This is a genomic window from Guptibacillus algicola, from assembly GCF_020171805.1.
In the GTDB taxonomy this organism is placed as follows: Bacteria; Bacillota; Bacilli; order Bacillales; family Guptibacillaceae; genus Guptibacillus; species Guptibacillus algicola.
The window spans coordinates 1-54,058 of the sequence record NZ_JAIVAF010000009.1; the positions used below are offsets into that span (position 1 = coordinate 1).

Annotated in this window: 59 protein-coding genes, 22 tRNA genes and 1 rRNA gene; 10 read left to right on the top strand and 72 right to left on the bottom strand. The window is 41.1% G+C overall.

Annotation, left to right across the window (positions count from 1 at the left end; translation table 11 throughout):
• Positions 1 to 128: 128 nt before the first annotated feature.
• The 13 genes from LCM09_RS19515 to LCM09_RS19575 form a co-directional block, all read right to left on the bottom strand.
• A tRNA-Ile gene (locus LCM09_RS19515) sits at positions 129 to 205 on the bottom strand.
• A gap of 6 nt (positions 206 to 211) precedes the next feature.
• Positions 212 to 285: transfer RNA gene (locus LCM09_RS19520), tRNA-Gly, on the bottom strand.
• Between the two features lie 10 nt (positions 286 to 295).
• Positions 296 to 372 (bottom strand) — tRNA-Pro (locus LCM09_RS19525).
• 18 nt (positions 373 to 390) lie between these two features.
• Positions 391 to 467 (bottom strand) — tRNA-Arg (locus LCM09_RS19530).
• Positions 468 to 477: 10 nt separating this feature from the next.
• Positions 478 to 563: transfer RNA gene (locus LCM09_RS19535), tRNA-Leu, on the bottom strand.
• Positions 564 to 594: 31 nt separating this feature from the next.
• Positions 595 to 679: transfer RNA gene (locus tag LCM09_RS19540), tRNA-Leu, on the bottom strand.
• A 9-nt stretch (positions 680 to 688) separates the two neighbouring features.
• Positions 689 to 764: transfer RNA gene (locus LCM09_RS19545), tRNA-Lys, on the bottom strand.
• Positions 765 to 769: 5 nt separating this feature from the next.
• Positions 770 to 844, bottom strand: a tRNA-Gln gene (locus LCM09_RS19550).
• A gap of 22 nt (positions 845 to 866) precedes the next feature.
• Positions 867 to 942 (bottom strand) — tRNA-Asp (locus LCM09_RS19555).
• A 31-nt stretch (positions 943 to 973) separates the two neighbouring features.
• Positions 974 to 1,048 (bottom strand) — tRNA-Glu (locus tag LCM09_RS19560).
• A 7-nt stretch (positions 1,049 to 1,055) separates the two neighbouring features.
• Positions 1,056 to 1,146, bottom strand: a tRNA-Ser gene (locus tag LCM09_RS19565).
• A gap of 3 nt (positions 1,147 to 1,149) precedes the next feature.
• Positions 1,150 to 1,224 (bottom strand) — tRNA-Asn (locus LCM09_RS19570).
• A gap of 191 nt (positions 1,225 to 1,415) precedes the next feature.
• Complete coding sequence (locus tag LCM09_RS19575; protein ID WP_224885301.1) at positions 1,416 to 1,868, bottom strand: SprT family protein; 453 nt, start codon at positions 1,866 to 1,868, stop codon at positions 1,416 to 1,418.
• A gap of 100 nt (positions 1,869 to 1,968) precedes the next feature.
• On the opposite strand from LCM09_RS19575, the gene cmpA reads away from it, so the two are divergent.
• On the top strand, positions 1,969 to 2,082 hold the full coding sequence (cmpA, locus tag LCM09_RS19580; protein ID WP_224885303.1) for a cortex morphogenetic protein CmpA: 114 nt from the start codon (positions 1,969 to 1,971) through the stop codon (positions 2,080 to 2,082).
• A gap of 9 nt (positions 2,083 to 2,091) precedes the next feature.
• On the opposite strand, the gene LCM09_RS19585 is transcribed toward cmpA, so the two are convergent.
• From LCM09_RS19585 to acpS, 15 genes are all read right to left on the bottom strand, one after another.
• Positions 2,092 to 4,269, bottom strand: coding sequence for a Tex family protein (locus LCM09_RS19585; RefSeq protein ID WP_224885305.1), 2,178 nt, complete (start codon positions 4,267 to 4,269; stop codon positions 2,092 to 2,094).
• 105 nt (positions 4,270 to 4,374) lie between these two features.
• Positions 4,375 to 4,977: a SpoIIE family protein phosphatase gene (locus tag LCM09_RS19590; RefSeq protein ID WP_224885307.1), complete on the bottom strand. Its 603-nt coding sequence runs from the start codon at positions 4,975 to 4,977 to the stop codon at positions 4,375 to 4,377.
• Positions 4,978 to 4,979: 2 nt separating this feature from the next.
• Positions 4,980 to 5,774: an RNA polymerase sigma factor SigB gene (sigB, locus tag LCM09_RS19595; RefSeq protein ID WP_224885309.1), complete on the bottom strand. Its 795-nt coding sequence runs from the start codon at positions 5,772 to 5,774 to the stop codon at positions 4,980 to 4,982.
• Positions 5,743 to 6,198 carry an anti-sigma B factor RsbW gene (rsbW, locus tag LCM09_RS19600; protein WP_263623098.1) on the bottom strand — a complete coding sequence of 152 codons (456 nt, stop codon included), beginning with the start codon at positions 6,196 to 6,198 and terminating at the stop codon, positions 5,743 to 5,745. The genes sigB and rsbW overlap by 32 nt, the downstream gene beginning before the upstream one ends.
• A 23-nt stretch (positions 6,199 to 6,221) precedes the next feature.
• Entirely contained in the window at positions 6,222 to 6,551 is a 330-nt protein-coding gene (locus tag LCM09_RS19605) for an STAS domain-containing protein (protein WP_224885314.1), read from the bottom strand.
• Between the two features lie 86 nt (positions 6,552 to 6,637).
• Positions 6,638 to 7,648 carry a PP2C family protein-serine/threonine phosphatase gene (locus LCM09_RS19610; RefSeq protein ID WP_224885316.1) on the bottom strand — a complete coding sequence of 337 codons (1,011 nt, stop codon included), beginning with the start codon at positions 7,646 to 7,648 and terminating at the stop codon, positions 6,638 to 6,640.
• A gap of 15 nt (positions 7,649 to 7,663) precedes the next feature.
• Positions 7,664 to 8,065 (bottom strand): anti-sigma regulatory factor, encoded by a 402-nt coding sequence (locus LCM09_RS19615; protein WP_224885318.1) that lies wholly within the window; start codon positions 8,063 to 8,065, stop codon positions 7,664 to 7,666.
• Positions 8,066 to 8,068: 3 nt separating this feature from the next.
• A complete protein-coding gene (locus tag LCM09_RS19620) occupies positions 8,069 to 8,425 on the bottom strand; it encodes an STAS domain-containing protein (protein ID WP_224885320.1) in 357 nt (118 codons plus the stop codon).
• Between the two features lie 11 nt (positions 8,426 to 8,436).
• Positions 8,437 to 9,261 carry an STAS domain-containing protein gene (locus LCM09_RS19625; protein WP_224885322.1) on the bottom strand — a complete coding sequence of 275 codons (825 nt, stop codon included), beginning with the start codon at positions 9,259 to 9,261 and terminating at the stop codon, positions 8,437 to 8,439.
• Between the two features lie 238 nt (positions 9,262 to 9,499).
• Positions 9,500 to 9,850, bottom strand: a complete 351-nt coding sequence (ndoA, locus tag LCM09_RS19630; protein WP_048312992.1) for a type II toxin-antitoxin system endoribonuclease NdoA — start codon at positions 9,848 to 9,850, stop codon at positions 9,500 to 9,502.
• Positions 9,851 to 9,854: 4 nt separating this feature from the next.
• Positions 9,855 to 10,139 carry a CopG family ribbon-helix-helix protein gene (locus LCM09_RS19635; RefSeq protein ID WP_263623097.1) on the bottom strand — a complete coding sequence of 95 codons (285 nt, stop codon included), beginning with the start codon at positions 10,137 to 10,139 and terminating at the stop codon, positions 9,855 to 9,857.
• 129 nt (positions 10,140 to 10,268) lie between these two features.
• Positions 10,269 to 11,435, bottom strand: a complete 1,167-nt coding sequence (gene alr / locus LCM09_RS19640; RefSeq protein ID WP_224885326.1) for an alanine racemase — start codon at positions 11,433 to 11,435, stop codon at positions 10,269 to 10,271.
• Positions 11,436 to 11,577: 142 nt separating this feature from the next.
• Positions 11,578 to 12,582, bottom strand: a complete 1,005-nt coding sequence (locus tag LCM09_RS19645; protein ID WP_224885328.1) for a LolA family protein — start codon at positions 12,580 to 12,582, stop codon at positions 11,578 to 11,580.
• 60 nt (positions 12,583 to 12,642) lie between these two features.
• Positions 12,643 to 14,163, bottom strand: coding sequence for an NAD(P)H-hydrate dehydratase (locus tag LCM09_RS19650; RefSeq protein WP_224885330.1), 1,521 nt, complete (start codon positions 14,161 to 14,163; stop codon positions 12,643 to 12,645).
• 57 nt (positions 14,164 to 14,220) lie between these two features.
• Positions 14,221 to 14,577, bottom strand: a complete 357-nt coding sequence (acpS, locus tag LCM09_RS19655; RefSeq protein WP_224885332.1) for a holo-ACP synthase — start codon at positions 14,575 to 14,577, stop codon at positions 14,221 to 14,223.
• Between the two features lie 154 nt (positions 14,578 to 14,731).
• On the opposite strand from acpS, the gene LCM09_RS19660 reads away from it, so the two are divergent.
• Positions 14,732 to 15,493 (top strand): rhomboid family intramembrane serine protease, encoded by a 762-nt coding sequence (locus LCM09_RS19660; RefSeq protein WP_224885334.1) that lies wholly within the window; start codon positions 14,732 to 14,734, stop codon positions 15,491 to 15,493.
• Positions 15,494 to 15,536: 43 nt separating this feature from the next.
• Here the strand turns inward: LCM09_RS19660 and LCM09_RS19665 are convergent, their stop codons facing one another.
• The 7 genes from LCM09_RS19665 to LCM09_RS19695 all read right to left on the bottom strand — a co-directional run bounded on the left by LCM09_RS19665 (position 15,537) and on the right by LCM09_RS19695 (position 20,629).
• The gene (locus LCM09_RS19665; protein WP_224885336.1) at positions 15,537 to 16,337 is read right to left on the bottom strand and encodes an STAS domain-containing protein; all 801 of its coding nucleotides are present in this window, start codon (positions 16,335 to 16,337) and stop codon (positions 15,537 to 15,539) included.
• Positions 16,300 to 16,953 (bottom strand): cobalamin B12-binding domain-containing protein, encoded by a 654-nt coding sequence (locus LCM09_RS19670; protein WP_224885338.1) that lies wholly within the window; start codon positions 16,951 to 16,953, stop codon positions 16,300 to 16,302. Before LCM09_RS19670 ends, LCM09_RS19665 begins: the two co-directional genes overlap by 38 nt.
• Before the next feature lie 13 nt (positions 16,954 to 16,966).
• The gene (locus LCM09_RS19675; RefSeq protein ID WP_224885340.1) at positions 16,967 to 17,338 is read right to left on the bottom strand and encodes a hypothetical protein; all 372 of its coding nucleotides are present in this window, start codon (positions 17,336 to 17,338) and stop codon (positions 16,967 to 16,969) included.
• Positions 17,335 to 17,640 (bottom strand): antibiotic biosynthesis monooxygenase family protein, encoded by a 306-nt coding sequence (locus LCM09_RS19680; RefSeq protein WP_224885342.1) that lies wholly within the window; start codon positions 17,638 to 17,640, stop codon positions 17,335 to 17,337. Before LCM09_RS19680 ends, LCM09_RS19675 begins: the two co-directional genes overlap by 4 nt.
• A 17-nt stretch (positions 17,641 to 17,657) precedes the next feature.
• Complete coding sequence (locus LCM09_RS19685) at positions 17,658 to 19,115, bottom strand: PH domain-containing protein (RefSeq protein ID WP_224885344.1); 1,458 nt, start codon at positions 19,113 to 19,115, stop codon at positions 17,658 to 17,660.
• A complete protein-coding gene (locus LCM09_RS19690) occupies positions 19,105 to 19,587 on the bottom strand; it encodes a PH domain-containing protein (protein ID WP_224885346.1) in 483 nt (160 codons plus the stop codon). Before LCM09_RS19690 ends, LCM09_RS19685 begins: the two co-directional genes overlap by 11 nt.
• 145 nt (positions 19,588 to 19,732) lie before the next feature.
• Complete coding sequence (locus LCM09_RS19695; RefSeq protein ID WP_224885348.1) at positions 19,733 to 20,629, bottom strand: hypothetical protein; 897 nt, start codon at positions 20,627 to 20,629, stop codon at positions 19,733 to 19,735.
• Between the two features lie 332 nt (positions 20,630 to 20,961).
• Here LCM09_RS19695 and LCM09_RS19700 point away from each other — a divergent pair, with 332 nt between their 5' ends.
• Positions 20,962 to 21,606 carry an O-methyltransferase gene (locus tag LCM09_RS19700; RefSeq protein WP_224885350.1) on the top strand — a complete coding sequence of 215 codons (645 nt, stop codon included), beginning with the start codon at positions 20,962 to 20,964 and terminating at the stop codon, positions 21,604 to 21,606.
• A 70-nt stretch (positions 21,607 to 21,676) separates the two neighbouring features.
• Here LCM09_RS19700 and LCM09_RS19705 read toward each other — a convergent pair whose 3' ends face one another.
• On the bottom strand, positions 21,677 to 22,672 hold the full coding sequence (locus LCM09_RS19705; RefSeq protein ID WP_224885352.1) for an NADPH:quinone oxidoreductase family protein: 996 nt from the start codon (positions 22,670 to 22,672) through the stop codon (positions 21,677 to 21,679).
• A gap of 128 nt (positions 22,673 to 22,800) precedes the next feature.
• On the opposite strand from LCM09_RS19705, the gene LCM09_RS19710 reads away from it, so the two are divergent.
• Complete coding sequence (locus LCM09_RS19710) at positions 22,801 to 23,403, top strand: TetR/AcrR family transcriptional regulator (RefSeq protein ID WP_224885354.1); 603 nt, start codon at positions 22,801 to 22,803, stop codon at positions 23,401 to 23,403.
• Here the strand turns inward: LCM09_RS19710 and LCM09_RS19715 are convergent.
• The 4 genes from LCM09_RS19715 to uvsE form a co-directional block, all read right to left on the bottom strand.
• On the bottom strand, positions 23,397 to 23,756 hold the full coding sequence (locus LCM09_RS19715; protein WP_224885356.1) for a VOC family protein: 360 nt from the start codon (positions 23,754 to 23,756) through the stop codon (positions 23,397 to 23,399). The two genes, LCM09_RS19710 and LCM09_RS19715, sit on opposite strands and share 7 nt — an antisense overlap.
• Complete coding sequence (locus tag LCM09_RS19720) at positions 23,753 to 24,769, bottom strand: S-adenosylmethionine:tRNA ribosyltransferase-isomerase (RefSeq protein WP_224885358.1); 1,017 nt, start codon at positions 24,767 to 24,769, stop codon at positions 23,753 to 23,755. The genes LCM09_RS19715 and LCM09_RS19720 overlap by 4 nt, the downstream gene beginning before the upstream one ends.
• 1 nt (position 24,770) lies before the next feature.
• A complete protein-coding gene (locus LCM09_RS19725) occupies positions 24,771 to 25,484 on the bottom strand; it encodes an SDR family NAD(P)-dependent oxidoreductase (RefSeq protein WP_224885360.1) in 714 nt (237 codons plus the stop codon).
• A 327-nt stretch (positions 25,485 to 25,811) separates the two neighbouring features.
• Positions 25,812 to 26,777, bottom strand: coding sequence for a UV DNA damage repair endonuclease UvsE (gene uvsE / locus LCM09_RS19730; RefSeq protein WP_224885362.1), 966 nt, complete (start codon positions 26,775 to 26,777; stop codon positions 25,812 to 25,814).
• A 145-nt stretch (positions 26,778 to 26,922) separates the two neighbouring features.
• Here uvsE and LCM09_RS19735 point away from each other — a divergent pair, with 145 nt between their 5' ends.
• Both LCM09_RS19735 and LCM09_RS19740 read left to right on the top strand, forming a co-directional pair.
• Positions 26,923 to 27,777 (top strand): DegV family protein, encoded by an 855-nt coding sequence (locus LCM09_RS19735; RefSeq protein ID WP_224885364.1) that lies wholly within the window; start codon positions 26,923 to 26,925, stop codon positions 27,775 to 27,777.
• 111 nt (positions 27,778 to 27,888) lie between these two features.
• Positions 27,889 to 29,853 carry an oxidoreductase gene (locus LCM09_RS19740; RefSeq protein ID WP_224885366.1) on the top strand — a complete coding sequence of 655 codons (1,965 nt, stop codon included), beginning with the start codon at positions 27,889 to 27,891 and terminating at the stop codon, positions 29,851 to 29,853.
• A gap of 22 nt (positions 29,854 to 29,875) precedes the next feature.
• On the opposite strand, the gene LCM09_RS19745 is transcribed toward LCM09_RS19740, so the two are convergent.
• From LCM09_RS19745 to LCM09_RS19770, 6 genes are all read right to left on the bottom strand, one after another.
• Complete coding sequence (locus LCM09_RS19745; protein ID WP_224885413.1) at positions 29,876 to 30,205, bottom strand: tRNA-binding protein; 330 nt, start codon at positions 30,203 to 30,205, stop codon at positions 29,876 to 29,878.
• A gap of 65 nt (positions 30,206 to 30,270) precedes the next feature.
• Positions 30,271 to 30,906 (bottom strand): nucleotidyltransferase domain-containing protein, encoded by a 636-nt coding sequence (locus LCM09_RS19750; RefSeq protein ID WP_224885368.1) that lies wholly within the window; start codon positions 30,904 to 30,906, stop codon positions 30,271 to 30,273.
• A gap of 28 nt (positions 30,907 to 30,934) precedes the next feature.
• The gene (locus LCM09_RS19755; RefSeq protein ID WP_224885370.1) at positions 30,935 to 31,657 is read right to left on the bottom strand and encodes an alpha/beta hydrolase; all 723 of its coding nucleotides are present in this window, start codon (positions 31,655 to 31,657) and stop codon (positions 30,935 to 30,937) included.
• Positions 31,658 to 31,742: 85 nt separating this feature from the next.
• Positions 31,743 to 32,240: a large conductance mechanosensitive channel protein MscL gene (mscL, locus tag LCM09_RS19760; RefSeq protein ID WP_224885372.1), complete on the bottom strand. Its 498-nt coding sequence runs from the start codon at positions 32,238 to 32,240 to the stop codon at positions 31,743 to 31,745.
• Positions 32,241 to 32,367: 127 nt separating this feature from the next.
• The gene (locus tag LCM09_RS19765) at positions 32,368 to 32,832 is read right to left on the bottom strand and encodes a thioredoxin family protein (RefSeq protein WP_224885374.1); all 465 of its coding nucleotides are present in this window, start codon (positions 32,830 to 32,832) and stop codon (positions 32,368 to 32,370) included.
• The gene (locus tag LCM09_RS19770; RefSeq protein ID WP_224885376.1) at positions 32,829 to 33,266 is read right to left on the bottom strand and encodes a disulfide oxidoreductase; all 438 of its coding nucleotides are present in this window, start codon (positions 33,264 to 33,266) and stop codon (positions 32,829 to 32,831) included. The genes LCM09_RS19765 and LCM09_RS19770 overlap by 4 nt, the downstream gene beginning before the upstream one ends.
• Positions 33,267 to 33,900: 634 nt before the next feature.
• On the opposite strand from LCM09_RS19770, the gene LCM09_RS19775 reads away from it, so the two are divergent.
• Positions 33,901 to 34,803 carry an aldo/keto reductase gene (locus LCM09_RS19775; protein WP_224885378.1) on the top strand — a complete coding sequence of 301 codons (903 nt, stop codon included), beginning with the start codon at positions 33,901 to 33,903 and terminating at the stop codon, positions 34,801 to 34,803.
• A 69-nt stretch (positions 34,804 to 34,872) separates the two neighbouring features.
• On the opposite strand, the gene LCM09_RS19780 is transcribed toward LCM09_RS19775, so the two are convergent.
• Positions 34,873 to 35,259: a DoxX family protein gene (locus LCM09_RS19780; protein WP_224885380.1), complete on the bottom strand. Its 387-nt coding sequence runs from the start codon at positions 35,257 to 35,259 to the stop codon at positions 34,873 to 34,875.
• Between the two features lie 88 nt (positions 35,260 to 35,347).
• Entirely contained in the window at positions 35,348 to 36,130 is a 783-nt protein-coding gene (locus LCM09_RS19785; RefSeq protein WP_224885382.1) for a divergent polysaccharide deacetylase family protein, read from the bottom strand.
• 140 nt (positions 36,131 to 36,270) lie between these two features.
• On the opposite strand from LCM09_RS19785, the gene LCM09_RS19790 reads away from it, so the two are divergent.
• The gene (locus LCM09_RS19790; RefSeq protein ID WP_224885383.1) at positions 36,271 to 36,783 is read left to right on the top strand and encodes an acyl-CoA thioesterase; all 513 of its coding nucleotides are present in this window, start codon (positions 36,271 to 36,273) and stop codon (positions 36,781 to 36,783) included.
• Positions 36,784 to 36,819: 36 nt separating this feature from the next.
• On the opposite strand, the gene LCM09_RS19795 is transcribed toward LCM09_RS19790, so the two are convergent.
• From LCM09_RS19795 to LCM09_RS19810, 4 genes are all read right to left on the bottom strand, one after another.
• Positions 36,820 to 37,167 (bottom strand): DUF1516 family protein, encoded by a 348-nt coding sequence (locus LCM09_RS19795; protein ID WP_224885385.1) that lies wholly within the window; start codon positions 37,165 to 37,167, stop codon positions 36,820 to 36,822.
• Between the two features lie 162 nt (positions 37,168 to 37,329).
• A complete protein-coding gene (locus LCM09_RS19800) occupies positions 37,330 to 39,441 on the bottom strand; it encodes a heavy metal translocating P-type ATPase (RefSeq protein ID WP_224885387.1) in 2,112 nt (703 codons plus the stop codon).
• A 104-nt stretch (positions 39,442 to 39,545) separates the two neighbouring features.
• Positions 39,546 to 40,265 carry a ZIP family metal transporter gene (locus LCM09_RS19805; protein WP_224885389.1) on the bottom strand — a complete coding sequence of 240 codons (720 nt, stop codon included), beginning with the start codon at positions 40,263 to 40,265 and terminating at the stop codon, positions 39,546 to 39,548.
• A 109-nt stretch (positions 40,266 to 40,374) separates the two neighbouring features.
• A complete protein-coding gene (locus LCM09_RS19810; RefSeq protein ID WP_224885390.1) occupies positions 40,375 to 41,316 on the bottom strand; it encodes an arginine deiminase family protein in 942 nt (313 codons plus the stop codon).
• Between the two features lie 138 nt (positions 41,317 to 41,454).
• On the opposite strand from LCM09_RS19810, the gene LCM09_RS19815 reads away from it, so the two are divergent.
• Positions 41,455 to 42,765, top strand: a complete 1,311-nt coding sequence (locus LCM09_RS19815) for an amino acid permease (protein ID WP_224885392.1) — start codon at positions 41,455 to 41,457, stop codon at positions 42,763 to 42,765.
• On the opposite strand, the gene LCM09_RS19820 is transcribed toward LCM09_RS19815, so the two are convergent.
• The 8 genes from LCM09_RS19820 to sigW form a co-directional block, all read right to left on the bottom strand.
• On the bottom strand, positions 42,762 to 43,511 hold the full coding sequence (locus tag LCM09_RS19820) for a YqcI/YcgG family protein (RefSeq protein WP_224885394.1): 750 nt from the start codon (positions 43,509 to 43,511) through the stop codon (positions 42,762 to 42,764). The two genes, LCM09_RS19815 and LCM09_RS19820, sit on opposite strands and share 4 nt — an antisense overlap.
• A gap of 59 nt (positions 43,512 to 43,570) precedes the next feature.
• Positions 43,571 to 44,200, bottom strand: coding sequence for a LysE family transporter (locus LCM09_RS19825; RefSeq protein WP_224885396.1), 630 nt, complete (start codon positions 44,198 to 44,200; stop codon positions 43,571 to 43,573).
• Between the two features lie 111 nt (positions 44,201 to 44,311).
• On the bottom strand, positions 44,312 to 46,117 hold the full coding sequence (gene glmS / locus LCM09_RS19830; protein WP_224885399.1) for a glutamine--fructose-6-phosphate transaminase (isomerizing): 1,806 nt from the start codon (positions 46,115 to 46,117) through the stop codon (positions 44,312 to 44,314).
• A gap of 461 nt (positions 46,118 to 46,578) precedes the next feature.
• Positions 46,579 to 47,922 carry a phosphoglucosamine mutase gene (gene glmM / locus LCM09_RS19835; RefSeq protein ID WP_224885401.1) on the bottom strand — a complete coding sequence of 448 codons (1,344 nt, stop codon included), beginning with the start codon at positions 47,920 to 47,922 and terminating at the stop codon, positions 46,579 to 46,581.
• A gap of 246 nt (positions 47,923 to 48,168) precedes the next feature.
• A complete protein-coding gene (locus LCM09_RS19840) occupies positions 48,169 to 49,125 on the bottom strand; it encodes a CdaR family protein (RefSeq protein ID WP_224885403.1) in 957 nt (318 codons plus the stop codon).
• Positions 49,125 to 49,964: a diadenylate cyclase CdaA gene (cdaA, locus tag LCM09_RS19845; protein WP_318246538.1), complete on the bottom strand. Its 840-nt coding sequence runs from the start codon at positions 49,962 to 49,964 to the stop codon at positions 49,125 to 49,127. The genes LCM09_RS19840 and cdaA overlap by 1 nt, the downstream gene beginning before the upstream one ends.
• Positions 49,965 to 50,122: 158 nt before the next feature.
• Positions 50,123 to 50,746, bottom strand: a complete 624-nt coding sequence (locus LCM09_RS19850; protein WP_224885405.1) for an anti-sigma factor family protein — start codon at positions 50,744 to 50,746, stop codon at positions 50,123 to 50,125.
• 19 nt (positions 50,747 to 50,765) lie between these two features.
• Positions 50,766 to 51,326 carry an RNA polymerase sigma factor SigW gene (sigW, locus tag LCM09_RS19855; protein ID WP_224885407.1) on the bottom strand — a complete coding sequence of 187 codons (561 nt, stop codon included), beginning with the start codon at positions 51,324 to 51,326 and terminating at the stop codon, positions 50,766 to 50,768.
• Positions 51,327 to 51,537: 211 nt separating this feature from the next.
• On the opposite strand from sigW, the gene LCM09_RS19860 reads away from it, so the two are divergent.
• Complete coding sequence (locus tag LCM09_RS19860; RefSeq protein WP_224885409.1) at positions 51,538 to 51,726, top strand: aspartyl-phosphate phosphatase Spo0E family protein; 189 nt, start codon at positions 51,538 to 51,540, stop codon at positions 51,724 to 51,726.
• A gap of 25 nt (positions 51,727 to 51,751) precedes the next feature.
• On the opposite strand, the gene rocF is transcribed toward LCM09_RS19860, so the two are convergent.
• The 12 genes from rocF to rrf all read right to left on the bottom strand — a co-directional run bounded on the left by rocF (position 51,752) and on the right by rrf (position 54,058).
• Positions 51,752 to 52,654 (bottom strand): arginase, encoded by a 903-nt coding sequence (rocF, locus tag LCM09_RS19865; protein ID WP_224885411.1) that lies wholly within the window; start codon positions 52,652 to 52,654, stop codon positions 51,752 to 51,754.
• A gap of 214 nt (positions 52,655 to 52,868) precedes the next feature.
• Positions 52,869 to 52,944, bottom strand: a tRNA-Ala gene (locus LCM09_RS19870).
• Between the two features lie 4 nt (positions 52,945 to 52,948).
• Positions 52,949 to 53,022: transfer RNA gene (locus LCM09_RS19875), tRNA-Gly, on the bottom strand.
• Positions 53,023 to 53,032: 10 nt separating this feature from the next.
• Positions 53,033 to 53,107 (bottom strand) — tRNA-Gly (locus LCM09_RS19880).
• 5 nt (positions 53,108 to 53,112) lie between these two features.
• Positions 53,113 to 53,188: transfer RNA gene (locus LCM09_RS19885), tRNA-Lys, on the bottom strand.
• A gap of 4 nt (positions 53,189 to 53,192) precedes the next feature.
• Positions 53,193 to 53,277, bottom strand: a tRNA-Tyr gene (locus LCM09_RS19890).
• Positions 53,278 to 53,286: 9 nt separating this feature from the next.
• Positions 53,287 to 53,362: transfer RNA gene (locus LCM09_RS19895), tRNA-Thr, on the bottom strand.
• 225 nt (positions 53,363 to 53,587) lie between these two features.
• Positions 53,588 to 53,663: transfer RNA gene (locus tag LCM09_RS19900), tRNA-Val, on the bottom strand.
• A gap of 31 nt (positions 53,664 to 53,694) precedes the next feature.
• A tRNA-Glu gene (locus LCM09_RS19905) sits at positions 53,695 to 53,769 on the bottom strand.
• A gap of 8 nt (positions 53,770 to 53,777) precedes the next feature.
• Positions 53,778 to 53,853, bottom strand: a tRNA-Thr gene (locus tag LCM09_RS19910).
• Between the two features lie 3 nt (positions 53,854 to 53,856).
• Positions 53,857 to 53,931, bottom strand: a tRNA-Asn gene (locus LCM09_RS19915).
• A gap of 10 nt (positions 53,932 to 53,941) precedes the next feature.
• Positions 53,942 to 54,058, bottom strand: a 5S ribosomal RNA gene (gene rrf / locus LCM09_RS19920).

Below are 54,058 nucleotides of genomic sequence, written 5' to 3' on the forward strand. Positions count from 1 at the left end.
AACAATTTCTTGCATGGCGTTTCGTTCAGTTTTCAAAGATCGATTTGTTTCTTTCAATGTCGTTTTCAGCGACTTTATTAATGTATCACATCAACTCAATCGAAGTCAACAACTTTTTTAAGAAAAGATGGTGGGCCTGAGTGGACTCGAACCACCGACCTCACGCTTATCAGGCGTGCGCTCTAACCAGCTGAGCTACAGGCCCATCTTATGGAGCGGGTGATGGGAATCGAACCCACGACATCAGCTTGGAAGGCTGAGGTTTTACCACTAAACTACACCCGCATTATATAGATGGTCGGGAAGACAGGATTTGAACCTGCGACCCCTTGGTCCCAAACCAAGTGCTCTGCCAAGCTGAGCTACTTCCCGACTATGTTATTAAGAAAATGGCGCGCCCGAGAGGAGTCGAACCCCTAACCTTCTGATCCGTAGTCAGACGCTCTATCCAATTGAGCTACGGGCGCATTATATAGTTGGTGCGGTTGAGAGGACTCGAACCTCCACGGGGTCTCCCCCACTAGCCCCTCAAGCTAGCGCGTCTGCCATTCCGCCACAACCGCGAATCGTTTTTTCGTAAATCATTGTTTGAATTGGTGCGGGTGAAGGGACTCGAACCCCCACGTCGTAAGACACTAGATCCTAAGTCTAGCGCGTCTGCCAATTCCGCCACACCCGCAAAAGAAAATGGTGAGCCATGAAGGATTCGAACCTTCGACCCTCTGATTAAAAGTCAGATGCTCTACCAACTGAGCTAATGGCTCGATAGTGGCTGGGCTAGCTGGATTCGAACCAGCGCATGACGGAATCAAAATCCGTTGCCTTACCGCTTGGCTATAGCCCAATATCGATGTTAGTTATTAAAATGGCGGTCCTGACGGGAATCGAACCCGCGATCTCCTGCGTGACAGGCAGGCATGTTAACCGCTACACCACAGGACCACTTAATGCAGTTTTGTTTTTATATAAAAGTTGGTGACCCGTACGGGATTCGAACCCGTGATACCGCCGTGAAAGGGCGGTGTCTTAACCACTTGACCAACGGGCCATAAAAATGGCGGAGAAGGAGGGATTTGAACCCTCGCGCCGCTCACGCGACCTACACCCTTAGCAGGGGCGCCCCTTCAGCCACTTGGGTACTTCTCCGTTTGGCTCCACAGGTAGGATTCGAACCTACGACCGATCGGTTAACAGCCGATAGCTCTACCACTGAGCTACTGTGGAATAATATGATGTTTGTTGTCGTCTGCGTTATCGGCGACATTTAATATAATAACTCATCCAGCAAGCAAAGTCAACACATTCTCATAAGTTTTTTAAACTGTTTTTGAAGCGTTGAATGAGCGTTTTGGACAAGTCTCTCAAAGAGACTATATTAATTTAACACATAGCACTTGTACCGTCAATAATAACATTCAAGAAGTTTTGAAGAGTTTTCCCTTGCACTTTCCACAAACGAACCTTGATGTATCTATTCTTCGTTTCCTTTTATAAGAAGCTTCGCACTTTGAGCATTGATAAAAGTGTTTCACCTTCTCCGTACGCCTTTGATTAGGAACAGCCTGGCAGTAGCGCGAGCCACCCACACGATTGAGAAGTACTTTAAAATCTCGATCTCGATGCTTATATCCCTTTCCTTGAATGTGAAGATGGTAGTGGCAAAGCTCATGCTTAATGATTCCCGTTAGTTCATCAAGACCGTACTCATCGTAATGCTTCGGATTGAATTGAAGGTTATGGGACCTCAATAGATAACGACCACCAGTTGTTCGTAAGAGTGGATTGAACGTTGCTTCGTGAGCAAAGGGTATTCCGAATGATTCGATCGATATTTTTTCTACCATTGATTGTAGCATTTCATTATCCATAAATATCCCTCCTGTGCTTCGAACACACCCAAGCAGTTTATCATAAACTAATTTACAGCATCTAATCAAACGTGTCATTAGTTAAAAGGAGGAGATTTTGATGCCTGTCTGGTTTAAGAGACAGCTTCAACAAGCCTATTTAGAGAAAGACCGCTATCAGATTAAGTTATTAAACCAATGTTGGTTCTTTTATAAAAGAAAACACCGCCCCTAAGGGCAGTGCTTATGATGGTTGTAACATTGTAAGGGCAATTCTCTCCCTTTGTAAATCAACACTGTCTACCCATACAGTAACAACTTGACCTACATGGACCACGTCCATTGGGTTTTTGACGAATCGATTCGTTAATTTTGAGATATGCACGAGGCCATCTTGTTTCACACCTATATCAACAAAAGCACCAAAATCGACTACGTTCCGGACTGTACCTTCTAGCTCCATTCCTTTTTCAAGGTCTTCCATCTTCAGAACATCTGTTTTCAATAATGGTTTAGCAAGGTCATCTCGCGGATCTCTTCCGGGCTTTTGAAGTGACTTGATAATATCCTTTAACGTAGGTTCTCCTATTTCAAGCGTTTGAGCCGTTACTTTAACCGAAAGTGATGAAAGTGCTTGAACAAGTTTATCTGAACCAATATCTTTTGGATCACATCCAATTTGGACAAGCAATGCTTTCGTTACGTTATAACTTTCTGGATGGATTTCCGTTTGATCTAGGGGTTGTTTTCCTTCCATAATCCTTAGGAACCCGATACACTGCTCGTATGTTTTCGCACCAAGCCTAGGTACTTTCTTTAACTGTACGCGACTCGTGAACTTTCCTTCTTCATCTCTCTTTTTCACGATATTACTAGCTACTGACTTAGACAGTCCTGCAACATATTGAAGGAGGGACACAGAAGCAGTGTTCACATTAACCCCTACCTGGTTTACTGCAGTTTCTACTACGAACGTTAGCTGATCATTTAACTTCTTTTGTGAAACATCATGCTGATATTGGCCAACTCCAACTGACTTTGGATCGATTTTCACGAGCTCAGCAAGAGGGTCTTGAACTCTCCTCGCAATTGAAACAGCGGATCGTTCTTCTACCTGAAGTGATGGGAACTCTTCTCTTGCAAGGTCTGACGCTGAATAGACGCTTGCCCCAGCCTCATTAACGATTAAATAGACTACTTCAGATTCTACTTCATTGATCACTTCGGCAACAAACTGCTCAGATTCTCTTGATGCAGTACCATTTCCGATTGCAATCATTTCGATATCAAATTCCGAAATTAGCTTTTTGACGATCTCTTTTGATTTTTCGACCTCAGAACGCGGTGGAGTGGGATATATAACTGATACATGAAGCATCTTTCCTGTATCGTCAACAACCGCAAGCTTACAACCCGTTCGATAAGCTGGATCTAACCCAAGCACTCTTTTTCCTTTTAGAGGTGGCTGAAGCAGGAGGTGCTTTAAGTTCTCAGAGAAGATATGTATCGCCTGATCCTCTGCCACTTCTGTTAATTCCTTACGAATCTCCCTCTCTACGGAAGGTTGAATCAATCGCTTATAAGCATCTTCAATCGTTTCTTCCATAATGGAAACACAATCTCCCTGCTGCTCGCGAATCAGCTTTTTGCGTAAGTATTCATATATCGTATCAAAAGGTGTGACGACGGAAGCCTTCACTACTCCCTCTTTCTCTCCTCGGTTGATAGCAAGAACGCGGTGAGGAACAATCTTCGCAATTCCCTCTTGGTAGTCGTAATACATTTCGAAGATTTTCTTAGGATCATCTTCTTCTGATTTCACTTTCGTTTGAAGCGTACCGTGCTGAAACGTCTTCGCTCTGATCCACTTCCTCGCTTCCGCATCATCCGAGATCCATTCTGCGATAATATCTTTTGCACCCTGTAGCGCATCTTCTATAGTAGAAACTTCTTTTTCTTCTGAAATAAAAGTAGATGCTATTTCTTCTGGATTTTCTTTCCCCTCATTCAATAACCATTCTGCTAATGGCTCCAACCCTTTTTCTTTTGCAATCGTAGCTCTTGTACGCTTCTTTTGTTTATAAGGTCGGTAAAGGTCTTCGACTTCTTGGAGCTTTGTCGCTTTCACTAGCTTCCCTTTTAACTCATCCGTTAACTTACCTTGTTCCTCAATAAGACGAATTACTTCTTCTTTTCGATTCTCGAGGTTTTGTAAGTAAGTCCATGACTCCTGAATCCCTCTTAACTCAACCTCATCAAGGCCACCGGTCAGTTCTTTTCTATACCTGGCAATGAACGGCACAGTGTTCCCATCATCTAAAAGCGTGATGACCTGACGAACACGTTCTTCTGATATATTCAGCTTTCGTCCTACTCTATTAAATAGTTCCGGTTGCTTTTCAGCCGTAATTCCCAAAGCCATTCCTCCTAATTACATACATAATAGTATAAGTTTACAGGAATATCACCCTCGTTAAAAGTCTCTCCAAAATAAAAAAGCCCTCCATAATTACGGAAGAACTTTTCACTAGACGGGTTTCCCCACGAGTAACGTGATATCATCATTTGTTGGTGGCAGTGTATTTGTTAGGTGACGAAAGGATTCTTCGACCGTATCATACTTAGCAATCATCGCATGATTTCTTGAGCTAATTTGAACACCATCAGAAAACGTTATGAATGAAGAGCCTTTAGGATATTCGATGTTTTGAACTTTAACTTTCTGAAGCTTACCCGAAAGATAACCTGAATAGGATATCGGACGAATAATTCGACCATCGGGATGGTATACAATTAGATTGATATTGCCGATTCCGCTGAACTCCATTTGTCTCGTTTGGAGGTTCAATTTGAAAATAGACAAGACACATCCTCTTTTACCTTTCATCTCTTCATTGGCAAGCTTCATTAATTCATCTACATCTTCTTCCTGGTTATCCTTCACAGCATTAATCGCTGCAAGTGAGGAATCTCTTGCCAGATCTCCGCTTCCAAGACCATCTGCTACAGCACAGATGAAATGGTCCTTGGTTTCTTCAACGAAATAGCTGTCTCCACACATCTGATTACCGTCTTTTGCCTTTTGATATGCTGCTACGGTCAACTGGTCAAATTCATAATGATGATACATACCTAAAAGGCCTCCGTAGGTTCTATACGAATTGCCTGCCTTAGCTTTTCTAAAGCCCTACGTTGTAATCTAGAGACATGCATTTGTGAAATCCCTAACTTCTCACCCGTTTCCTTTTGACTCATGTTCTCGAAATACGTGCAGTTAAGTATTTCTTGTTCTCGCTCACTTAGAACAGCAAACGCCTTTTTCAATACCATCTGTTGATCGACAAGATCAAAGCCTTGTTCCTGGTCACCGACTAAGTCGAGTAAGGTAACTGTACTACCTTCCTGATCAGCCTCGATCGAACTGTCAACAGACAGAGCTTGGTAGCTTTTGCCCATTTCCATCGTCTCAAGTACTTCCTCTTCAGAAACATTGAGGTATTCTGCCAATTCATCCACTTTTGGCGAACGCTGTAATTCGTTTGTAAGATCTTCAACAGCTTTCTTAATACGTGGCCCTAGTTCCTTTATTCTACGGGGAACATGGACACTCCACGTTTTATCACGGATGAATCGCTTGATCTCACCTACGATGGTTGGAACTGCAAACGACTCGAAGCTTCTTCCAAACGAGGAATCATAGCGTCGAAGCGCAGCAAGCAACCCAATCATACCTACTTGGGAAAGATCATCATGAATGCTTTTACCTTTTGAGAACTTCCTTGCGAGGGATTGAACTAAATCTTCGTATCTTTCGACTAACTTAAGTTGGACCACTTCATCAGTCGGATCATTTTGATATTGTTCAATCCATTCGTATACTTCATTCTTGCTATCTTTATTTTGGGGTTGATGAGATTGTGCCGGCATCTGCTTCCACCCCATCTCTGTGGAGGAACTTCGTCATCATCACAACAACACCATCCTCTCCACTGATTTCCACTTTGTCCATCAGCGATTCAATAAGAAAGAGCCCTAATCCTCCTTCACTGAGTTGATCAATGGATTTATCACTATCAACAGGTCCGAGCTTCTCAGAGACCTTAGAGTAATCAAAGCTTTGCCCACGGTCTAGAACCATCATTTCAAGTCGATCTTCATAAATGCCATAACCGATTGTGATTTGTCCTTTTTCGTCTTCTTTGTAAGCATGGTTTACAGCGTTCGTACATGCTTCAGATAGCGCGATTTTGATATCTTCGATTTCATCATATGAGTAGCCCATACGGTTCGCAATTCCTGAAACTGTTAATCTTGCTACACCTACGAATTCAGCCTGGGCTGGTATTTTCATTTCTACGAAATCAGAAATATTGATCACTTTGATCCCCCCTTTGCGTCTTCGATGTCAATCACTTCGTCTAGACCAGTGATTTCAAAAAGACGTTGAACTCTCGATGTCATACCACGAAGTTTTAGTGTACTACCATGTTCTTTAGAGGATTTAAGGGCTCCGACGAAAACGCCCAATCCTGTACTGTCCATATAATTAACATCACCGAGGTGAACGAGTGTTTCATGACTTTCCTTACCTGTTAGTGGAAGCAAAGCTTCTCGCAGTTGGGGTGCAGTGTATGCATCAACTTCTCCTGCAATGTATAGATTATGTGTATTTCCTTGATCCTCTTGTTTGATCTGCAAATTCATAACATTTCCCCCTTATAGGTCGTTACATAATAAATTTTCTTTTCACGAAATGAATACTAAATTCTTATTCCACGTTTTAGAGAAAACTAAACCTTTCTTCTCAAAATTAATAGTGTAAAGTCATCTCGGAGTTCAAATTCTTGCAGTCGCTCAAGCTCTTTGTAGACAGAATCCACGATTTCTTGCGCAGAGAGGTGTATATATTTACGGATCATAGCGACAATCTCATCACGTTCGATGAAACCTTGGCTCGATCGACATTCTGTTACACCATCAGAGAGCATGATAACCATATCGTTCCCATTTAGTACGCGCTGATATTCTCGATAAGATGTTTTCTTCGAAACTCCAAGGACTAGACCCTTTGTAAAGAGTTCCTCGAACTGATCTTTTTCCGAATCGTAAAAAAAGCCCGGTTCATGACCGGCGCCTGCATAATAAAATGAATGAACCCTGGAATCATATAGACCATAAAACATTGTGATGAACATATTGGGATCAACATTTTGTTCGACGACGCGGTTTAAGTTTTCAAGAACAGCACCAGGCTGCATTCGTTGCTCAGGAGCACTGTCCATCGCGTATTTAATCATACTCATACAGAGCGCAGCAGGAATCCCCTTACCAATAATGTCTGCGATCGCAACGCTTACGCAGTCATTTTCATCCTGAACGAAGTGGTAATAATCCCCGTTCATTTTTTGGGCAGGTTTGCTTATTGCACCGATATCCAGATTATCCACTTCTGGTTTCTTTCCTGCCAGAAGTGTTTGCTGCATATTAGCAGCAACCTCAATTTCTGATTCGAGTTGCTGCTGTCTGTTTCGAAGACTTTGGTGCTCACGGTACGCGAAACCGTAACCAATCATCATTTCGAGTAAAAAGTCATATGAGTTCTTAAGGGGCTCAGGCAAATCAGGGAAGAGCTCTTCTAGGACGCTAACATGGAGACTAACCGCCTCTTCAGGAGAAATTTGTTGTTCAATCATCTTTCTGCTGAACTGCTGTCCTTTATAGAGCGTCTGTTCTGACTGTTCCTCTAAATAGTTCTCTAATATCGATTTGTACTTTTCATACTGAAGGTCTCGGTCGTCCATTCTTGCTTATCCTCCTTACCGGAGCCATTTTATCGCTGTTATATTCGTGCCCTCATTTTCTTTTGAGTCTATTGTGAATTCATCCATGAGGCGTTTCACACCTGGAAGACCAGCTCCGAGACCACCCGAAGTCGTAAATCCATCTTCCATCACTCGTCTTATATCTTTAATTCCAGGACCAGAATCAGCCGCTATAATTTTTAAGCCTAGTTTGCTACCGGCCTCAGTTCGTTCAATAGTTACTTCACCTTTTCCGGCATAGAGATATATGTTACGGGCGAGTTCTGAGATCGCAGTAGTAATTCTTGCTTGATCCACTGTGCCAAACCCCAGTTCTTTAGCAATGTTCCTACCCGATTGTCTCGCTTTAACAATATCCCACTCATTACGGACTTCCACACAGGATTGGATATTCATTGCTTATCCCCCCAATTCCTGTTGTAATTTCTCTAACCCCTGTTCTAGATCTAATGCTGTAGGGACATTTTTCATCATGATACCTAAGTCGATCAAAGTAATCGCAACGGCGGGTTGGATACCCGTCAACACTACTCTTGCCCCCATTAAATTCGACATGCGCACAACATCGCCTAGTACTTTCGCGATGAAGGAGTCAATCATATCAACAGAAGTTAGATCAATGACAACCCCCTTTGCTCCTGTTTCATGAATCTTTTCGAGCAAATCTTCCTGAAATTGCAGGGCGGTTTTATCATCTAAGTCTACTTGAATCGTTATTAATAAATATTCATTGAGTTTTAAAATAGGAATTCGCACGGTATTTCCCCCTATTCATCAAGGTCGATCATTTGTCGTTTTGTCATTTCTAAAGCCGTTTTCATACCTTTGAATAAGGTACTCTTTGTTGGAAACTGTCCTAAATCTATACCTAAGTTAACAATTGTTTGTGCAATCTCTGGCCTGATACCAACAAGGATACATTGCGCACCAACGAGTCGAACCGCTTCAGCAGCCTGTATTATATGGTGAGCTACCATCGTATCAACAACTGGAACACCAGTAATGTCGATCAACACGACCTGAGAGCGATGTTTGATCACACCGGTCAAAAGGTTCTCCATGATCAACTTGGCTCTTTCCGTATCAATCGTGCCGATCAGAGGCATCACACTAATATTCTCAAAAACGGGGATTAATGGAGCTGATAATTCTTGAAGAGCTACCTTTTGGATCGAAACAGTGTTTTCCCAGTTTTTTGAGCTTTCATTGATCAATTGATTGATAATCGGATCGATCCAACGATCAATTTCGTCATACATATTGAAGACTTTCTCACTAGAATGATTCGCATCGAGTAGCACTGCTAAGATAATTCTACGGAAAGTTTGAAGACCTTGAGTGATATAGCTCAGTCTCCAGCCTACCTTTAATAATCTCTCAGCAAACTCTGTCATCCGTTCGGTCGGTCTATGAACGTTCTGTTCAATGTGTGTGTAAATAATCTCAAAGAGTTCATTATTTGTATCTTCATACGTTGCGTCGGTTATCGATTGCAACCTATGATCTTCACGCGCTCGTTCCATTTCATCCATCCATCTGGAATAAATGCGCTCGCGGCTTTCATTTAAAATCTGAATGATTAGCTTGTCCATGGTGCTCCTCCCTACAATCAACATGCTTAACATCTATCTTCTCATTACGAGTGAAGACTCGCAATAAATATACTTTCCGAGTATTATCCTATTTCATCACTATTATCTTAACACACTTTTCGACAGAGCTAGAAAATTCCCTTCTTTCGACAACATGAAATGTTTTACATCTCATCAAAAGTGATATATAACAAAAAAACTGCTCTAAGAGCAGCTCCGTTTTGCGAATATCTAATTGTTAAAAATCAATAAGCCCAAGGCTGATCTGCAGGGCTTCTTGCACCCGCTGCATCATACCCTCATCAAGGTGAGTGATTTTATCAGTTAAACGCTGTTTATCAATCGTGCGTATTTGTTCTAATAAAATAACCGAATCACGTTCAAATCCATATCGTTTGGCATCAATCTCTACATGTGTAGGGAGCTTTGCCTTTTGAATTTGTGCAGTAATTGCGGCAACGATGACAGTTGGACTAAAACGATTCCCGATGTCGTTCTGAATGATAAGGACTGGTCTAACTCCGCCTTGTTCAGAACCTACAACAGGAGAAAGGTCAGCAAAATACACGTCACCTCGTTTGACAATCAAGCCGTTACACCCCGCTTACTAAGCGGTCCACGGTGTGCTCTGCTTCCTCCTCAACAAGAAAGGCTTCTGCTGCAAGGTTCAAATTAATCTTTGCCATCTCCATGTACCCTTGGCGCATGGCGTCACGAATCTGCCGCTTCTTTCGTTCGCGAATATACATTGTCGTGGCCTGTGAAATGAACTCGTTACGATCGACCTGTTCCTGTTGAATAATACCATCCACCTCATTCAAAATATGTTGTGGGAGAGTTACAACAATCGATTTTTTGTTTGCCTCTGTCACAAACATACACCTCCGAAGCACTGCTACTCATAATATAATTCCACTATTAATACTACCATTGTAAGCGTCTCATTGCAAAACAACTTTCCACAAGACTATTTCAACAAATTCTTGCAAATTCCTGTTTATATTTTATTATTTTTTTAAAATTGTATTCATTACGCCTTTTTTTTCTTTGTTTTCAATGAATACTCTAGGGACACGATGACTGATAATACAAGGAATTTCATAGTTTATCGTCTCTAGTTGCTCTGCAATGTCGTCTATTGTAATTTCTTGAGAGCCCTGTGACCCAATTAGTGTCACTTGCGTTCCTATAGGAAGTTGATGTGGAAGACTCACCATGAACTGATCCATACAAATTCTCCCCACGATCGGTACCTTTACGCCGTTTACTAGTACACTCATCTTATTAAGCTTTCTGATCCATCCATCAGCATACCCAACAGGAACTGTCCCAATCCACTCTCCTCGAGATGCTTTATAGGTAGAACCATAGCTAATAGGGTCGCCTTCATCCATCTGTTTCACGTGCACGAGTCGACTGTGCAGGCTGAAAGCCCGCTTGAGCTTAAATGGCTTACTCTTCTCCATATCAGGTGAAGGAATAAGTCCGTACATCGAAATACCAACTCGAACAAGATTACCGATTCGGTCTGGTATCCTCATAGACCCGGCACTATTTCCAAGATGAATCCAATCGGGTTCAATTCCACTAGCTTTAAGAGTAGACGCTAGCTTCTCAAATTGCTCAAGCTGAGTTTCAATGAACATATTCTCTGGTTCATCAGCTGTAGCAAAGTGTGTGTAAAGTCCCTCAGATATAATAGAAGGATTACGCTTGAGAGATTCCCCTATATGGTTTGCTTCTTCCTCACCCTTTATACCTAATCTGCCCATACCTGTATCTACTTTTAGATGAACACGAAGTTCTTTTCCACCTAGCACTTCCGAAACCTCGTCGATCCAATCTTTTTGAAAGGCTGTGAGTGTAATATTTTGTTCGGATGCAAGCTTTGCATGTATAGCTGGCACATAACCAAGCACGAGAATCGGAGCGTCGATTCCAGATTCTCTAAGACTCAATGCCTCATCCAAAATCGCAACAGCGAGATAGGAAGCCCCGGCACTTAGCGCAGTACGAGCGGAAGCTTCTGCACCATGTCCGTAACCATCCGCTTTTACGACTGCCATGATTGAAACACTCTCAGGAACGTGTTGCTTGAATGAAAAGATGTTTTGTTTGATTGCATCGAGATTGATCTCTGCCCACGTCTCTCGATAGAACGATTGATTATCCATTATTAATTCCTCCATCAGAAGCGATCACTCTGGCTTCTATTTTAGGAGTTTTTTATCAAAGATGCTACTTTCAACTAAGTGAGAAAGTGTTTTTTTGAAAAAAGGTTCAGCCATGTACACATAGCTGAACCCTCATGAAGTCTTATTTAATTTCAGTTTTACCGTAAACTGAACGGGCAACTGCTGCCATTTCTTCCGTCGATAGCTCTGTTGAAGCAAGGAAGAAATCAACACCATCATAGTGCCAGGAAATGGTTGTATCCGTCATGATCCCCATCGTAAATCCAAGGTCGATCGGCTCTCCATTGCTCATCGTAACTGGTGTACTCGTCTCTAGAGCCGCTTCACTTTTTTCCTCGATCAGGGTGAATGACTTTTCACCTGTGAAGCTCAAAATCACTTTATTCTGAGAAACCTCTTTCTCATCAGTGAGCCCTGTACCTTGTGGTTCGTACATTGGGTAAACAACTTCAAAAGGCTCATTCGTAGCAGCGATTACAGGAACTTCTAATTGAGCTGCCGTCATATTTCTTTCCATATCGAATGCTCCTTTATCGAATGAAGCATTGAACTTCATATCAGAGAATTCGATGTTTACGAGCGGCTTCATATCTTGGTTCATAATCGAAACTTTTTCTGGCGCAAGGTCTTTTTTGTTCAGCGTAATAGACTGTTTGGATAAATTCTTATTTTGATAGTTCGTGTTCGTTGTGAAAACATAATCCTGATCCTTTGCTTCGAACTTAGCAGCTGAATCATTTAGAATATCCTGAACAAGAGTGTTATAAAGATACGCTTGGCTTCCATTCTCTGGCCAGTCACTCTGGAATCGAAAACTTTTATTCAATGCCGGCGTTAGAACAAAAACCCCTTCATCATTTCTTAAGATAATTTGACTTTGTTCTTTTGAAGCATTCTTTAATTCAACACGATAATAAGATGGCTTCTGATACCATACTTCTACATCGTAACGCTGTGGCTCATCACCAGTCTCAAGAGTCATTTTGGCGTTGACCTTATAACTATCCATTTCGTTTAATTTCTTATCGAGTGAATCCACCACATCCTGCTGACTTTTTTGCCCGCACCCTATAAGCACAACCATCATCAATACACCTAGAAGTAAAATGGAACTGAACCTTTTCACTGTATTCAACTCCTTTGCCTCATTTAAAACGACAAAGAAGGTTCCTGTTTGGTGAAAAACTTATCCGTAATGATGTTTCAGAAATGAATGCAGAACAGCCGGAATCTGTTCAATGACATCGGTTGCCAGTACATCAAGCGTAGAATGTGCAGACTGGACAAGCATATCTGCTGCTTTCCCGTGAAGATAAACAGCATTGCTGATTCCTTCTTGAATCGACTGACTGTGCATAACAAAGGCAAGTACCATACCTGTTAACACATCGCCTGAACCGCCTTTCGCAAGTGCGGGATTCCCAGTCGGATTCACGAACTGGTTACCATCAGGATCTGTAACGAGAGTGTATGGGCCCTTCAATACGAGATACACGCCAAATTTCCGTGCGAATCTGTATGAGATCTCAAATCGATTTTGTTGTATCTCTGCAATCGAATAGCCTGTTAATCTGGCCATTTCTCCTGGATGAGGAGTTAGTATTGTAGGGGCTTGCCTTTTGGTCAGCTCTTCTTTTAGTCCACTCAAGTGATAAAGGGCATCAGCATCGAGCACAAGCAGACAATCTGCTTTCATTACAGTCTGAACGAGCACTCTTCCGCCCTCTTCTCGTCCTAGACCAGGTCCAGCCGCTATTCCATCAAATGAAAGCTCTTCTGACACTTCTCCTGTGAAGTGACCACCTTCAGAAGGCCAACCTTGAAAGATCGCTTCAATTAGCGCACCAGCTGTAACCGAAAGAATCTCTTCTGGCACTGCAGCCTGTATTAATCCTGCCCCACTACGGTATGCTGCTTTTGCCGTCATGATAGGAGCCCCAGCCATTCCGCTTGAACCACCAATAACTAGCCCTTTACCATGGCTACCTTTATGAGAGGATGCCGTTCGATCACTAAGGGTGTTTGCTACATCTTCATTCGTCCACATTTGCTTGGAACGAGATGTCTCGAATGCTCTATGAGGAAGGCCTATATTTAGAATTTCAAGTTCTCCGTAATAGTCAGCATCAGGGTAAAGGAAAGCACCCGTTTTTGGAGCTTGAAGAGTATATGTCCTCTCGGCTCTTATCGGTTTTGCTTCTCCTTCATATCCCCCATCAGATTGGAACCCACTAGGAAGATCCACTGAATAGACGGAGACTTCCGACTTGTTCATACCTTGGATTAGTTCCTTATATGGAGAACGAATCGGTCCTGAAATTCCAAGTCCAAGAAGACAATCGATCATGACTGTATAATGGTCAAGATGGCTAAGCAGTTCTTCATTCAAGGCTTTCCACTCGAACCCTGAATTTCGGAAAATAGTAAAGTGAGTCCTTGCATCTCCCTTCAACTTCTTAATAGGGGGGACGACCCAGACATCAACATCATACCCATGTTCTTTCAAATACCTAGAAAGAACAAAACCATCTCCGCCATTGTTTCCAGTACCAATAACGACTGCAATTCGTTGACCCTTCAACCTCTCTCTCATTGCATCGAACAACGCTTTACCAGCGTTCTCCATGAGCATTGCACCACTTAAGCCGATCTCCTCCATGGCAAACCGGTCTGCTTCATACATTTCTTCCCCGGATACGATTCTCACAACAGGTCCCTCCTGACCGTGATAAAATATATGAGCCAAATCTCAATGATATGCAGACTAGCTTGACGAGCTTTCAATAATTATTTGAGCTATGGCATGATCTTTTGTGTGTGAAATTGAGATATGTACTGTCTTTTCAGCGTTTCCTTCAATAAAAGGAGCACCGTCTTTTGATTTCTGAACCGTGATATCCTGAAAGCTTAACTTCCCAATTCCAGTGCCTACTGCTTTCGCATACGCTTCTTTCGCTGCGAATCGCCCTCCTAGAAACTCGATCTTTCTATGTCCTTTCAACTTTTCAAACTGTGCTAGTTCTTCCTTCGTTAAGATACGCGCAGGAAAATTCACATTTCGCTCAATCGCTTTTCGAATGCGATCTAATTCAATCATATCGATCCCTATACCCTGAATCATCTAACTCCTCCAATGTACTAATCCAATGCGTTAGCTCATAGTTTTAATAATAGTGCTCTTCTAACAGCTATGCTAAACTAGAAATAATTAATAGTGGAAACACCTGCCTGTAACAGGCAATTTTTCTATACTTCTTATAAAGGTGGTCGACTTCATGTTTTCAAGAAATGAAGACTTTCGCTCATTTATTCGTTATTATCCTATCATCTCCATACTTATTGGTATACATATCCTCCTCTTTCTTCTCATAAACCTTTTAGGTATGCGGTCGATCTTTAACTTGGGTGCTGGTGTTAATGGATATATTGAAGCTGGTGAATACTGGAGACTTGTTACACCGATCTTCCTTCATGCTGGATTCGCTCACGTATTGTTCAACTCGTTTTCACTTTATCTTTTCGGACCAGCTCTTGAGCAAATGCTAGGTAGAACAAAGTTCCTCATCGGGTACTTTGGTGCAGGAATCATTGCGAATATAGCAACCTTCTACCTTCAGGATAGCTATTTCAGTCATGTTGGAGCTTCCGGAGCTATTTTTGGGCTATTTGGAATTTACTTTTATATGGCATTCTATAGAAAAGAATTGATCGATCAAGCGAATTCGCAATTGATTCTTATGATTTTAGGTATTGGTCTCTTAATGACCTTCGTTAGCCCTAACATCAATATCCTTGGTCATATATTCGGTTTTCTAGGGGGAGCTGCACTAGCCCCTATGCTCCTAACAAAAGCGAGTCGTTTTATCGATCGTGGTATAGTAAAGATTCGGTACACAGATGATCCAGGGTCCATTCGATTTAAACCAAACCGTTGGAAAAGGAGAACGCCTCGAGGTGGCCAGAGTCCTGTTTCAAAAGTATTATGGGGAATTTTCATCGTTCTCGTTTTACTTGGTTTTATCGTTAGATTTCTATAAGAGAAGATATAATGAAAGACACCGGCAATCCACTTCCACTGGATTACCGGTGTCTTTCGTTTGATGAGAGTATATACTTTGAAATGGCGTCTTTTAAGCTTCCTGTAATGTGGAACGTTTGATCGACGTTGAAATCATTTTCCATCAGACGAAAAACGTGACGAGGCTTTAAACCGCTAAGAATTGGATTAACTCCTACCAATTGAATCATTTGATAAAAAGATTGAAATGCAAAGACTCCGGTCTCCTCTATCTCACCGATTCCATTAAAATCCAGAATGACATGTTCATAACTGCCAGTCTGAAGGGTTGAGAGTAACTGTTGCTCATTGATTAGAAATAATTCCTCATCAAGTGAACCAAAGAGCGGAATGACACATAGATTCGAAGAGATTGGGAGGAATGGACTCGATAACTTCTTTATTTTATTCATCGCATTTTCGAGTTCTTCTTTCTTATCTAACAAATCAAAGTTTGTTTCTGCTAATCGATCACGCTGCATTTGGAGCATAGAAGAAAGTTCCATGATCTGAGAATCCTGTCTCACACACAGTATCTGCCCTTCACCGTTATCTGTCCAACGAGCAAAGACTTTAAATAACATGTAAGGTGAATCCACTGTGTTTAATACGAGCTCGATTTCGTCCTTATTTTTCAATAAATCAATAGCTTTCTGCTTGCTTTCGGAATCAACACAATCAAGAAAAGACGCTGGTTTTGAAAATAATTCAGTTGCAAGCTCTGACTGCTCTTTAATGTTTAAATCGTGATCTACAAGAAATGCAGGTAACGGATGATGAACAAAGTCAACCATGATCACGACCATCACCTTTCTGTTCTTCAAGCCACAATTTAATTTCTTTAAGGTCAGGTACGAGCACCGTGTTCGTTGAGCAGTATTTAGATAAATCGTACATCGACGCAAGCCTACCACCGACAAGAACTTCTGGCTGATTGGATAAATTTCCTAGTTCAGTTACGTACTTCGATAATTGGTCCGCATTGTACAATATTGCCACTGAAATTCCTACTACCAAAGGCTGCCACTTACTCGCTGTATCAACCGCATATTCAAGAGGTAGATTAGCTCCTAATAACCGTGTATCCCAACCGTACTCTTCAAATAATAATGAAATCATTTTCAAGCCTAAATAATGCTGTTCTTGGTCGATACATAAGAAGAGTGCGCGCTTACCATTAGAAGGCTGTTTCCATTTCTTTTTCGCATAAGCATATCTAGAAAGAACATAGTCACAGGTCGTCGTTGCAAGGTGTTCATCTGCAACGGTAATTTCATTCTCTTCCCATAGCTTTCCTACCAATTGCATTGCATGTGTTAACACTTCAAAGGCAAGGTGACTACTATCGAATAATTCTGATTCAGTTTCTATTAGTTCCCATGCTTTATCCTCGTTACCTTCTAAAAGCAAATCGGTTAATTGTTTGATATCTACAGGCAAATTCTCACCTCTTTTACAATGAAGGACTATCTACATTCAATTCTTCTAATTCCTCTTTCCCTTTCGAGAGAATCCTTAAGTAGTCCTCTTTATATTCGAACTCGTTTGTTTGTTGTATTTCCTTTTCAAGCCGCTCAAAATTGTCGACCACATGCTTTGTTTGCATGCCTCTAGTCGTTAACAGGTTGTTTAACCAAAGTGCATAATCAATAAAGAACTCATCTGATTCTAACTTGCAAGCTGAGTCTAAATGCTTGATATGGTGGTAGTTATCTTCTCTGCATTTCGTTCTTCCTCGTTCGCCGAATTTCTCTAGCAGTTCAGGCATGTCTTGATAAATCCCTTCAACTACTCGTGCAACAATATGATCGATTGTTTCCTTCATTCTGCAACTACCTTATATCGGTATACTTTTGGCTTAACAGCAGCCAATTCGGCATCAGGATACTTCTTCTCTAATTCATGTATCTCTTTGTACGCTGGACTTTTCATCCAAGCGAAAAAGTGCTCCTTCGTCTCCCATTTCATTTGTACGGTCAACTCTTCTGGGCGATGTTCACTTTGTAGTAGAGTAAAGGATATAAAGCCGTCAAAGTCATCAACTCTTCTAGACCTTTTTTGATAAATTCCGATGACCTCGTCCACTTTATCTTTAGGTACTGTGATGACAGAGTTCACAATGTACATCTTTCTCCCCCTTACCTTTATTCATTCAAGTTATTTTCCTTTTTTACACTATATTTGTAAGAATACCAGTTCAACAGTTCATGTCCATTGTTAAGCTCAATATCTCGTACTCTGAATTGCTTTCCAGCAAGACTCGATAAGATCGAGACCTGGAACGTTGTTAAGGATTTCCGCTTTTGAAATAGCGTGGAATGCAGCTCCATCGCCTGGATGCGTTTACGTGGTACATAAACACGTACCCTGCCTATTTGCCTAAACTGCAGGAGTGTCGTTGCTTCTTTCATACTCCAGCCTCCATCTTTGTAATGAAGGAATCCAACAAGACAAGCAATAGGAATAAGAATGAATGAAAGATAGCCTAACGGCACGAAATAACTAATCAATCCTACAGGAATGAGAACTGGCAGTGAAAAACGAAACATATAGCGATTTCTAGCCTTCACAGGTAGTGGCTTCATTTCCTGATGAACTGGTACTTCAGGTATTAGCTCCTCAAGGAATCCTTGGATCTTCTTTCGCTTCATTAGTGGAAATAAAACAGTTGAGAACTGCTCGTCTTTCCCACCACCACCTCCACTTTCTACATAGAGAGCGGCATATCCAAACGGTTGCCTTAATAATCCTTCAACCACTCGTAACGCTTGAACACGCTGGACTGGAATGGTCAGTTGACGACGTTCTAATATACCTCTTTTTATAATAAGGTCATCTTCTGTACGAGAAAGAACAAATCCACCATACTTCAGTACTGTCCCCAATACAGAAAAAATCCATGATAAGAGTAGCACGACAACCGCTCCTATAAGAATAAAGGTGAGCGTGGCATCCATCACTCGTTCAGTAACGGTTGTATAGAATTCACCCGGAAGAATATTATCTACCTGTGAACCGATAGCGGCAATAAATGATAAAAACACACCTATACCACCAGAAGTAGACGCTGCTATAATTAAGTCTTTTTTCGTTAAGCGATATTCCTTTACAGGACGTTCGATGATAGGTGAATCGTCTGTCTCTTCTTCCTGAGATTTCTTGGATTTGTATAGCTCTCTTTTCAACTGTTCAGCCTCAAACTTACTCAAAGCAGACATGACTACTTCTGGTTCACCGCCACCACCGGCAGTTTCAATCTGAACTTTTACTAAACCGAATAATCGCTGGATAACTCCCTGGGAAGTATCGATCGATTGAACACGCTCACGAGGAATGAATCGCTTCTTACGGAATATGAACCCTTGGTGTATTTGCAATTCGTTGTTTTTGATTTGGTAATTATAGAACCACCAACTCAATACGCCACTTCCTAAAGTGAATAGTAAGAAAGCACCCATAATGAGAAAGTGCCACCATGAATAACCTTCTCCACCCCTACCTATAAACACGAAGATAACGAGAGGAATTGCTACTTCTTTTAAGGAAGTCAAAAACGCCAAGAGCATCGCAACTGGATGAAGTCGTTTCTTCTCAGACATCATCTTCTGTTACCCTTGCTAGTACGGAAATTCGATCTCTTAATTCATCAGCAACTTCATTTGATAGTGCAGGTATTTCGTGGGTGGTAGCTGCTGTTGATATGGTGACAGATGAAAGCTCATATGCCCGTAATAGTGGACCTTGCCTCGTGTCGACATGTTGCACACGGACCATAGGAATTAATGTACGCTTTACGATAAGTACTCCGTGTTTTAGTTCAATTTCATGCTCACTTACTTCATAACGCCACTTTTTATAACGAAGGAGCGGTAAGATCCATATTTGTAGGGCAATGAGGATTGCCGCAACGATACATGTTACTACCAGGCTCCAAATAGGTAGAATACCCACAAAGTAATGCAAACTAAACACCCCAGCAACAATCCCTACTAGTAGGATAGATAGTATTGCACCTGTAATCTGCCATACTTTTAAACCTCTTCGATCAATTTGTTTTGAAGGATCTGGTCGCATCTCTTACCTCTCTTTCTTTACTCTCTTTACAAAAGTTATCTTCAGTTAAGTATATCACTGTTATTTTACGCTATCTATAAATGACCACTACAGTCTCCCATTTTACAAATAGAAAAAGCTTGAGCAATTTGCTCAAGCTTTTGGATCAAAACACTTTTGAAATATGGGGACGTTCTGACTCTCTCATACTGGTTATTTCCTTACATTCATGATCCCAAAGTGAAAGGATTTTTTGGTCAGCATCATAAAACGTCAAATGCTTATTCGTACATTCGATGAGCTCTACGCTTGGAATCGAATACTTTTCTTGTTTTCCTGTCTTAGAGCAAATATAAACGAGTTGATCGCTCTTACCCGTCCTTCCGTTCAGACCATGAACAATTAAACTACCGTTCCAAGAATGAATTGATCTTGGTGAGAAGTCGAGCAGAAAAGATTGTTGAACACGGAACTCTTCATCTAATAATAGAATCGTATCTTGATGTGCAGCTGAGATAGAAAGAGCAGCTATATAAATCCCATGATCTTCTACCATCATATTTATAGGAGAATAACCCTTTTCGAGCTCGATCACGTTTTTCCCATTCCCATCAAACACCGTCAGGATCGCTTTATCTTCTTCAACGCAGTAGGAGGAAACGATGAGCTTATTGCCTTTCCGCTTCAAATCACAAAAGATTCCTTTCACATGCCATTGATGGGTAATACGAGGGTCATCTTTTGAGAATTCATAGATCCACCCGTTCCATTCTTCACCTTCGCATGCGATACAGATACTATTATGGTACTCATAAAAACTAGGGCTACCATTTACCTGAAATGTGCGCAGCTGTGCGAGGCGATGTATAAACACATACACCTCAAAATGGGTAGGGGATAATTGTTTAGAAAACCAATAGTTATGGTTCGCATCTTTTACAACATTTGAATAACCTTCATCGCTCGTAATCGGTAATTTGGGTACATTGACCCTATCGATTGAATGAGCATGAGTTAAAGGGTCCTGTTCTTCGTAAGATAATGCTTTACTACCGTATGCCATTCTAAACTCCCCCTCCATAATCAGCCGCCTTTTTCAACAATAACAGGAAAAAGGTTGGATATTTACTACCGATCCTTGCTGTTAGTACTAGTGTAACATTGAATGTTATAAGGGGGTATTGGGAAATAACAATAACTTTTGACTCATTATTTGCGTTTTTCATTTCCTAGTTTCCCAACTCTTATTAGATTGAAAGGGCCTTTAGTCCCTTTATCCTTAATCTTCCAGTATTTTTATATCTGCTTTTCCTTGTTTTAGGAGAAGATTCTTGACAGTTGTTAAGAACTAGACAACAATTATACCGAATAGAACGCTGAAAGGATGAGATTCGCATGGCAACAAACCACGATGAGTATATTCATAGTCTATTTGGCACGGAAGAACCTCTACTTCAAGATGTCACCGAATCAATTAAAGGAAACGGAATGCCAGCTATCTCAGTTAAACCAGAGGTCGGTCGTTTGCTCTCCATTTTGGTCAAGATGACTCGTCCTCGACATGTTATGGAAATCGGTGCGTTAGGTGGTTATAGTGGAATCATTCTAGCTGGAGCCCTCGATAAAGAAGGATCCCTAACCTCACTAGAGCTAGAACAGTCCTATGCAACGGTTGCACAAAGCAATTTGAAGCGAGCTGGGCTTGAAGATAAAGTTAAATATGTCATAGGTCCCGCTCTTCAAAACATGGAATCCCTCTACAACGCAGGTCAAAGGTATGACTTCTTTTTTATCGATGCGGATAAAGTTAATTACCCTGCTTATCTCGATATGGCAATAAAACTCGCTTCTAGAGGTGCAATCATCGCAGCAGACAATACCCTCCAAGGGGATAAAGTTTTTGATGAAACGGTCTCAGATGAAAACGTTGAAGCAATGAGAGCATTCAATGAAAAAATGGCAAACGATGAGCGACTTGAATCTATTATTCTCCCATTATGTGATGGGCTCACGATAGGAAGAGTAAAAGAAGAAGAATGAAAGGTAATCTAGTACCAAAAAAGCCTTCTAGCATGAACTTGCTAGAAGGCTTTTCTTGTTTAAGCGAACATTATTCATTGAAAGAAACGATTGTTCTTCCGCGAACTTGTCCTTTAAGAATATCCTCTAATACCTGCGGTAATTCATCGATCGTAACTTCATTTGTCATTGCCTCTAATTGCTCGGAAGGCTTATATTCGCTTGCTATTTTGCTCCAAACTGCCGTACGCGTATCCATTGGGCAATGAACAGAATCAATACCTAACACATTCACACCTCTAAGGATAAACGGAAAAACAGTAGTTGGAACTTTTGTACCGCCAGTTAAACCGCTGACAGCGACAGCTCCTCCATACTCAAGGTTACTTAGAATAGCCGCGAGCGTTGAGCCTCCAACTGGGTCAACGGCGCCTGCCCATTTTTGTTTGCCAAGTGGCTTGAAATCTTCAGGAGCTGCTTCATCTCGCGTAATGATGGAAGAAGCGCCTAGTTCTTTCAAGTAAGGGTGTTCAGATTCTTTTCCGGTACTTGCTGTTACTTCGTATCCTTTCTTCGAAAGAATAGCAACTGCCATACTACCAACGCCACCAGTCGCACCTGTGACTAGGATCGGTCCTTTCACAGGAGTGATCCCAGCTTGCTCTAATCGGTGAACAGAAAGAGCAGCTGTAAAACCGGCTGTTCCGAAAACCATCGCCTCCTTCAGGCTTAGGTTTTCAGGAAGTGGTACCATCCACTCTGATTTCACACGAGCATACTCACTAAATCCACCAGAATGGGAAACTCCTAAATCATAGCTCGTTACGATAACACGATCGCCCTTTTTCCATTCTGGTTTATCTGATTCAACAACCTCTCCCGCGAGGTCAATGCCAGGCACATGCGGGTATTCCTTAACGATTTTACCTTTTGGATGTGTTGCTAATCCATCTTTGTAGTTCACACTAGAATAGTGAACCTTAATGAGCACATCACCAGTCGAAAGATCCTCTTTCTCCACATTCTTCACCGATACGTTCGTGTCTTCCTCTACTTTATCTACTACTAGTGCTTTAAATGGTGCCACAAAAAATCCTCCTTTGATGTCTTGATAAAACAAGAGTAGCAAAAATTATTCTGACCGGTCAAATAAATTGTATGATTTATTATATCAGACCAGTTATGTATAATAATCTGTGCAAGGAGTTGTGATAAATGAAACAAAAAGCCGAATTGAGACGACAGCAGATTATTAAAGCGGCATTTGAGGCTGTTGCGGACAAAGGGTACGAAGCTGTTACTCTTCAAGATATAGCTGAATATGCGGATGTTAGTAAAGGGGTATCGAACTATTACTTTAAGAATAAAGAAGATGTTCTCGCTCATTTACTAATCCAAATTACAGAACGAATTTATGAAAAAGAGAAAACGGCTGTCGAGATGGAGTCTTCTGCGCAAGCTATGTTACATGCCTATATCGATTCTGTGTTTGTAGGTCCATTAGAAAACGAACGATTTTTTAAGGTTTATTTAGATTTCCTCGCTCAAGCAACCCGTAATGAGCGATATAGAGAAATAAATGCGCGATTTTACAGCAATTGTGCTTCGATTTGTACATTGATACTCAACCGTGGTCTAGATGAAGGCACGTATACAGTGACTGATGTAGAAGAAGCTTCGAAAACGATCAGAAGCTTAATTGACGGATTTATGATCCAATGGTTGATGACTGGGGACAGGGATCAACATTCCACTTACAAAAAGCTATCTCTAAGTGCCATCACATCTTATCTAACCAGTAGAACGGCTTCTCAATAAGAAGCCGTTCTACTTTGTATCCATTCCAATTCTTCTCCGTTTAGACCTATCGTATAAGCTATTTTTTTACCTCTTAATTCATATCGTTCTATTTCTAAGAACAAATGGTGATTTTCCTCCAACCAGCTCTCAAGGTTATCTATTTCAATAGCAAGATGAGTGCTACCCCTAGAGTAAATAGGTTTCTTGCTTAACATTTCAATAAGCTCGATCAACACGTCACCATGTCTCAGAAAAACAAACCATTCTTCAGAGGTGCTAAACCTATCTACTTCTTTAAAACCTAACTTTTGAAAGAATGATACCGACGCTTCAAGATCTACGACTTCTATTGCAGTATGATGAAGCTTCATCTTTTACTATCCTTTAAAATTAAGTTCACGTCTCCAAACTCATGCCACAAGTACATTCGCTCAACTGCATCATTGTAAGCGTTTCTTAGTATGCTTTCAGAAACAAAGGCGGTCAGCATGTCCAAATGACTAGCCTCAGGCTCATGAAACCCTGTTAGTAAGCCATTGATCACGTTCAATTTGGAGCTAGAATTAATATATAGATTCGTCAATCCGCCTCCAGCTTTGATGTCTCTATCAAACGCTGTTTCGATCGCCCTGACCACAGTTGTCCCAACTGCTATCACTCGTCTCCCCTCTCTTTTTGCCTCATTGAGCATTCTAGCCGTCTCTTCTGGAATATGATACGATTCGAAATGGTTTGAAGGATCCGGAGACCAATCTTCTTGAAGTAAATCACTTAATCCAGTGTGAAGAGTTACGTATCCAACCTTCACTCCCATCGCTTTAAGAGCAAAGATTAACTCCCATGAAATCGCCCTTCCCGCTGATGTCATCTCTACTGATCCAGGTACTGTTCCATAAACGGTCTGATAATAGTCTAGCTCCCATGGGTATTGAATGTATTCATATCGTATCGGTTGACCGTTACGATACAACTCATTAAATAATTCCACGCCATACCTTGAGAAGGAAAGATGGACAAACGGCCCATCTGTTTTTATCACTAACGCTGTCAGTTCGTTCGAAATTTGGATGGTCTGACCGACATCTGCATGACCCTTCGAATAAAGAACTTCCCACTCACTTTCATTTAACCGTCTTGATAAACGAAAGCGAACCTTTTCGTTATTTGTTGTGCCTTCTAGTTCAGCAGGAAGCGTACGACTGTTGTTAAGGATGAGCACATCTCCCTTTTGAAAATAGTTCACAATGTCTTTAAAGTCTTTATGATCGACACTACCGTTTTCATAAAGTACCATCATTCGTACATCTCCTCTACCAGACCCTCTCTGTTCAGGGGGGATAGAGGCATGAAGCTCACTTGGCAAACGAAACGTCATACGTTGCATGTCACTCACCACCTGTGAAAGCTTGAGCTTCAAGACGTTGTCCAGTTACACTCGCCTCATCAGCCAGGTAAAGAAACACATCTGTGACAGATGATGGTGATGCGAGGTGATAGTCGCAATCAGGTACGGCGAGAGCATGCATGTCTGTATCCATCTCACCCGGATCGACTATATTAATGGATACGCCAGAAGAACGTAATTCATCTGCCCAGGTCTCCGTCAATCCTTCAAGGGCAAACTTCGATACACCGTAAATCCCCCATCCTGCATATCCTGTTGCTCCCGCAGCTGATGTCACGTTAATGACCGAACCTGTTCCTCTCTGAACCATTCCTGGCAACACCCGTTTCATCATTAAAAATGGACCTTCTGCATTAACTCTCATAACTTCTTTATATTCTTCGTGATTAAAATCAAGCAAGTATGGGATTGGGCTTGAACCCAAGTAGGAAGCATTGTTGATGAGCACGTCTATCTTGTTAAAACGCTCCTCAGTCATCGAAACAAATCGTTCGATGTCATCTTTCTCTGAAGCGTCTGCCTGCACTGCTAATACGTCTGCTCCGTTTTCTAATAAAGTAGCATGAACGTTATCTAATTCTTCTTTTCCTCTTGCGCAAATTGATAGTTGATACCCCTTTTTAGATAATGCAATTGCTAGTGCTTTCCCTAGTCCTTTTGATGCTCCTGTAATCATTACTGTTTTATTTTCCAATCCAATCATCTCCTCAACAAGTAGTTACTAATAGCTTATCGAGGAAGGGACTTCTCTGCTTCATGGAATAGAATGAATGATTGCTACGAATTTCGACCTATGTTTTTCTGAACTTTCTACGACCTAAGACCGACTTGTATAATCACGAACAGCAAGGAAACGATACTATTATTGTGAGAAGGAGGGATAAATTATGGCGAAGAAAAACAAACGTGGTATGAAGAAAGAACTTGCACAAGCTGTTGAGCATGCAAACCAAACAAACCCAACTACAAAACAAAAGGATAAAAAAATCACAGAATAAAAACCGGGGTAATCCCCGGTTTTTCACTTCAACCTAAACGTTGATCGATCAATAATCTCTATATCCTTCCTCTTCTTGATTTCCTCCATGAGCTTAAATAGTGCTTGATCCTTTTTCTTTGCTTCAATCATACAATCGATTTGAGAAGTGCTTCCTTGTACTGCTTTAAGAAAAGTGAAGAACATATCGATATCTATATAATCCGCATGACTTCGAAAGTCCTTTTCACCTTTTGGTGACGAAATGTGCATCTTCACAGGTAATGGAGATGCGTCCCACGTCGACACGACTCTCTCCCAATCTTTCTCCCAATCTTCATCGTTATGACACGCAAGATGGTGATGGTAATCAAATACGAGCGGTATGCCAAGCTTCTCACACAAATAAAGAGTATCTATCATGGTGAACGTCGTATCATCATTTTCGAGCATAACTGCATCCTGTATCCCCTTAGGAGTATACATCCAATTATGAATAAACCTCTCTAACGCTTTTTCTTTGTCATTGTATCCCCCACCCACGTGAAGGACACATCTGTGCGTCGGATCGATCCCCATCCCTTCAAGCAATCGGACGTGCATCGCTAAAGTTGTCGTTGACGCTTTTAAAGTTTCTTTTTTTGGGGTATTAAGTAAAACAAAGTGATCCGGATGAAAATCAACGCGCATCTTTTCTTGCTTCGCAAAGTCTCCTAGCGCTTTCAGCTCTTCTTTTAATGGAGAAAGGTAGTTCCAATCTTCTAAAGCTTCATGATTAGCAAGCGGGATTAATCTTGAACTAAATCTAAAGAAGGAGATATCGTTTCCCTTATTGTGTTTTAAAAGACGGAGGCAGTTCTCCAAGTTTGATTTGGCGATCCGCTCAAGCTTTCGAATTCCAGCTTCTCGATCAGAAAGCTTCTGAAATTGTTTGAACGTCATCGTTTGAGAAGGAGAACTATTCGTTAATTCCATGCTCATCGCTACATATCCTAACCTAATGATTGTCATAGTGGTCCCCCTAGAAAAGGTTATTTTCTTAGACTTTCCTAACCCTTCTATTTCATAACTGTAGGTTACAATCAATTTTGTGTTGAAGCGTGGTACAATAAACTTAATACCTTGATAAGGTAATTTGAAAAAAGGGGTAATTTCCATGGCGATTCGAATTATTACGGACAGCAGTATCGATTTTCCAGAAGACATGCTAGCTGACTTAAACGTAACGGTTGTGCCACTCAACCTTCTTTTCGGAGATACAGAATATAAAGCTGGGGTTGATATTGATACACCAACGTTTTATCAGAAACTAAAGCAATCGAAAGAGCTACCAAAGTCTTCTGCCCCGTCACCACAAGACTTCCTAACGAAGTTTGAACAATCAGAACCTGATGATAAAATACTTGTTATCTCATTGTCTAAAGCACTAAGTACCACTTACGAGAATGCAGTATTAGCCAAACAGATGTTTCACGAGGAACACCCGAATCGTGAGGTTGAAGTCATTAATTCAAACACAGCATCCTCAGGACTTGGAATTATCGTGTGTCACGCTGCTGAAATGGCTCAGAACGGTGAAAGTTTTGAAGATGTTGTTAGGGAGACAGAAGAATACACGGAAGATACCTTAACGATGTTTCTTCTAGATACGTTAGAAAATGTTATCAAAGGCGGTAGACTCGATCGAGTTAAAGGGACGATTGCCTCTGCTCTTAACATTAAGCTCCTCATGAGAGCGGCTGACGATGGTTCCCTTGAAGTGCTTGATAAAGTTCGTGGGAACAAACGTGCAATTCGTCAATTCATCCAAAAAGTAGGTGAATATGGTCATAACCTTGAAGACAAGGTAGTAGCCATTGCGCACAGTAACTGTGAAGACAAAGCTAGAGCTTTGATGGAACAAATTCAAGAACGGTACAAGTTTAAACGCGTAGTACTCTCGACTATGGGGCCTTTGATCGGGACTTACGCTGGTGAGGGCGGCCTTCTTGTTGCCTTCAAAAAAAATTAAATCACTTTTCTTTAAAGAGCGCTGTGAGCGCTCTTTTTTATTATGTTTGAAGGAAATGAATGGTCATTCAGCGAAAACAGTCATAAATGAAAAAAGTGTGGTGATTGTATAATGAAATGGAAAAGTTTGTTTGAACCGATCAACATTCGTAATTTAACCCTTCCAAACCGAGTGATGATGGGCTCTATGCACCTTGGGATCGAAGGTATTCCAGAGAAAGAAGATGCAATGATAGCTTTTTATGCTGAGCGCGCCGGCGAGAATGGTCCCGGTCTTATGGTTACTGGAGGAATTTCTGTCTCCCCCGAAGGAGATGGTGGTCATCATTTCCTAGGATTTTATCGAGATCAAGATCTTAAGACAATGAATCGTCTAACGACAAGTGTACACAAAGAAGGTGGCCGAATCGCCGCTCAACTTTTTCACGCTGGTCGCTATGCGTACTCTGAATTGACGGGTATTCCATCAGTAGCTCCCTCTCCTCTAAGATCTCCAATTCACAAAGAAGCACCAACTGAACTAAGTGAACTAGATATTCTCAACCTGCTTGAATCTTACGCTGAAGCTGGCAGAAAAGCGAAAGAAGTTGGCTTTGATGCCGTTGAAATCATGGGATCAGAAGGGTATTTAATCAATCAGTTCCTATCCCCTACTACCAACAAACGGACAGATCAATGGGGAGGAAGCTTCGAAAAGAGAACTCGTTTTCCGTTGGCCGTTCTTCAAGCAGTTAGAAAAGCGGTTGGAGATGACTATCCGGTTATTTACCGCCTTTCTGGAATGGACCTTGTACCACATTCCACTACTCACGAAGAAACGCTCGCATTTGCAAAGTTGGTAGAAGAAAATGATGCGGATCTTTTGAACATAGGTATCGGATGGCATGAATCCACGACTCCAACAATATCGATGATGGTGCCTAGAGCAGGGTTTATACAGATTGCTCTCGATATTAAGGAAGAAGTAGCTATTCCTGTCATAGGCAGCAACCGTATCAATGATCCCGTTCTCGCAGATGAACTGTTGCAAAAGCTAGATATGGTTTCAATGGCCAGGCCGTTTCTTGCAGACTCTAACTTACTACGCAAATCCAAAAACCAATCACTTGATCAGATCAATACGTGTATAGCATGTAACCAGGCCTGCCTCGACCATGCATTCGAAGGAAAAGCCGTCTCATGCCTTGTGAATCCGCGCGCGGGTAGAGAACATAAATGGGTATATAAGAAAGCTAATACGCTTAAGAAAATACTTGTTATCGGTGGCGGAGTTGCTGGTCTAGAAGCAGCTAGATCACACGCTGAACTCGGACATACCGTTGTGTTATATGAAGCAAGTGAAGCGATAGGCGGACAATTCAACCTGGCGCGTCGCATACCAATCAAGAAAGAGTTCGACGAGACGGTTAGGTATTATACAACTGAATTAAAGCGATTAGGGGTTACTGTAAACCTTAATCATAAGCCTTCTACAGAAGAACTTCTAGAACACTCTCCAGATCTAGTCGTACTTGCTACAGGTGTTGTACCTAGAAAACCGGTCATTTCAGGTGTTGAACGTGCCGTTTCTTATCCAGAAGTTCTTTCAGGGGCTGTTGCTGTAGGGAAGAAAGTCATTATTATTGGTGCCGGAGGGATTGGATGTGATCTATCCCATTATCTAATTGAAAAAGGAGAACACGAGATACTCATGCTCCGTCGTAATGGAAGAATGGGTGAAGGCCTAGGTAAAACAACAAAGTGGGCAATGCTCCAGGATTTGAAGAAACATGGTGTGAAGTTCCGTACAAACCTTCACTATGAAGAAATTACAGAGGAAGGGCTTGTCATCACTGACTCTACTACAGGAAAGAAAGAGCATATCGAAGCAGACACTGTTGTTCTTGCTGCAGGTCAGGAGTCGAATCTACCGGAAGAATACAATCGATTAACCGACAGCGGAATTCAAGTAGCTGTTATCGGGGGAGCGCGACTTGCTGGAGAATTAGATGCCAAGCGTGCCATTTATGAAGGAGCCAAAATAGCCTTCGAACCTCAATCTATTCAAACTAAACAACATCAAAAAGACGGGGCATGACGCCCCGTCTTTTTCAAATACTTTAACCTAATTTATCTCCGTTCTGAACCTTCATATCTGGTTTGATCAAGACCACACCCTTATCCCCATAAACACCTAGAACCAATACTTCTGACATAAAATCTGCGATTTGTCGTGGCGGAAAATTAACAACAGCCATTACCTGTTTTCCTACCAAATCCGACTTCTCGTATAGATTTGTTATCTGTGCACTTGATTTCTTCACGCCAATCTCTTTACCTAGATCGACTTTCAATTGATATGCTGGCTTTCTTGCTTTTTCAAAATCCACTACCTCAACGATTTCTCCTACACGAATATCAAGCTTCATAAAGTCTTCAAACGTCGCCATCACTCTACCTGCCTTTGTAAAAGGATACATAATGGCTTCGACTACTAATAAGGTTTGTCCTGCTATTACCTTCGCTTGTCGATAAAATCATGAAGTAACTCATCCACATTCCTCGCGTTTATTATCTCTTCACCTAACAAACAAGAAGAATAACGCTCGATTAACTTACGATGGGTTTCGTTTCTTTCAGTGGCATACATATCTGAGATTGTGAGAGGATATTCTGAAAAGGCTAAATACCGTTCGATTCGAATCATGTACATGACCTCATTCAGCATGTCGTAGTATTCTTCTTTTGAAGGACAATTCTCTATTCGACTCTCAATGGATTTTAAAAGTTGTTGTTTACCTGACCGAATTGATTCTTTCGCTGGTAGGATAAACGGTGTGTCGCCATATAAAACAAGTTGCTCAAAAAACGGAGCAACAACCTCTCTTTCTCCACTCAGCGTACGTTTGTACTCTTCTAATGTTCTACTTCTAAGATCGATTGACACGCCAGGAAGCTCTGGCAAATAAGGAGGCTTCGCAACCTCTTGATGATAAAAACACCACAAATCCAAATCTGCATAGGGACCCGCTTCCCCTCTTGCGAAACTTCCCGTTATGATGACCCCTCTAAGGGCTGGAGTCTTTAATCGATCCACTAACCGCTTTGCATATGTAGCAAACCTTATAGGCGTAATCTGCACATTCAACATAGATTCCTTCTCCTTTATTAACGAGACCCTAAGAAGGAGCGAGCGTGTGATGAGACTGGTCCGTTCCATTTATTAAAAACTCATATACTTTTTGGATCACATCTCCCTGGTCATCACCATGACAAATCAGGTGCCTTGAGCAGTCCATAACATACATTTGTTTATCTACAGAACCGATCGTTTGATAAATGGTGTGTGCTGTTTTACAAGGTACCATACTATCTAGCTTCCCTTGTAAAATCAAGGTAGGTACCGTTACGTGTTGGAACGAGGGTCTTAATTGACGAACGAGCTTTCTAAATTGAAGCGAGGCTTGAAACGGTGTTACTTTCATTTTATTTTTATATCGAATAAATAGCTCATTTTGGGCTAGCTTTCCTTTCGTAGTATCTAAAACCATCTCAGCTATATCTTTCACCATTTGAGAAGGATGAATATACTTATAAGCTGCACTCAACAAAACAAGTTTATCAATTTTATATTTTGTAGCAAGGTATCCTGCTAACACACCACCCATTGAAAATCCTACAAGGTAAATGGTGTCACACGTTTCCACAAGTTCGTTTAGCTTCTCATCCGCTGTATCGATCCATTCATCAAAGGTGACACCATGTAACGTTTCATCCTCTCCATGTCCCGGTAAGGTTGGAACAGAGATCAGCCAGTCCGTATGTTCTTTAAGGTAATCTGCAAGTGGGCCTACCTCATACGGCGCCCCAGTAAATCCATGAATCAACATACACCCTATCATGTTCAAAACCTCTTCTTTCACAAATCGTTTGGTACTATTATTCTACCACCATATATGGTGCACCTGTGAAGGAATGAGTATTCTCTTATCTTCTGAACGAAACTTTTGGGCGAAATTGTGATTGTTCTTTTGTACCCTCTTCCCTTAATGAGCTTGCACAATTTGGACAAATAATTGCCTTAGATGGAATCGCTGTACAACAGAGTGGGCATTCCTTACGTGTCATTGCGTTAATTGGATCTTGTCCTGGTCTTCGCCAACGATTCAGCTGGCGTACTACAAGAAAAACAGCGAAGAAAATAATCATGAATCGAATAGCAGTGGATAAGAACACCCCATAATTTATCGTTGCTGCACCCGCTTCTCTAGCTTCTGATAATGAAGAATAGTAGTGCCCATTCAAACTTATATATAATTCAGAGAAATTGATTCTAGCTAATAGAAGTCCTATAGGTGGCAGAATGATATCTGTAACAAGAGAGTCAATAAAGGTACTAAAGGCTGCACCAAGTACCATTCCTATCCCCATATCAGCTGCACTACCCCTTATTGCAAACTGGCGAAATTCGTGTAATAGCCCCATCAAAACCCACTCCCTTTACGAACTCTACTCCATTCTTATGCACGGGTTATACAAGCTATGATGTCTTTCGTATTTGAATCTGCTGGAACAAAAAAGACCATCGATATAAAATCGACAGCCTTAGAATTTACTTATTTGATTCGATCCATCTTGTGAACGTCTCTTCAGATTGACTACCTACAACTCGATCGACTTCTTTACCATCTTCGAATTTTACAACAGTTGGTGTACTTTCTATTCCATAGTCAGGCCAGCCTTGTTCGAATTCGAGAAGGTTATATTTCTTAAGGTCGATTCCCATCTCTTCTGCAAGTGGGACTAGGACTGGTGAGGTGTTTTGACAGTGAATACAATCAGGACTATAGAAATAAACAAAGACGTCCTCTTCATTCGAGAGTTTCTCTTCTAACTCTTCTGGCAAAATTTGATTTTGATAAAGAGGGTCATCTAACTGATCGATCGTTCCTTGCTCTAGTGATTCTTTCCCATAAGGGTTATCTTCACTTTTCTCGCTATTAGAATAATTAGTAATGAAAGCTAACGCACCGAATAATACGATGATGATTCCAAGGAATATAATGATCTTCTTCATATTCTTTCTTCCTCCTTCTTCTGCATCGCCAATATGACCATACAAACACTGATGATTGTAAATCCGATTAAAGCTAAGAATGGAATCGTTATAAATCCAAATCCATTTATATATTCACCTGTACAAGGTACTCTCCCGCATGCCGGGGAGGACTCTGCAAAAAATGAAGTTTTCTGAATCAAGTAATGATAAAGAGAAACGCCCGTCCCAATTAGCGAGATAGGAAGAACATATAGCCATTGTGCTCCATCTTTTTTTACTGCTGCAATTCCTAATACGATTACTAGAGGGTACATCAAAATTCGTTGATACCAACACAGCTCACATGGCTCGTACCCCAGGATTTCTGAGAAGTACAAACTACCAGCCATAGCTACGACCGCAGCTGCCCAGGCACTAAACAATAAGTATTCTTTCTTTTTCTCATAACTCATTCAGGTAACCTCTCTTAAAATAAATAATGGTGATCTTATCTATCGCTCTTACTGTTCCCACCTATAGCATACGTGAAATGTATTCCATTGCACAACTTTTCCTATCTAACGTTTGATAAGTTGTCACAATCCAAAAAAGATCCTGCTGATCATGAGCAGGATCTTACACATAAAAATAGCTGCCAGTGCAGGCAACTATTTCGGAAGGGGGAACTTCTATTTCTTCTTGAAATGAACATGTCGGGGAACACAATTCATTATCATTTCCTTATATGATAATGATAATCTTTATCAATTAAAAAGTCAATAACCTTTTCTCATTGTTAATTGAGGTGTTTTTTCTATCATTTGCGTACTTCTATTTCGCAAATATCCACTCTTCTTAGCTTCCAATCTTAGAATGAATGCAAATGTAACAAACGATGCAAACAATATCACAAAAAACAATAACAGTTGCACTGTTTCTACCATTATTCCACCTCTTATATCTGAATTTTCTCTTATTATATCATCGGTAGTTGATAATGAGAAGCATTTTCAATAAAGAAGATGTCAGAATATTAAAGTTGTGCAAACGGTTTTATTTTTCTATGATAGGAGTGGTACGAACTACAGTTATTCAGGAGGTTTATTTATGCAGCGCGTTAACCTAGGAGAAGATTTATCCTTTTCACGTATTATTCACGGCCTATGGCGTCTTGCAGACTGGAATCAGTCCAGCGAAGAAACGTTGTCACTAATTGAACACAACCTTGAGCGTGGTATTACAACTTTTGACCATGCAGATATTTACGGAAGCTATGAATGTGAAGAACTATTTGGGCAGGCTCTCTCTCTCAAGCCTTCATTGAGAAATAAGATGGAAATCGTAACGAAGTGTGGAATCGTTCTCGAATCCCCTAACCGCCCTTCTCATACATCACACCATTACAACACGAGTAAAGAACATATCATTGCTTCAGCAGAACAATCGTTGAAGTCACTTGGCACTGACTATATCGATGCGCTACTTATTCATCGTCCCGATCCGTTTATGGACCCTGAGCAAGTCGCAGAAGCGTTTTCAACGCTACAAAAAGATGGGAAGGTAAGACATTTCGGCGTATCGAACTTCAAACAACATCAGTTTACTATGCTTCAATCGTATGTCGACCAGCCACTCATTACTAATCAAATCGAACTCTCAGCATATAACCTAGAAAATTTCGAAGATGGTACACTAGACCTTTGTCAGGAAAAACGAATCAAACCTATGGCCTGGTCACCTCTCGCTGGTGGTAACGTGTTTACCTCAAACGACGAGAAAGCGACGCGCTTACGCCAGACTATTGAAAAAGTTGCTTCTGAAATCGGTGCGGAAGGAATCGATCAAGTGCTTTACGCATGGCTTCTTAACCATCCCGCTGACATTATGCCGATCGTTGGCTCAGGAAAGACCAATCGAATCGATAGCGCGATTGATGCTCTTTCCTTATCATTAAACCGCGATCAGTGGTTTGAAATTCTCACTAGCTCAATGGGACATGATATTCCATAACATAGCGAAAAGCGTCCGGACGACCTCGGACGCTTTTCATTATTCGTTAAACAAACGTTTGATTAACATCTATGATCTCTGACTCGTCACAACACTAGATAGTGAATATTTCCTACTTCCCGTTACCGCTAAGATGATAGACAATCCAAGAAGGGACAGTGGAAATTCAAAGCCTCCGATTAAGCCCATTGGAAGCTTCGCAAGTACGATAGCTCCTACCATTGTCATTCCAAGAATAATTGCAGAAGGCACAACGAAGATTCCAAGAATAAGGCTTGCTCCACCGATTGCCTCAACTATTGCAGTAACATACGCTAGCCAAGCTGGCTGACCAATCTTTTCAAATATTGCGATGGTATTTTCGATGCCAGCAAGTTTCTGGATTCCATGAGCCAACATGATGATTCCTAAAATCAAACGACCAGCTAATAAGCCCCATTCTACTCTTCCACTCATGTTAAAACACCTCATTTTGTTATTTCCTAGCTAACGATGTGTTTCAATCAATGGATCACTTTTATATCCAAACAAATCAAGAAGCCTTCTACGGGACTTGTTTATCGATCATATCAAAACTTGGAATCAATTCAGAAAGAGGCACAATCGTAGATTCTGTTTGGTAAACAGGAATGTATTCATTTAGTACTTGCACCATTTTCTTTCCCGCTATCCCTACATGGCCGATCGCGATATGGTTCTCATCGTCATTTAGAAGCCTCTCGAGTTCTCTTGCTTTCTTGTTCATATGGCTTATCGTGTAAATATCATCGAAGAAAAGCTCATTCTCTAAGTATGGTACTCCTATTTCATTAGCTAGCTTCGGAATAACGCTCTTGTCTGTCGTTCTGCTATCCAGATAATATAACCCCTTTTCTCGACAAACGTTCAAAACGATTCTCATGACGCGTTCATCGGCAGTTGCTTTTGAACCCATATGATGATTCATACCAACCGCATAAGGAACGTCGTCGATCGCACGTGTAATTCTTTTTCTTATTTCTTTATCACTAAGGTTTGTCGTGATGGCACCTGGACCAAGCCAGCTAGCCTTTCCTCTTAGTGGTTCCATAGGGATATGTACAATTACTTCATGCCCCTTTTTGTGAGCAAGCTTTGCATCTTCTTTTGTAGTTGGAAGAAAAGGCATAATTGCTACGGTTAGAGGAACGGGAAGATTGAGCATTTCCTCCGTCCCCCCCATGTTGTTCCCAAAATCATCGATTACGATTGCGAGCTCAGAATGGCGACTTTTCGCTACAGCTTTTTCAACATAAGGGTGAGACCATATCGCATTCATGATGATTACCGTAAGAAACAAAATCTTCATCGACCGAACCTCCTTTTCATTAAAATTCCCACCTTCACTAAATTCATGAGTGAAGGTTTCCCTCAAGATGTTTTCTCGAAGGTTTTGAAGGGCATAGTAAAGATAGACTAGTGAATTCGCACGTAAAAGGAGAGGAAAACATGGAAAAAAGATACATCAGAGAAACGCTTGTGGTAAAAACAAGCCACGTATTCCCAGAAGCTACAAACAATCACAATACTCTCTTTGGTGGGCAATTGATGCGCGATATCGATGACCTCGCGTCAATAGCTGCGATGAGGCTTTGTCGAAGTGAGGTCGTAACAGCGTCCACTGACTCTGTCGATTTCCTTCATCCCATCACACCAGATGACTCAGTTTGCCTTGAAGCATATGTATCCTATACAGGTAAGTCATCGATGGAGGTTTTCGTCAAAGTAATAGCGGAGCATCTCTTAACAGGTGAGAGAAAGATTGCTTCAACAGCATTCCTAACTTTCGTTGCGCTTGATGAAAATAAAAAACCATTATCCGTTCCTCAAATCATCCCTGAAACGGAAGAAGAAAAGAATCTTCATAATACTGCCCCAGCTCGCGCTGAAAAAAGACGAGAACATCGTCAGGCAAGTAAAGAACTCGCAGGACTCTTAACAACAAAACGACCATGGGAATAACAAAAGCGACGTCCTATTTAGGACGCCGCTTTTATATTAGAAACTGATGACATCATATCCGATCAATAGCACGATTAGAAGTAAAGCTGCGAATGCGATCCAATGTGTTTTGGTTGACTCGGACCTTTTTCTTCTACCTACGATCATTTCCATCACTCCAATTAGAGCGATTGCTATGATACCTTTGAAAATATATAGAAGTGGAAATGATCCCATTGTAAATTGAAGAACGATCATACCCGCTCCTGAAATAATCATAATTAGATAAAAAAGCCTTTGAATCATTAGAGAAATGTTCTGCTTGTAAGCGAAGAAGCTAACGAATAATAAGAGCACAAGAATTGCCCATGAGCCTGCGTGAGACTGATAAAAAATATTATACATGTGTGTTCCCCTTCCCATCCTTTATGGATATGACATAAGTGTCATATCCTAATAGTAGAATTCTATTTCCATCGACACAAGCCCTATTATGAAAAGATAACAAATTTATCATATCTTCCTCACTTAAAAGCCCCCCTGACTCGTAGCCAGGGGGGTTACATGTTACGAATGTTGTGGAGCTGGATTTTGCACGTCTTTCATTGGCTTTTCTTTCTTTTCCCATAGAATTGTCAAACTAATTAACGTTACGAGGATCGTAGCACCCATATCTGATAAGATTGCAATCCAAAGAGTAAGGAGACCTGGAATCGTTAGCAGCAATGCAATAAGCTTTAAGCCAAGTGCTAGAGCGATATTTATTCTAATTGTGCGGTTCACCCGCTTCGCAATCGAAATCGCTTCAGGTAACTTACCAAGGTGATCTTGCATCAACACAATGTCCGCTGTTTCGATCGCACTATCCGTTCCTTTCCCCATCGCAATTCCTAAATCAGCTGTAGCGAGAGCAGGAGCATCATTGATACCATCCCCAATCATCGCTACTTTACCTTTTTTCGTAAGCTCTTTAACTTTCTCCACTTTTTCAACAGGCATCAACCCTGCAAAAAATGAATGGACTCCTACTCGTTTCGATACCTTTTCGGCAGTTTTGTGATGGTCACCCGTTAGCATCACCGTATTTTTGATTCCAGAAGAATGTAGTGCGCTCATAACCGATTCACTCTCTTCTCTGATTTCATCAGAAATCCCAAAAACACCAAGAATTTTTGTGTTATCTGCCACTATCACGAGCGTTAGTCCTTCTTCCTTCATCGAAGCAATCGTGGATTGAACGCTGTATTCAATCTCGATGTCCTCTACACTTTTCTCATTTCCAACTTTGTATCGTTTTCCATCGATTATGGCAACAATTCCTTGTCCGGCAATCGTCTCGAGTTCCTCTGCTTCTAATTTACGGACTGGGAATTCACTCACCTTATCCATTATGGCTTTTGCCAACGGATGTGAAGAATGTTTCTCAACCGCTGCAGCTACTGTTAAAAACGTTTCGTGATCAAACGACTCATATTTTTCTACATAGGGTCTTCCCTTTGTGAGCGTCCCCGTCTTATCAAATGCTAACGTATCGATCATCCCTAGCTGTTCTAAATAGACTGAGCCTTTTATAAGAATGCCATTTCGAGCATTTCTTGTTATGCCAGAAATATTAGCGATCGGAGAGGAAAGGATCAGTGCACATGGACACCCAACAATTAACACCGCTAATCCTTGATAAAACCACTCACCAAAATCAGCATTTAGGAAGACTGGCGGAACAATCATAACGAGCGCTGAAATTGCCATAATAATAGGGGTATAATAGCGAGAAAAACGGTTGATAAACTGTTCTGTCGGCGTCTTCGTTTCCTGCGCTTCTTCAACAAGGTGGAGAATCTTTGCAAGGGAGGAATCTTTATAGGCCCTCGTAATTCTAATTCGCAACACCCCTTCATTATTGATACTCCCGCCAAACACACCTTCTCCAACAGCTTTTTCTACTGGCATCGCTTCTCCTGTAATCGCAGCTTCATTTACCGAACTATTTCCAGACTCAATTACGCCATCAGAAGGAATTTTGTCCCCAGATCGAACGAGTACCAAATCATCAACATGTAGCTTTGAAATAGGAACAGTTTCTTCTACACCATTTCGAATGATGACTGCTTCTTTCGGTGCGATTTTTAGAAGTGAAGCCATCGATTTTCTAGCTTTCTGCATCCCTAGACCTTCTAAGTATTCGTTTAAGCCGAACAGTATGGCAACGAGAGTACCTTCCTTCCACTCTCCAATCGCAACTGCACCGATCAAAGCAATCGTCATCAGCGTTTCGATATTAAATTTCAATCGGATTAAGTTCTTTAACCCTTTTATAAACGTTTGATAACCACTTAAAATGATTGCAGCAAGATAAAATGGTATTGCTGTAAAACTACTCATGCTATCTACAAGGAGAGCAAGAATAAATACACCAGTCGCAATCCCAAGATACATTTTGATAGAAGAAGGATGTGAGTGACCTTCGTGCTCGTCTTCATCATCACTCTTCACGAGTGAAGCATTGTCAGTAGATAGGATTTTCTCTACTTTATTGAGGTCAACTTTCTCATCAAGCTGGATCTTTCCAGAATTGTATTGAAGTTGAGCTGTTTCGCCATTGTCTAACTTTTGGATTCGCTGCTCCAAATCAGCAGCACAATTGGGGCACGATAAACCCTTTATGCGATACTCTTTCATCTCGGTGTACACTCCTTCGTTAGGAAGCTCACATCATTATATTCAGTATATGAGCATGTGTTCATATATTATATAGTTGATTTTACTGAACATTTCTCAAGATGTCAAAATAATTTATGAACCAGTTTAATATATGTAATTATCAAAAGTATGCCCATGGTTGTGTATAACAACAACGTTCGGTAAAGAACACGGCCTTTGACTTTTAAAATAATTTCACACCAAGCAACATAAGAGAGCGAGCCAATCGCAATCCCTGTAAGGATCCCGTTCACCGTATAGGAAGGGGCAAAGTTAGACCCAAAAGCCGCAGATAATACAAGGACAAACGAAATCAAACTAGCAGCGAGTATTGCATACAAACTCCTTAGCCCTGTAATACTCGTGAATAAAACCAAAGCTACTCCTTCAGGTATATGATGAATAAAAAGTGCTAAAAGTAACACCGTTCCGAAGCCATCACCATTACCATTGATTCCAATTGCTATTCCAACAGGAATGCTGTGCGAAAGAAGTGCAAGAACAAAAGCAATCAGGGGCACATATTTATTATGTACAAGATAGTTGTGAAATCTCGATTCTATTAGCACGAACAATAGAAAAGAAAACGAAGCTCCTAATGAAATCGCAATGATATCAAACGAGTGCATACTTTCTGGAACTAATTCAAATAAAATGACGCCGATAAGCATACCACCACATAGCAAATAAAGTTCTTCTATTCGATGGGAATAGAAGCCATACGCCCCTCTCCCAGCAGCCGCTCCAATAAGTAAACCACTTAATCCAACAAGAAAAAGATTCGTTAATAAGGAAACCACCATTTCTCCCTCCTTTTTAGGGCCAAGTATATGACCCGTCCACTAAACTATATGAGAGAAATAAAAAAACAGAAGAAAGGTTACCCCATCTTCTCTTCTGCTTAACTCCAAATTAACTTCTTTCGATCGGCAACGTCATACAGCGGATGCCTCCGCTACCTTTTTCAAGTTCATCGACGTCTACTTCTATTAACTTCTTCTTTTTTAACTTCGGATGACTTTTCAAAATCTTCTTATTTGCTTTTGTGCTGATCAACAAAGTTTCAGGATTAAGATTTAAGAAGTTGATGTCTGCTACTGTGTGAGTGATTTCATCTGTCCAGACAACTTCATATCCATGTCGATTCAAGAATGCTTCCATCATCATGTATATAGACGTATCTTCCATGATAATCTTCACTGGGAAGTATCTCATATAGCTTTTAGCAAGGAAGACGTCTTCTCCCACAACATTGCAGTTCATATCCATGTGGAGTGTATCTCCTCTTCTTGGTAGATCGATGACACCTATTTCTGAAAAACCTGCTTGAAAAACCTGCTCTTTAATCGCTTCTATACTATCGATACTTGTCCGTAAGCCGGCATTAATAAAAACGGCATCCGAGTTCAATATCATCGCATCCCCAAACTCTAATGCTTTTGATTGATTATTACCTTTGATGGAAAACGTCTTCTCATCAAACCAATTCTTAAAGAGCAGATGGGATGTCACATATTCTGGTCTCCTCATCGTCGTACCTGCTTCACCAGGAACGATATGATTTCCAAAGACACAAGCAAGGTCCCTCACAAACACACGGTTGATTAGCTCCCTATGTAAGACTAGATCTTCCTCCGAAAGATACGTATCATAGTTCACAACGTGTACTCCCTCGCCCTTCAATCCATTTACCATATTTTCATGATTCTCAATTGCTTTTTCATATTTTGCGGGAGCTTCCCACTGAACATAGGAGGCAATATCCTTATTAGGCACATCCAATGAAGATGGAGAACAAACAACCACACTCTTTAGCTCACTATATTCATTCCAACAATTAGGATGTAGATTCATGTTAGGCATCCCCTTCTAACCGATTTATCCTATTACTATCTCCTCTTCAAATCAAATCATTCATCTCCCCCGAAAGGACACATATTCCTCATCGATCCTTCTCAAACTATGTATACAAACAAATGGGGAGTTATGCGAATGAGGAAACAGACGCGATCTGAGAATCTTTTATGGTGGCAACTATCTTTGATAGGTGTTGGATGTATTATCGGAACAGGGTACTTCCTTGGATCTAGTATTGCGATTCAAAAGGCGGGCAACGCCGTCTTGATCGCGTATGCATTAGCTGGAGTAGGTACGTGGTTTGTGTTTCAAGCTCTTGCAAAATTAACAGCTCATCAGCCTGTAAAAGGCTCATTCCGAACATATGCAAAGCACGCGTTCGGAGAGTGGGCAGGATTTAGTAACGGCTGGGTTTACTGGTCATGTGAAATGCTTATTATGGGGAGTCAACTGACGGCCCTCTCAATTTTTGCTCAATATTGGTTTCCGAAAACTCCGTTATGGATATTCGCTGCTGTCTTTGCAATTCTTGGCCTCTCAATCATCCTTATGGGTGTTCATAAAGTCGAGCAGATGGAAAACGTGTTTGGAGTCATGAAAGTAGCAGCTATCGTTATGTTTTTAATAGTAGCGATAGCTGCCATAACAGGATTAATCAATCCAATTGAATCGTCAAAGAATACTGGATCGCCACTATCAGATCTTTTTCCAAACAGTGGCATAGGTTTATGGACTGCGCTTCTCTATGCGTTTTATGCATTTGGCGGTATTGAAATTATGGGGCTGATGGCAGAACACTTAGACAACCCGAAAGATGCCCAAAAATCTGGGAATATCATGCTACTCGTCTTATCTTCCCTTTACTTGCTGTCTTTCTATTTTGTATTAAAGTTGAATTCATCAACAGGCATCACTCCTGATGAAAGTCCATTTTTAACAGTTCTGATAGCGTATAAGCTACCTGTATTTGTACCGCATGTTTTTAATAGCATTCTTATCATCGCTGGATTTTCGACGATGGTGGCTTCTCTTTATGCTGTTACAACCATGCTATTAACATTGGCTGAAGAGGGAGACGCTCCAAAGCTTTTTACTCAGAAAAAGGAAGATAAAGTCCCGCTCCCGGCTTTCGGTCTTACCACTTTCGTTGTCGCCATTTCGATTATCATAGCATTGTTACTACCAGGCAAGATTTTTGAGTATCTCACCACTGCAGCAGGACTAATGCTTCTATACAACTGGATTTTCATCCTGTTATCATATCGTAAACTAATGGAGCTATCGGTACGAACTCAAATTGGAGTATGGATTGCCTTCCTACTAATTTTCTTTGCTGTAACCGGCACTTTATTTGATAAAGTAAGCAGACCCGGCTTCTTTGTAAGCATAGGATTTATTATTCTCATCGCTCTGGCTACTGTCATTAAGCTAAAAAGAAATCGTTAAAAATGAAAGTTCTTTAACTTCTTTTTCATGGCCATGAATGGACACTTAGACATAGTGGTGTCTTCTTCATCTAGAAAGTACTGTTTCCATTCATAGTTATCCTGTGCTCCATACCACTTCAAAGCAGAATGGGGTTTTATCCCATCATATTTAACAAGTCTGTTTCGAATGACCTTCTTTAACTTTTGTCCAAGTGATGTGGTAGCATTGATTTCATCAAATACCCATCTTGGTTGAAAGGCTAGCATGAAATAAGGAAAACTACGACTTTTCCGTAAGCGGTGTGCTGGTGTGGCACAAAAACAAAAATAAGGCTCTCCATCAAAACAAAATTCCCAAGCCTGGTTATGTGGATCCGTCGGAATGTCTTCTGGCCATTCTGCTTCATCTCGTTGATGAACTTCGTTTAACAACGTCCAGAACATGTCCTGATATTCCTCGATGCTTTTATCTTCATGACCCTCAAAGAAGACAACTAAAGAAGCATACTTTCCGGTTTGCCGAGAAACCTCTCCATACTTTTTTAATAATGAAGCAAGTTGATCATATGACTTCTCTTCGGAAGGAGGTTTCGCAAATCCAAACCGTAGAGAGTCTTCTAAGAAGCCCATCTTTCCAGGCACACATGGATAAGGGTCAGATTCGTCACACATCATCGTTTCGAACTGTTGATAAGCATCCTTCTCCCAGTCCGCTAAACCTTCGCTATTTTGGTCAATCATACTCTTTGTATATAAAGTCATCATCTTCCCTCCCAAAAGCTACACACGGTATCTTATTGAGAGAAGTAAAATTAGGTGTCTGTCTAACTTAGGAGCATAATCATTGCTTGCTTTCCGAAATAAAGACCAAATGCGATGAGAACCACGCCTGAAAGGATGGAAACAATGCGAAGCACTTGTGGACTTACCAACCTCCTTGCACCTGAAGCCACACTCGCCATTATTAAATCCCATATCGTAATTCCAATAAATATCCCAGTACTATAGATCAATAAATGGTACGTACCTAAATGACTAGAGCTCTGAGCAAGAATGGATCCGTAAATTCCTAACCAAAATAAGATATTAAGGGGATTTGAAATCGCCATGAAGAAGCCAGTTCGGAATGACTTACTTTTTGCTTCATTCCTGGATCCTGCTATATCATTTTGAATTGAATTTGACTTCACGATGCTTTCCACACCTGTATAGCTCAATACAAAAAAGCCAAACAACCAGAGAAATGTTTTCATGAATGGAGAATCAACAATGTGCCCGATTCCTACATAGATCAAAAGCATAAAGATTCCATCTGCTACCATCGCACCGATCCCAACAAACCACGCATTCAAAAATCCATACCGAATTCCTTTATCAACTTGTGCAGCATTAATTGGACCTACAGGTGCAGACAGCGATAACCCTAACAAAATATAACTAATATATATACTCATCTCAGTTCCCCCTCTTCAGTAACATCCTATTCAAGCATGTCCTTTAGTATTAAAGGGAAAAGCTTCAGACATTAAAAAAACGCCCATCACAAACGTAATGGGCGCTTCCACTTATTCTACAGTTACAGATTTAGCAAGGTTTCTTGGCTTATCAACATCACATTCACGGTGAAGTGCTGCATAGTAAGCAAGTAATTGTAATGGAACAACAGAGACAAGAGGAGTTAAATGCTCATGAACTTCATCAAGTACGATTGAGTCACCTTCTTCTTCAAGACTCTTCGTTGTTACGATACATGGTGACGCTCCACGAGCGACAACTTCTTCAACGTTAGAACGGATACTTCCGTTCACGTGTTTTTGTGTTGCAATTGCAATAACTGGTGTACCTTTCTCAATCAGTGCAATCGTTCCATGTTTAAGCTCTCCTCCAGCAAAACCTTCAGCCTGGATGTAAGAGATCTCTTTCAGTTTCAGTGCAGCTTCTAGACATACGTAGTAATCTACGCCACGTCCAATGAAGAATGCATTACGTGTAACAGAAAGGAATTCACGAGCGACAGATTCGATCTTTTCTTTCTGATCAACGATCGATTCAATTGCATTTGCTACGATTCCTAGTTCCTGAAGAGGATCGAAGTCTAGCTTGATTCCTTTAGCCTGTGCTGTATCAACTGCAAGAAGTGTTAATACTGCCATCTGAGCAGTGTACGCTTTTGTGGATGCTACAGCGATCTCAGGACCCGCATGTGTATGAAGCGTGTAATCTGCTTCACGTGAAAGCGTTGAGCCAGGTACATTAGTAATCGTTAATGATTTAAAGCCTTTTTTCTTCACGTTAACGAGTACGCCACGACTATCTGCTGTTTCACCACTCTGTGAAATAAAGATAAACAGTGGATTTTCAGAAACAAGCGGCATATTGTAAAGGAATTCACTTGCAATGTGCGTCTCTACTGGAACTTGAGCAATGTTTTCAATAAGTTGCTTTCCAACAAGACCTGCATTGTAGCTCGTTCCACAAGCGATGATGTAAATACGATCTGAACCTTTGACAGCGTTTCTGATATCTTCATCTAGCTTAATGTTATCATTATCATCTTTATACTTCGTAATGATGTTACGAATTGCAAACGGCTGCTCATCGATTTCTTTAAGCATATAGTGAGGGTACGTCCCCTTCTCAATATCGCTCGCATCGATTTCAGCAGTGAATGGTTCACGCTCAATCGTTTTGCCATCCATATCTTTGATCGTGATGGAATCACGCTTTACAAGAACGACTTCTTCATCCATCAATTCGATGAATTCATTCGTTACTTGAAGCATTGCCATTGAATCACTTGCAATAACGTTAAATTCGTTACCTACTCCAACTAGAAGCGGGCTTTTGTTCTTTGCCACAAAAAGAGTTTCAGGATTTTCATTATCGATCAACGCAAGTGCGTAAGAACCATGAAGCTCTTGTAACACCTGATGAAAAGCCTCTTCTACTTCCATGTTGTGTTTTACTACAAATGTCTCAATAAGTTGTACAACGATTTCAGTGTCTGTAGCACTTACAAATTCAGTCTCGGATAAGAAGTTGCGTTTGATTTGTTGATAGTTCTCAATAACACCATTATGCACAAGTGTAAATCGCTTTGATGCACTTTGATGAGGGTGTGCGTTTACTTGACTTGGTTCACCATGAGTTGCCCAACGTGTATGTCCAATTCCAGTTGTTGCTTCAACATCATAATCTACCTCTTTACGAAGGTCAGCAATACGCCCTTTTTCCTTCGTGAGGTGTAGACCTTCGTTATTAAGAAGAGCGATACCCGCTGAGTCGTACCCACGATACTCAAGTTTCTCTAGCCCACGCAACAAAATTTCTCTAGCATCTTTATTTCCAATATATCCAACAATACCACACATAAAAAAAGTCCTCCTTCAGTTGAAGGAACAGGTGTACCACGGGGCAGACCTGCCCCTTCTTTTCCGATTATCAATGTTATTCACCAAGGTTTTGGTTTTGTACAGAAAGTCACCTTTCTGTTTTAACGCAAAACCGTTCGATTGTGGTGAGCAATCGAGAGGTATCCGCCGATGTTCGATGAACCTCTTCCTCGTCAACTGTTCTCTACCGATCGAGAGCAGTCCAGGCGCTTATCTTGCTAATAAACCCACTTCCCTCACTTTCCCTTCTTGAATAGGATTAAACATAACTACAATAATACATTAGATGTAAAATAATGGTCAATCCTTTTTTTCAAAAAATGAAAACTTGTTCCGTCCGATTTACTACTAGTTTAATTTAAATAATAAAAGGTATGCATCAGTAGCTAATTGTGTGCTACATATGCATACCTTTCGTACTAAAACTATATTTGTGTCGATTAAGCTCCTAGTTCTTCTTCAACCATTGCGACTACGCGTTGTACGTACTCGTCACAAAGCTCTTTTGTTGGGGCTTCAGCCATAACACGAACGAGTGGTTCAGTTCCTGAAGGGCGCACTAGAATACGTCCCTCTCCGTTCATATCGCTTTCAACTGTCTGAATGGTTTCCTGAATACGCTCGTTTGAATCAACTTTTGTTTTATCAGTTACACGAACATTCACAAGCGATTGAGGGTATTTCTTCATTTCAGCTGCAAGCTCTGACAATGGCTTATTCGTCACCTTCATAATATTTGCTAACTGAAGGGCTGATAGCATGCCGTCTCCTGTTGTGATGTAATCAAGGAAAATGATATGCCCTGACTGTTCACCACCAAGGTTGTATCCTTCTTTACGCATCTCTTCCATCACGTAGCGATCGCCAACTTTTGTTTTTAGAGAGGTAATTCCCGATTCTTCCATCCCTTTGTGGAAGCCGAGGTTACTCATAACAGTTGAAACGACAGTATCATGACGAAGGTTCTTTTGCTCTTTCATGAACTTCGCGCAAATAAACATAATCTGGTCGCCATCAACGATTTCCCCGTTCTCGTCAATTGCGATAAGGCGGTCACCATCTCCATCAAATGCTAATCCAAGATCTGCATTTTTACCCTTCATAAACTCAGCTAGAGCTTCTGGATGTGTAGATCCTACACCAGCATTAATGTTCGTGCCTGTAGGGTTTGTACCGATAGTTGAGATATCAGCTTCTAAATCAGCAAACAAATGAGGTGCTAGAGAAGATGTTGCACCATGTGCACAATCTAGCGCTATATGAAGTCCTGAGAAGTCTTCATCAATTGTTTGTTTCAGATATTGTAGATACTTCTGGCATCCTTCAAAATAATCGCTCACAATTCCAAGGTCTTCACCTGTAGGGCGTGGGACTGTATCTTCATCACTATCGATAAGAGCTTCAATTTCATCTTCTTGAACATCTAATAGTTTAAAACCATCCGGTCCAAAAAACTTAATACCGTTGTCGCCTACCGGATTATGAGACGCAGAAATCATAACCCCTGCCTGAGCACTCAGAGCCTTTGTTAAATGAGCGACACCTGGTGTGGAGATCACACCTAATCGCATAACCTCAGCTCCGATTGATAATAAACCTGCTACTAACGCACCTTCTAGCATATAACCTGAAATACGAGTATCTCTCCCAATCAAAATCTTTGGTTTTTCAGCACCTTTTGTTAATACATGCCCACCAAAACGTCCTAGTTTAAATGCAAGCTCAGGTGTTAATTCAGTATTTGCGACACCTCTAACACCGTCAGTCCCAAAATATTTACCCATCGTAATTTCTCTCCTTTGTATCGCACAGTTCAGTTATATTCCAACCAATTTATATCCTAAGAGTACCTTTTGTGATGTACGGTTACATGAGTGTGGTTAAATCTTAATAAAAGTACCCTTACCTCTTGAGACGTATTTCACCATTCAATTCACCTAAAACACATCAGCCAATTAACTTAGCAACCTTTGCAGTAAGACCTTCCGATAGATCTAAGTCTTTTATGGGTATATCATAGAATGCTTTTATTACTCATCACTCACAGTGACGTTAACCTTTACCTTTTCTGGTTCTACTTTCGTCATCCCATCTGGTACAGGAACATCAAGTTCTAACGTTGTATTTTTTGTGATCTTGGAAAGATCAATTGAGGCGCCATTTAACACCTCTAATTTCTGAAGACTTTCCGATGGACCAAACACAGTCACGTCTTCCGGCTCAACTGAAATTGACGAAATACTTGTTCCTTCAGGAAGCTCGCCTTCTTGCTCAAGCTCGATCGGTACCTCTTTGGATGGGTTACTTATCGGCACTTTCACATCGACGATAGCTGGTTCGATCGTAAGTCCTTGTATCTCATCCATATTTCCATCGTACACATTCAGTGTAACGCGGGCATTAACAGCTTCCTTGGCATTACTAACATCAACATACCCTCTCACAAAAGCCACTTGCTCAAGCTTTGAAGCTCCTCCTGTAACAGTTACTGACTCAGGAGTAACGATAGGATTTTCAGCTATGTAGCCTTCAGGGAGAGCATCTGCTTTCAATAAATTAATACCAGCCTGGTATGTATTCGATTTTTTCTCTTCAATCGTTACCGACACTCTGGCTGGATCAATCGTAACATCGACATTTTCAGGAAAATCACGATGTTTAACCGTTACAAGGTGTTGCCCTGGAGTCAGGTTTCGTAAATCCACGTAGACCTCTTTGTTCGTCATCCTAGAGATCATTACGCCATCAGTACGACCTTCAACAATGACATCCACTGTTTCTGGCAATTCAGAAACAACAACTTCCTCCTCGTCAAACAGCACCTGAAGTTTCATATCAGAGATAGGATACGAATCTCCTTCAGGATTAAGCAATCCATCCCCACCAGATGTTGAAGCGTCAGGCATTGCTACAATGGTATAGAGCATAAGAGCGAGAAGAAACGAGATAATTTTGACAAACCAATTACTTGTTAGCAACTTGTCCATTATTTTTTCCCCCTCCAACTACTCCAACGATTGGAAGTTTCATTCTTTGTTACAGCAGAGTTGAGTTCGGCTGTTAAAAGGTCACGAAGAACCTCTTCTGATACATTTCGATGAAGCTCACCATTTTTAGCGAGTGAAATGCTACCAGTTTCTTCAGACACCACTAGGGTTAGGCTATCCGTTACTTCACTTATTCCTAATGCTGCCCTATGTCTCGTCCCAAGCTCTTTCGAAATGAAGGGACTTTCGGACAAAGGTAAATAACATGCAGCTGCCAGAATTTCGTCTTTTTTCAAAATAACAGCACCATCATGTAGTGGAGTGTTAGGAATAAAAATATTGATGAGAAGCTCTGAAGTTAATTTGGCATTCATCTGAATACCCGTTTCAACGTAATCATTTAATCCCGTTTCCCGCTCCATGGAAATTAGTGCGCCAATCCGTCTTTTACCCATATAGGAAGTAGATTTAATAATCGCTTCGATCATTTTATTCGTTTCTTCTTCCTCTACTGCAGAACGAGTGAATAATCGACCTCGTCCTAACTGTTCTAAGGCCCTTCTAAGCTCAGGCTGGAATATGATGATAATAGCAAGCAATCCGTATAGAACAACTCGCTCTAAGATCCAGTGAAGCGTGTTTAGTTCAAAGAAACTGCTCAAAAACCAGGCCGCGATAATGACGGTTATCCCTTTTAAAAGCTGAACAGCCTTAGTCCCTCTAATCAACATGATAATTTTATATATCACATACGTAACTAGCAGAATATCTATAATTTCTGTTATGTAATCAAGTACATTCACATTAGCGACAGGCAGCACGGCTCTTCCTCCAAACATAGTGAATTTAGCCTGTGGTTCCTAACCGTTACACGTTCAAAAACTTTGGTAACTTTTTAATTATATCATATTTTTAGTATGTTCAAAGTGAACGGTATTTGCTCATAATGAGCAACCAACCAAAAAAACCGCTCTACATAGAGCGGTTTAAGAAATGATTACTTATCAGATGAAAACACGTCACCAATATCGATAAATACGTTTCTTAAATGATACCAGGTCCAATCTAAAATGTGATCGACCTCTTCTATATCTCCTGTCACTTGACCAGCCGAAGCCATATATTGTTCACCGTTAATAACGAGAACATCACCTTCAACTTTACCTTCAATCTCAAGATTGCGGTTCTTAACCGTTAAATCTCCTTTTATTACTTCACCTTCTGGAACAATTACCGTATTTGTTTCCTGATCGAATGTCAGGTTGCCAGATAACGCAGTCATCTGATCTTCGCTTGTCCATGAGGAATATACGGATCCTGCCATTAATACTAGAAAAAGAACTGCTGCAGTCATCAACGGATGAGACTTCATCCATCTCTTTATCCATACAGTCTTCTTTTCTTGCGGAAGCTGTTGCATTACCTTTGATGTAAAACCATCGGGTGCCTTAAGAGAAGGCGAGCTGAGGAGAAATGATTCTGTTCTCTTAAGTTCTTCATAATGTTCCTTACAATCAGAACATGTTTTCAAATGGTTTTGTACAGTAAGCTGTTCTTCTCTTGTCGCTTCTTCATCAAGTACATTATGCATCATTCGTACTATCTCTTTAGGGCATTTCATAGTTTCTCCCCCTTTCTCATCACTCACGTAGCTTCTTTCTAAGGGCTTCTCTCCCCCGATGTATTCGAGTTTTCACTGTGCCTACTGGTAAATCAAGTATGTCACTAATTTCTTTTAGCGAAAGCTCTTGAATGTACTTAAGGGTTATTGCAGAACGATATTTAGTAGGAAGACTTAATATCGCTTGATGAATACCCTCTTGTGCTTCTAAAGAAACAACTTCATCATCAGGCAATTGATCGGTAGCAGCTACTTGTGAGTACATCGTTAAACCTTCGGTGCCCGAAACCTCTGCATCAAGGTAATAATCAGGCTTTTTCTTTCTCATACGATCAATCGCTAAATTTGTCGCAATACGGTACAACCATGTTGAGAACTTACGATCAATTTGGTAGCGATCGATATTCGTATACGCTCGAATAAATGCCTCTTGAGCCACGTCTTCGGCTTCTTGACGGTTACCAAGCATTCTGAAAGTAAGAGCAAATACACGATCCTTATAGAGCTCAACAAGCTCACCAAAAGCATTGTGATCTCCTTTTCTTACTTGTAATATTATTCTTTTTACAATGGCATCCATATATCCAACCCCCGCTATTCCCTGCGGCTATTATTCATTACGTTCCAGGAAAAATAAAGTTTCGTTTTTTTTTATAATTTTTTTATCCTCCCCTATTTTAGCATGAGTAATCTTTATAAATAACCAAAATACATATATTTCTAAAAAAGAGGTTTCCTATTGATTTAAAAAGGGTATACAGTGGAAAATGAATGAAAGGGATGGTCTGCAAATGGATTTTCCAAAGGGGCTGGAGAAAGAAATTTTACTGAAGGAAATTGAAGCTTCTCGTAAAAAAATGAACCTCTTAGCAAGAAAGCAGCCATTAAGTTCTTCTGAAATAGTAGAAATCAGCACTTATCTCGATAATTTATTAAACCAATATGATGAATGCAAAAAAGAAAAAACAGCGGCTCTCTAAACTTCTTAGAGAGCCGTTAATCATGTTATTTTAATTTTTCACCGAACAATGAACCCATTAAAGCAACTGCAACAGTAGCTGTTTTATTCTTCTCATCCAATATTGGATTCACTTCAACGAATTCAGCAGATGTAAGGATATCAGACTCTGCAAGCATCTCCATCGCAAGGTGACTCTCACGATAACTGATGCCTCCAAGAACAGGAGTCCCAACTCCTGGTGCGTCGTGAGGATCTAATCCGTCTAAATCAAGACTTAGATGGACACCATCCGTTCCGTTAGAAACGTGAGCTATCGCTTCCTCCATCACTTTCGTCATACCCATGCGGTCGATTTCATGCATAGTAAAGACTTTAATTCCTTTTTCCTCGATCAGTACTCGCTCTCCTTCATCAAGTGAACGTGCACCGATAATAACAATATTCTCTGGTTTGATCTTAGGACCATAACCAGCGATTCTTGTAAGGGACTCATCCCCAATACCAAGACTTACAGCAAGCGGCATACCATGAATATTTCCTGAAGGTGATGTATCAGCTGTGTTTAAATCTCCATGAGCATCGTACCAGATAACTCCAAGATTATTATAACTTTGAGAAACACCCGCAAGTGTACCGATTGCAATACTATGATCGCCCCCAAACACGAGTGGGAAACGCTTACGTTCGATCACTTGGTTTACTGTTGATGCTAGCTTTTCACTAGCTTCTGCTACTTCTTTCAAATTCTTAAGCTGATGGTCTTGATTCTCTGGTTTCTGTTCAGGTCTACCAATTTCAATATCTCCAAGGTCCTCAATACTATAATTTAATTTCTCTAACCGTTCTACAATCCCAGCGTATCTTATAGCGCTTGGCCCCATATCGACCCCGCGTCTCATCTGTCCTAAATCCATTGGAACTCCAATAATCGATAATTGATTATTCATCTATAGTCCTCCTAGAGTTATGTCTACCTCTATTGTAACCATTCGCTTTTTAATGACTCAACCGGACACTTTTTTGAATAAGTATTCATGTTACGACTATATTTTTAGAAATTTTCGGATATTTATTAATAATCGATACGCTTAATAACAAAACGATTTCGTTTTTAGTCGTTTTTAGACATAAAAAAAACCCTATAACAATGTATAAGGAAAATGGTGGAGCCTAGCGGGATCGAACCGCTGACCTCCTGCGTGCAAGGCAGGCGCTCTCCCAGCTGAGCTAAGGCCCCATTATGGAGCGGGTGATGGGAATCGAACCCACGACATCAGCTTGGAAGGCTGAGGTTTTACCACTAAACTACACCCGCATGATTTAATTGGAGCGGAAGACGGGATTCGAACCCGCGACCCCCACCTTGGCAAGGTGGTGTTCTACCACTGAACTACTTCCGCAAAAATGGTGAGCCATGAAGGATTCGAACCTTCGACCCTCTGATTAAAAGTCAGATGCTCTACCAACTGAGCTAATGGCTCTAAATGGTGGAGGGGGACGGATTCGAACCGCCGAACCCTGAGGGAGCGGATTTACAGTCCGCCGCGTTTAGCCACTTCGCTACCCCTCCACAAATAGATGGTGCCGGCCAGAGGACTTGAACCCCCAACCTACTGATTACAAGTCAGTTGCTCTACCAATTGAGCTAGACCGGCGAAGTATATTTGATGTATATTCACGTTGTTGTCTTTCCTCTACCAGTGTCGCTCTGAAGCCTTTTGCGTCAAGACAAGTCGACGTTAACTCGGAGAAGTGATGCTCCTTGCTCTACCAATTGAGCTAGACCGGCCAATTACTTTATGAACCTACAAACCAAAAACAGTGCACTCTTTTCAGAGTACTCCTGAGCATGTAATCATCAATGTGATTTAAAATTAAAATGGTGGAGGATGACGGGCTCGAACCGCCGACCCTCTGCTTGTAAGGCAGATGCTCTCCCAGCTGAGCTAATCCTCCACAGAGTAAAAATGCTATAAATTAAACAAAATGGTGACCCGTACGGGATTCGAACCCGTGTTACCGCCGTGAAAGGGCGGTGTCTTAACCGCTTGACCAACGGGCCTTGTTGTCTGGAGCTTCCAACCGGATTCGAACCGATGACCCCTTCCTTACCATGGAAGTGCTCTACCTGCTGAGCTATGGAAGCAAATGGCTCCACAGGTAGGATTCGAACCTACGACCGATCGGTTAACAGCCGATTGCTCTACCACTGAGCTACTGTGGAATAATGACTAGCCTGGCGACGTCCTACTCTTGCAGGGGGAGAGCCCCCAACTACCATCGGCGCTGAAGAGCTTAACTTCCGTGTTCGGCATGGGAACGGGTGTGACCTCTTCGCCTTCATCACCAGA

Excerpts from the sequence above, each read along its gene's own strand:
- LCM09_RS19785 (WP_224885382.1), bottom strand. The coding sequence starts at position 36,130 with ATGAAGATTTTGTTTCTTACGGTAATCATCATGAATGCGATATGGTCT.
- LCM09_RS19825 (WP_224885396.1), bottom strand. The coding sequence starts at position 44,200 with ATGAGTATATATATTAGTTATATTTTGTTAGGGTTATCGCTGTCTGCA.
- sigW (WP_224885407.1), bottom strand. The coding sequence starts at position 51,326 with ATGGATGCCATTGTAAAAAGAATAATATTACAAGTAAGAAAAGGAGAT.
- LCM09_RS19765 (WP_224885374.1), bottom strand. The coding sequence starts at position 32,832 with ATGAAGAAGATCATTATATTCCTTGGAATCATCATCGTATTATTCGGT.
- uvsE (WP_224885362.1), bottom strand. The coding sequence starts at position 26,777 with ATGACAATCATTAGGTTAGGATATGTAGCGATGAGCATGGAATTAACG.
- LCM09_RS19715 (WP_224885356.1), bottom strand. The coding sequence starts at position 23,756 with ATGAAGCTTCATCATACTGCAATAGAAGTCGTAGATCTTGAAGCGTCG.
- LCM09_RS19610 (WP_224885316.1), bottom strand. The coding sequence starts at position 7,648 with ATGGACGACCGAGACCTTCAGTATGAAAAGTACAAATCGATATTAGAG.
- LCM09_RS19820 (WP_224885394.1), bottom strand. The coding sequence starts at position 43,511 with ATGATGACTTTATATACAAAGAGTATGATTGACCAAAATAGCGAAGGT.
- cdaA (WP_318246538.1), bottom strand. The coding sequence starts at position 49,964 with ATGTTTGGAGGAAGAGCCGTGCTGCCTGTCGCTAATGTGAATGTACTT.
- rsbW (WP_263623098.1), bottom strand. The coding sequence starts at position 6,198 with ATGAAAATACCAGCCCAGGCTGAATTCGTAGGTGTAGCAAGATTAACA.
- glmS (WP_224885399.1), bottom strand. The coding sequence starts at position 46,117 with ATGTGTGGTATTGTTGGATATATTGGAAATAAAGATGCTAGAGAAATT.
- LCM09_RS19745 (WP_224885413.1), bottom strand. The coding sequence starts at position 30,205 with ATGGCGACGTTTGAAGACTTTATGAAGCTTGATATTCGTGTAGGAGAA.
- LCM09_RS19660 (WP_224885334.1), top strand. The coding sequence starts at position 14,732 with ATGTTTTCAAGAAATGAAGACTTTCGCTCATTTATTCGTTATTATCCT.
- LCM09_RS19590 (WP_224885307.1), bottom strand. The coding sequence starts at position 4,977 with ATGTATCATCATTATGAATTTGACCAGTTGACCGTAGCAGCATATCAA.
- LCM09_RS19755 (WP_224885370.1), bottom strand. The coding sequence starts at position 31,657 with ATGATAGGGTGTATGTTGATTCATGGATTTACTGGGGCGCCGTATGAG.
- LCM09_RS19810 (WP_224885390.1), bottom strand. The coding sequence starts at position 41,316 with ATGAATCTACATCCTAATTGTTGGAATGAATATAGTGAGCTAAAGAGT.
- LCM09_RS19680 (WP_224885342.1), bottom strand. The coding sequence starts at position 17,640 with ATGTACATTGTGAACTCTGTCATCACAGTACCTAAAGATAAAGTGGAC.
- LCM09_RS19780 (WP_224885380.1), bottom strand. The coding sequence starts at position 35,259 with ATGAGTGGAAGAGTAGAATGGGGCTTATTAGCTGGTCGTTTGATTTTA.
- LCM09_RS19695 (WP_224885348.1), bottom strand. The coding sequence starts at position 20,629 with ATGGCATACGGTAGTAAAGCATTATCTTACGAAGAACAGGACCCTTTA.
- LCM09_RS19675 (WP_224885340.1), bottom strand. The coding sequence starts at position 17,338 with ATGAAGGAAACAATCGATCATATTGTTGCACGAGTAGTTGAAGGGATT.
- alr (WP_224885326.1), bottom strand. The coding sequence starts at position 11,435 with ATGGATAATCAATCGTTCTATCGAGAGACGTGGGCAGAGATCAATCTC.
- LCM09_RS19800 (WP_224885387.1), bottom strand. The coding sequence starts at position 39,441 with ATGAAAGAGTATCGCATAAAGGGTTTATCGTGCCCCAATTGTGCTGCT.
- LCM09_RS19805 (WP_224885389.1), bottom strand. The coding sequence starts at position 40,265 with ATGGTGGTTTCCTTATTAACGAATCTTTTTCTTGTTGGATTAAGTGGT.
- LCM09_RS19575 (WP_224885301.1), bottom strand. The coding sequence starts at position 1,868 with ATGGATAATGAAATGCTACAATCAATGGTAGAAAAAATATCGATCGAA.
- LCM09_RS19775 (WP_224885378.1), top strand. The coding sequence starts at position 33,901 with ATGCAGCGCGTTAACCTAGGAGAAGATTTATCCTTTTCACGTATTATT.
- sigB (WP_224885309.1), bottom strand. The coding sequence starts at position 5,774 with ATGCCGGCACAATCTCATCAACCCCAAAATAAAGATAGCAAGAATGAA.
- LCM09_RS19585 (WP_224885305.1), bottom strand. The coding sequence starts at position 4,269 with ATGGCTTTGGGAATTACGGCTGAAAAGCAACCGGAACTATTTAATAGA.
- LCM09_RS19605 (WP_224885314.1), bottom strand. The coding sequence starts at position 6,551 with ATGAATTTGCAGATCAAACAAGAGGATCAAGGAAATACACATAATCTA.
- glmM (WP_224885401.1), bottom strand. The coding sequence starts at position 47,922 with ATGGGTAAATATTTTGGGACTGACGGTGTTAGAGGTGTCGCAAATACT.
- LCM09_RS19700 (WP_224885350.1), top strand. The coding sequence starts at position 20,962 with ATGGCAACAAACCACGATGAGTATATTCATAGTCTATTTGGCACGGAA.
- LCM09_RS19735 (WP_224885364.1), top strand. The coding sequence starts at position 26,923 with ATGGCGATTCGAATTATTACGGACAGCAGTATCGATTTTCCAGAAGAC.
- LCM09_RS19710 (WP_224885354.1), top strand. The coding sequence starts at position 22,801 with ATGAAACAAAAAGCCGAATTGAGACGACAGCAGATTATTAAAGCGGCA.
- mscL (WP_224885372.1), bottom strand. The coding sequence starts at position 32,240 with ATGGGGCTATTACACGAATTTCGCCAGTTTGCAATAAGGGGTAGTGCA.
- LCM09_RS19740 (WP_224885366.1), top strand. The coding sequence starts at position 27,889 with ATGAAATGGAAAAGTTTGTTTGAACCGATCAACATTCGTAATTTAACC.
- LCM09_RS19860 (WP_224885409.1), top strand. The coding sequence starts at position 51,538 with ATGGATTTTCCAAAGGGGCTGGAGAAAGAAATTTTACTGAAGGAAATT.
- LCM09_RS19685 (WP_224885344.1), bottom strand. The coding sequence starts at position 19,115 with ATGATGTCTGAGAAGAAACGACTTCATCCAGTTGCGATGCTCTTGGCG.
- acpS (WP_224885332.1), bottom strand. The coding sequence starts at position 14,577 with ATGATTCAGGGTATAGGGATCGATATGATTGAATTAGATCGCATTCGA.
- LCM09_RS19625 (WP_224885322.1), bottom strand. The coding sequence starts at position 9,261 with ATGGACAAGCTAATCATTCAGATTTTAAATGAAAGCCGCGAGCGCATT.
- LCM09_RS19795 (WP_224885385.1), bottom strand. The coding sequence starts at position 37,167 with ATGTATAATATTTTTTATCAGTCTCACGCAGGCTCATGGGCAATTCTT.
- cmpA (WP_224885303.1), top strand. The coding sequence starts at position 1,969 with ATGCCTGTCTGGTTTAAGAGACAGCTTCAACAAGCCTATTTAGAGAAA.
- LCM09_RS19720 (WP_224885358.1), bottom strand. The coding sequence starts at position 24,769 with ATGCAACGTATGACGTTTCGTTTGCCAAGTGAGCTTCATGCCTCTATC.
- LCM09_RS19750 (WP_224885368.1), bottom strand. The coding sequence starts at position 30,906 with ATGTTGAATGTGCAGATTACGCCTATAAGGTTTGCTACATATGCAAAG.
- LCM09_RS19770 (WP_224885376.1), bottom strand. The coding sequence starts at position 33,266 with ATGAGTTATGAGAAAAAGAAAGAATACTTATTGTTTAGTGCCTGGGCA.
- LCM09_RS19690 (WP_224885346.1), bottom strand. The coding sequence starts at position 19,587 with ATGCGACCAGATCCTTCAAAACAAATTGATCGAAGAGGTTTAAAAGTA.
- rocF (WP_224885411.1), bottom strand. The coding sequence starts at position 52,654 with ATGAATAATCAATTATCGATTATTGGAGTTCCAATGGATTTAGGACAG.
- LCM09_RS19790 (WP_224885383.1), top strand. The coding sequence starts at position 36,271 with ATGGAAAAAAGATACATCAGAGAAACGCTTGTGGTAAAAACAAGCCAC.
- LCM09_RS19815 (WP_224885392.1), top strand. The coding sequence starts at position 41,455 with ATGAGGAAACAGACGCGATCTGAGAATCTTTTATGGTGGCAACTATCT.
- LCM09_RS19635 (WP_263623097.1), bottom strand. The coding sequence starts at position 10,139 with ATGTTTGTGACAGAGGCAAACAAAAAATCGATTGTTGTAACTCTCCCA.
- LCM09_RS19850 (WP_224885405.1), bottom strand. The coding sequence starts at position 50,746 with ATGAAATGCCCTAAAGAGATAGTACGAATGATGCATAATGTACTTGAT.
- LCM09_RS19840 (WP_224885403.1), bottom strand. The coding sequence starts at position 49,125 with ATGGACAAGTTGCTAACAAGTAATTGGTTTGTCAAAATTATCTCGTTT.
- LCM09_RS19615 (WP_224885318.1), bottom strand. The coding sequence starts at position 8,065 with ATGAATATCCAATCCTGTGTGGAAGTCCGTAATGAGTGGGATATTGTT.